A 54,942-nucleotide genomic window follows, 5' to 3' on the forward strand; every position below is an offset into this window, starting at 1 on the left:
TCAAGGGCCGCGGCTGGACCAGCGAGGGCGGGGACCTCTACGAGACTCTCGCACGCCTGGACTCCGAGGGCTGCGCCCGGTACGTCGTCACCGACATCGGCAAGGACGGCACCCTCACCGGCCCCAACCTGGAGCTGCTGAAGAACGTCTGCGCCGCCACCGACCGGCCCGTCGTCGCCTCCGGCGGCATCTCCTCCCTCGACGACCTGCGCGCACTGGCCGGGCTCGTCGGGGCCGGCGTCGAGGGCGCCATCGTAGGCAAGGCCCTGTACGCCAAGGCGTTCACGCTCGAAGAAGCCCTGAAGGTGGTCTCCGCATGAGTTCCGACAACGGTTCCGCGCACACGTCCGCGAACAGTTCCGACGTCCGGCGCATCTCGTCCGGCGGCGCCTACGAGGACGTGCTCGGCTACTCCCGCGCCGTCCAGCTCCCCAACGGGCTGGTCCTGGTCTCCGGCTGCACCGGGGCCGACGCGGGCGGCCCGTACGACCAGACCAAGAAGGCCTTCAGCGTGGCCTTCGAGGCGCTGGAGCAGGCCGGACTCGGCGCGGAGCACGTGGTCCGCACCCGGCTCTACCTCACGCACGCCCGTGACGTGGACGAAGTCGGCCGCGCCCACAGCGAGCTCTTCGACACGAACCGCCCCGCCTCGACGCTGATCATCGTCAACGGGTTCGTGGACCCGGGCATGGTCGTCGAGGTGGAGGTCGAGGCCTTCGGCCCCGTCGGGGGAGGCTCGGCATGACCCTCGCCGTACGGGTGATCCCCTGCCTGGACGTGGACAACGGCCGCGTGGTCAAGGGCGTCAACTTCCAGAACCTGCGCGACGCCGGCGACCCCGTCGAGATGGCCAAGCTCTACGACGCCGAAGGCGCCGACGAGCTGACCTTCCTCGACATCACCGCGTCCTCCGGCAACCGGGAGACCACCTACGACGTGGTGCGCCGCACCGCCGAGCAGGTCTTCATCCCGCTGACCGTGGGCGGCGGCGTCCGCACCGCCGACGACGTGGACAAGCTGCTGCGGGCCGGCGCCGACAAGGTCGGAGTCAACACCGCCGCCATCGCCCGGCCCGAGCTGATCCAGGAGATCGCGGAGCGCTTCGGCCGCCAGGTGCTCGTCCTGTCGGTCGACGCCCGCCGCACCGCCTCCGGCTCCTTCGAGGTGACCACCCACGGCGGCCGGCAGAGCGCCGGCATCGACGCCGTCGAGTGGGCGCACCGGGCGGCCGAACTGGGCGCCGGGGAAATCCTGTTGAACTCGATGGACGCGGACGGTACCAAGGACGGCTACGACACCGAGATGATCGCGGCCGTGCGCAAGCACGTCACGGTCCCGGTGATCGCCTCGGGCGGCGCGGGCAGGCTCGCGCACTTCCCGCCGGCGATCGCGGCGGGCGCCGACGCGGTGCTCGCGGCGTCGGTGTTCCACTTCGGAGACCTGCGCATCGGGCAGGTCAAGGACGCGCTGAGGGAAGCGGGCCACCCGGTCCGCTGAGGTTCGCTTCGCCCGTGGGGGGCCGGTTCGTGAACGGGAACGTCTGGCGGGACGGCAACGTCCTGCGCTGGCTGGCCGCCTACGGGGCTTCGCTCGTCGGGGACGGGGTCTACTTCCTCGCCCTCGGCTGGGCGGCCGCCCAGAGCGCCGGCCCGGCCGAGGTCGGCCTGGTCATGGCCGTCGGCGCGATACCGAGGGCGCTGCTCATGCTGGGCGGCGGGGTGGTCGCCGACCGCTTCGGGCCCCGGCTGGTGGTCATCTCCTCCGACGCGGTGCGCTGCGGTGTCGTCCTGGGCCTGGCGCTCGTCCTGGCCCTCGGCTCCCCGGGCCTGTGGGTCCTGGTGCTGGTCGCGCTGGTCTTCGGCATCGTCGACGCCCTGTTCATGCCGGCCGTCGGCGCGCTGCCGCCGCGGATCGCGGGGCCCGGGCAACTGGTACGGGTCCAGGGGCTGCGCAGCCTCGCGGAACGCGTCGGGCACACCGCCGGGCCGCCGGTGGCGGGGCTGGCGATGGGACTGGGCGGGCCGGCGTCGGCCTTCGCCGTGGCATCGGGGCTGTTCGGGATCTCACTGGTGCTGCTGGTGGCGGTACGGATCGCGCCGCTGCCGGCCTCCGCGGAGCCCGCCGAGGATTGCGCCGCGGCTTCCACCGCGGCTTCCACCGCGGCTTCCGCCGAGGCTTCCGTCCGCGAGAGCCCTTGGCGACAGCTCCGCTCGGGACTCGCCTACATCCGGCGGCACGGGCTGATCGGGCCCCTGGTCCTGTCGGGGGCACTGAGTCAGCTCGGCACGTCCGCGCCGATGACACTGGGGCTGATCCTGGTCTCCGAGGAGCGCGGCTGGGGACCGGGCGGGGTCGGCTGGATCATCGGCGGGATGGGTCTGGGCGCGGCGTCGAGCGCGCTGGTGCTGACCCTGATCCCGAGGTTCCCGCGGGCCGGGGCGATCCAGAACCTCACCCTGATCATCGGCTCCGCGGGCATCGGCGGTCTGGTGCTGGCGCCGAGCCTGCCGGTGGCGGTGGGGCTGGCCGTACTGACGGGGCTCGTCTGCGGGATCTGCGGCGGCCTGGCCATCGCCCTCATCCAGACGGCCACGGACCCCTCCTACCTGGGGCGGGTCAGCTCCGTCATGGCCTTCACGGCGGTGGGCCTGGCCCCGCTGGCCTACCCCGCCTTCGGCTTCGCCGCCGACCTCTGGGGCGTGACCCCGGTCTTCCTGGCGGGGGCGGCGGTGAGCATGGCGGGCGCGATAGTGGGCACCTCGGCCCCCGCGGTCCGCCGCGCGGAACTCGCCTTCGCCTGAGCGGTCGGCCCTGCGGGGTCACTGCGGGGTTCCTGGGGCTTCGTGCGGGGTGCCTGCGGGTTCCTGCGGGGGGTTCACATGCCCAGCCGGGCCACCGTGAGCTTCGCGATGGCTTCCTTCGGGCCGTCCAGTTCCACCGCGGCGGCGTCCTGGCGGCCGAAGCAGAACAGGGTCAGTTCTCCCGGCTCGCCCGTCACCGTCACCACCGGAGCCCCCTTGTGCGCCACCGCCGTCTGGCCGTTCGGGCGGCGCAGGACCAGGCCCACCGGGGAGCGGCGGCCCGTCAGGCGGGACAGCTTCTCCAGGCGGGACCAGAGGGAGTCGGAGAAGACCGGGTCCAGGACGCGGGGGGACCAGTCCGGCTGGGCCCGGCGGACGTCCTCGGAGTGGACGTAGAACTCCACCGCGTTCGCCAGCTCGTCGATCTGCTTCAGCGAGTAGAGGGACATCCTCGGCGGGCCCGTGCGGATCAGCTGGATGAGTTCCTCGTACGGCTTGGCCCCGTACTCCTCCATCGCCTTGTCCAGGCGGGGCTTCAGCGCGTTCAGCAGCAGTCCGCCCGCCGCGTCCGGGCGACGCTCCCGGACCACCACGTGCGCGGCGAGCTCCCGCGTCCGCCAGCCTTCGCAGAGTGTCGGCGCCTCCGGGCCGGCGGACTCCAACAGGTCGGCCAGCAACAGTCGTTCACGCTTCGCATGGGTAGACATGCGAGCCAGCCTACGGCTGGAACCCGCCCGATGCCTGCCCATCAGGCGGACAGGGATCCTTGATCGTCCCCCGGGCCCGGCACAATGGCCCCATGAGTACGTCCTCCCTCGATCCCGCCATCGCCGCCCGCCTCAAGCGCTCCGCGGACGGTCTGGTCCCGGCCATCGCCCAGCAGTACGACACCGGTGAGGTGCTCATGCTCGGCTGGATGGACGACGAGGCCCTCCACCGCACCCTGACCACCGGCCGGTGCACGTACTGGTCGCGCAGCCGTCAGGAGTACTGGGTGAAGGGCGACACTTCCGGCCACTTCCAGCACGTGAAGTCCGTCGCGCTCGACTGCGACGCCGACACCGTGCTCGTGCAGGTGGACCAGGTGGGCGCGGCCTGCCACACCGGTGCCCGGACGTGTTTCGATGCCGACGTCCTCCCCCTGGCCGGTCCCTCCGGCCCCACCGCCGAAGCCGAATAGCCGAAGCCGATCACAAGTAAGGTCCCACGCCATGGATCTTGAGACGTTCCGCAAGCTCGCGGCCGACCGCCGCGTCATCCCCGTCAGCCGCAAGCTGCTGGCGGACGGCGACACGCCCGTCGGGCTCTACCGCAAGCTGGCCGCAGAACGCCCCGGGACGTTCCTCCTGGAGTCCGCCGAGAACGGCCGCTCCTGGTCGCGCTACTCCTTCGTCGGCGTCCGCAGCGCCTCCACCCTCACGGTCCGGGACGGCCAGGCCCACTGGATCGGCACCCCGCCCGTTGGCGTCCCGACCTCCGGCGACCCCCTGGAGGCCCTGCGGCAGACCGTGGAGGCCCTGCACACCCCCCGGGACCTGGCCTCCGGCATGCCGCCCTTCACCGGCGGCATGGTCGGCTACCTCGGCTACGACATCGTGCGCCGCCTCGAGCGCATCGGCGAGCACACCGAGGACGACCTCGAGCTGCCCGAGCTGACGATGCTGCTCACCTCAGACCTGGCGGTCCTGGACCACTGGGACGGCACCGTCCAGCTCATCGCGAACGCCATCAACCACAACGACCTCGCCGCGGGCGTGGACGAGGCCCACGCGGACGCCGTGGCCCGCCTCGACGCCATGGAGGCCGACCTCGCGCGGCCCGCCCCGTACGCGCCGATGCCGCTGCCCGACGCCGAACTGCCGAGTTTTGAAGACGGCACGGTCTCGGTCTTGTGGGGCGGCGAGAAGTACCAGGCGGCCGTGGAGGACGTGAAGGAGCGGATCCGGGCCGGCGAGGCCTTCCAGGTGGTGCCCTCGCAGCGGTTCGAGACCCTGTGCAGCGCCTCCGCGCTCGACGTGTACCGGGTGCTGCGGGCCACCAACCCCTCCCCGTACATGTACCTCTTCCGCTTCGAGAACGGCTTCGACGTCGTCGGGTCCAGCCCCGAGGCCCTGGTCAAGGTCGAGGACGGGCGGGCCATGGTCCACCCCATCGCCGGCACCCGGCACCGGGGCACCACCCCGCAGCAGGACAACGAGCTCGCCGACGAGCTGCTCGCCGACCCCAAGGAGCGCGCCGAGCACCTCATGCTCGTCGACCTCGGCCGCAACGACCTCGGCCGGGTCTGCGAGCCGGGCTCGGTGGAGGTCGTCGACTTCATGAGCATCGAGCGGTACTCGCACGTCATGCACATCGTCTCCACCGTCACCGGGCGCGTCGCCGAGGGGAAGACCGCCTTCGACGTGCTCACCGCCTGCTTCCCGGCCGGCACCCTGTCCGGCGCGCCCAAGCCGCGCGCCATGCAGATCATCGAGGAGCTGGAGCCGACCCGCCGCGGGCTCTACGGCGGCTGCGTCGGCTACCTCGACTTCGCCGGGGACTCCGACACCGCCATCGCCATCCGCACCGCGCTGCTGCGCGACGGGAAGGCGTACGTGCAGGCCGGCGCCGGGGTCGTCGCCGACTCGGTGCCCGAGCTGGAGGACGCCGAGTGCCGCAACAAGGCCGCCGCGGTGCTCCGCGCGGTGGCAGCGGCGAACCGCCTCCACGGCGCCTGAGCCGGTAGGGGATAGTGGGGTACGTGAGTGCCGTACCCCCGCCCCGAACCGAACACGCCGATGCCGCCGCCGAACCCGAGGCCCCCTCGGGCCGCGGCGGCCGCCGCAGCGTGGCCGTCGCCCTGCTGCTCGGCGCGCTCGGCGCCACCGTCGTCCTGCTCGCCTCCGGCCGCGTCTGGGCCCGGGGCGTCGCCGCGGTCGGCGGCGGCTCGCTGCCGGTGACCGCCGACGGGCGGGCCGTCACCGGCCTGCCCGCCGCCCTGGCCATCGTCGGCCTCGCCGCCCTGGTCGCCGTCTTCGCCGTGCGTGGCCGCAGCCGCCTGCTGGTCTCGGGGCTGCTCGCGCTGAGCGGCCTGGGCGCGGCGCTGGCCGCGCTGGCCAATGCCGACGGCCGTGGCGCGCTGGACGCGGAGGCGGCCCGTACGACGGCCGACGCCGCGGCCCACGTGGCCGGCCTGACCCAGACCGCCTGGCCCTACGTGACGGCGGCCGGCGGCGCGCTGATCCTGCTGGCGGGACTGCTCGCGCTGCGCTTCGGGAGCACCTGGCCCACGATGGGCGGCCGTTACGAGCGTGACGGCAGCCCGCGACCGCGCAAGGCGGCCGTGGTGGACCCGGACCGGCCGGAGGACTTGTGGAAGGCTCTGGACCGGGGCGAGGACCCCACCGGTCCGGACCCGACCCCGTGAACGAGTCCGGGGCCCGGTGCGGGACAATGACCACCGAGCGTTGACCACAGCACCGTTCGACACAGCACGTGCGGCGTGCGACAGAGCACACCCGAGTACGAGGAGCAACTCATGGCGGGCACTAGCCACGGACACACCCCGGCCGCCTGGACCGGTGTCATCATCGCGGTCATCGGTTTCTGCATCTCCGGCGCCTTCATGGTGCTGGCGAACCCGCTGGGCTTCTACGCGGGCCTCGTCGTCGTCGTCCTCGGCGGAGTCGTGGGCATGGCGATGAAGGCCGCGGGCATGGGCGCGCCCAAGGCCGCGCACCAGGACCTCTCCGAGGTCATCGCCGCGAACCGGGTCGCCGCGAAGGTCTGACGGGCCGACCGGGCGGTAGCCGGTACGCCGGTTTTCGAAAGGCGCGGCCCTGTCGGGCTGCGCCTTTTGTCATGAGCGGAGAGAATCAGCGGGTGGACGCCTCCTCTGGAACGACCGATCTCGCGCCGCCTCCCGCGCCCGTGTCCCGGGCCGGCCGGCTGGTGCGTCCGGCGCTCACGCTGACCGCGGCCGCCGCGGCCCTCGCGTACGTGGGGACCGTGGATCCGAACGAGCCGGGCCACTATCCGGTCTGCCCGCTGTTCCGGCTGACCGGGGTCCTGTGCCCCGGCTGCGGCGGGCTGCGCAGTGCCCACGCGTTCGCCCACGGCGATCTCGTGACGGCTATCGGGGCAAATGCCCTGGCGGTCGCGGGCTACTTCCTCTTCGCCGGTTTCATGGTCCTGTGGCTGGTTCGGGCCTATCGGGGGGTACCGGCCCCGAGGCTCGTCGTACGGCCGCCGCACTGGTGGGGGATCGGCACGGTCTGGTGGGGGACCGGTGCGGTGGCCCTGGTCTTCTCCGTTGTCCGGAACCTGCCCATGGGCTCTTTCCTGGCGCCCTGAGCTATAGCTGAAGCAAAGATTCCAGATGTCCATTTAATGGGACGCCGTCAACCGCGTGCGGAGGGCGAGGCGTCCTGCGGATACCATTTGAAGTGCTGACCTTGCAGTTGTACGTGTCTGCAAGGCGGCCGACCGTCATCGACCCGGAAGGGGGCCGCTCGCGTGAGTGTGCTCGACGAGATCATCGAAGGGGTCCGCGAAGACCTTGCCGAACGGCAGGCGCGCGTCAGCCTCGACGAGCTCAAGGAGCGTGCCGCCAAGGCGCCCCAGGCCAAGGACGGCGTCGCTGCCCTGCGCGGCGACAGCGTCAAGGTGATCTGCGAGGTCAAGCGGTCCAGCCCCTCCAAGGGTGCGCTGGCCGCCATCGCCGATCCGGCCGGGCTCGCCGCCGACTACGAAGCGGGCGGTGCGGCGGTCATTTCCGTCCTCACCGAGCAGCGTCGTTTCGGTGGCTCGCTGGCCGACCTGGAGGCCGTCCGCGCCCGCGTGGACATCCCGATCCTGCGCAAGGACTTCATCGTCACGGCGTACCAGCTGTGGGAGGCCCGCGCCTACGGCGCCGACCTCGTGCTGCTGATCGTCGCGGCCCTGGAGCAGGAGGCCCTCGTCTCCCTCATCGAGCGGGCCGAGTCCATCGGTCTCACCCCGCTCGTCGAGGTCCACGACGAGGAGGAGATCGAGCGTGCGGTCGCGGCGGGCGCCAAGATCATCGGCGTCAACGCCCGTAACCTGAAGGACCTCAAGGTCGACCGCTCCACCTTCGAGCGGATCGTCGGAGAGATCCCGGCCCACATCGTGAAGGTTGCCGAATCCGGCATCCGCGGGCCGCACGACCTGATCGCCTATGCGAACGAGGGCGCGGACGCCGTCCTCGTCGGGGAGTCCCTGGTGACCGGCCGCGACCCGAAGGCGGCCGTGGCCGACCTCGTCGCCGCCGGAGCCCACCCCGCCCTGCGCCACGGGCGGAGCTGACCCGCACCCATGGCCCGAAACCGCCCCTCCGTCCGCACCCGACCGGGCTCCGGCCTGGCCGGAGTGCCGACGGCGCACGCGCCCCTGGCGCGCGGCTGCCGCCCTCGCGGCTGCCGCGCGCCGGCCCGGCGAGTGCGCGGGCGGCGGGTCCGGTACGTGATCGGCTCCGAGCCCGGTCAGGTCAACGGCATGCGATGGCGACCCGGAGTCGCGTCGTAACGAGGCCCGCCGGACGGTGTACGTCGTACACCGCTTCCCTCGGCGTCCCCGTACGATCCGTCCCCCGAGCCGCCGGCTCCGGGGCGGGCCGCTCCGCACCCTCGTACGCCCATGCCCCAGCGGGGTGTGCGCGCCCGGGGCGGACGGCGCAATACGGTGAAGACATCCGCGTCGCATCCGTAGGAGTACCTGGGCATGTCCAGCGCCAGCAGTTTCTTCATCCCGGACCCCGAGGGTCACATCCCCAACGCCGAGGGCTACTTCGGTGACTTCGGCGGCAAGTTCATCCCGGAGGCGCTCGTCGCCGCCGTGGACGAGGTCGCCGTCGAGTACGAGAAGGCCAAGGGAGACCCGGCCTTCGCGGCCGAGCTCAACGACCTGATGGTCAACTACACCGGCCGTCCGAGCTCCCTGACCGAGGTGCCGCGGTTCGCCGAGCACGCGGGCGGCGCACGGATCTTCCTCAAGCGCGAGGACCTGAACCACACCGGCTCGCACAAGATCAACAACGTGCTGGGCCAGGCGCTGCTCACCAAGCGCATGGGCAAGACCCGCGTCATCGCGGAGACCGGAGCCGGCCAGCACGGGGTGGCCACCGCCACCGCCTGCGCCCTCTTCGGTCTCGAGTGCACGATCTACATGGGCGAGATCGACACCCAGCGCCAGGCCCTGAACGTGGCCCGCATGCGCATCCTCGGCGCCGAGGTCATCGCGGTGAAGTCCGGCTCCCGAACGCTGAAGGACGCCATCAACGAGGCGTTCCGCGACTGGGTCGCCAACGTGGACCGCACCCACTACCTCTTCGGCACCGTCGCGGGCCCCCACCCCTTCCCCGCCATGGTCCGCGACTTCCACCGGGTCATCGGCGTCGAGGCCCGCCGCCAGATCCTGGAGCGCGCCGGACGCCTCCCCGACGCCGTCGCGGCGTGCGTCGGCGGCGGCTCCAACGCCATCGGCCTCTTCCACGCCTTCATCCCGGACGCCGGCGTCCGCCTGGTCGGCTTCGAGCCCGCCGGACACGGCGTGGAGACCGGCGAGCACGCGGCGACGCTGACCGCCGGCGAGCCCGGCATCCTGCACGGATCGCGCTCCTACGTCCTGCAGGACGAGGAGGGCCAGATCACCGAGCCCTACTCCATCTCGGCCGGTCTGGACTACCCGGGCATCGGCCCGGAGCACTCGTACCTCAAGGACGCGGGCCGCGCCGAGTACCGCGCGGTCACCGACGACCAGGCGATGCAGGCCCTGCGGCTGCTCTCGCGCACCGAGGGCATCATCCCGGCCATCGAGTCGGCGCACGCCCTCGCGGGCGCGCTGGACCTGGGCAAGGAGCTCGGCAAGGACGGGCTGCTCGTCGTCAACCTGTCCGGCCGCGGCGACAAGGACATGGACACCGCCGCCCGCTACTTCGACCTGTACGACGCCTCCGAGGGGGAGACCAAGTGAGCGGCACCATCGAACTCCTCTCGGCCACCCTCGCGAAGGCGAAGTCCGAGGACCGCGCGGCCCTCGTCGCCTACCTCCCGGCCGGCTTCCCGACCGTGGACGGGGCCATCGAAGCCGTCAAGGCCGTCATCGCCGGCGGCGCGGACGTGGTCGAGATCGGCCTCCCGCACAGCGACCCGGTCCTGGACGGCGCCATCATCCAGACCGCCGACGACATCGCCCTGCGCGGCGGCGTCAAGATCGCGGACACCCTGCGGACCGTCCGCGAGGCGTACGAGGCCACGGGCGCCCCGATCCTCGTCATGACTTACTGGAACCCCATCGACCGCTACGGCGTCGAGCGGTTCACCGCGGAGCTCGCCGAGGCCGGCGGCGCGGGCTGCATCCTGCCCGACCTGCCGGTCCAGGAGTCCGCGCTGTGGCGCGAGCACGCGGCCAAGCACGGTCTGGCGACCGTCTTCGTCGTGGCTCCCAGCAGCAAGGACCAGCGCCTCGCCACCATCACGGCGGCCGGCTCCGGCTTCGTCTACGCCGCTTCGCTGATGGGCGTCACCGGCACCCGCGAGTCCGTCGGCAACCAGGCGGCCGACCTGGTCCGCCGCACCCGCGCCACCAGCGACCTGCCGGTCTGCGTCGGACTGGGCGTCTCCAACGCCGCCCAGGCCAAGGAGGTCGCGGGCTTCGCCGACGGCGTCATCGTCGGCTCGGCCTTCGTGAAGCTGCTGCTCGACGCGCCGGACCTGCCCGCCGGGCTGGCCGCCGTCAAGGCGCTGGCGGGCGAGCTCGCCGCGGGCGTGCGCCGGAGCTGAGGCGTACGCCGGGAGCCGACGGGCGGCGCGTTCGATCGCGCGGCCGGACCCCTGAGCGGGTTCTGTAGCCCGATCGGGTGGAAGTAGGGGCAGGGAGGCACGCGAGTGCCTCCCTGCTTCGTTTGGCCGAACGTGAGCGACATGAACGACGGTGCGAACCGCGATGCGACGAAACGATCGGCCCGCGAGCGACTCCAGGTGGAGCGCGAGAAGCAGAAGGCGAGGGACAAGCGACGGCGGACCCTCGTCGTGTCGGCGGCGGTGGTCGGCGTACTCGGGCTGGCGGCCGTCGTCGGCCTGATCGCGGCGAACACCGGCAAGGGCGGCTCCTCCGCCAAGGGCGGCCCGCTGGTGGCCCCCTCCGGGGCCACGGGCAAGGACGCGCTGGCCATCCAGACCGGCAAGAGCGAGGCCCCCTCCACGCTGACCGTGTGGGAGGACTTCCGCTGCCCGGCCTGCAAGGCCTTCGAGACCAATTACCGGGACACCGTCCACGAGCTGGAGGCCAAGGGCCTCCTCAAGGTCGAGTACCACCTCGTCACCCTGATCGACGGGAACATGGGCGGCACCGGCTCGCTCAAGAGCGCCAACGCGGCCGCCTGCGCGCAGGACGCCGGGAAGTTCGCCCCGTACCACGACCTGCTCTTCGACAACCAGCCCGAGGAGACCAACGACGCCTTCGGCAAGAACGCCAAGCTGCTGGAGCTGGCCGGGAAGGTCGACGGACTGGACACCCCCGCGTTCCGCACCTGCGTCGAGGACGGTACGCACGACAGCTGGGTGAACAAGTCGCAGGACGCCTTCCGCGCGGGCAATTTCCGCGGGACCCCGACCGTGCTGCTCGACGGCAAGGACATCTTCGCGGACCAGGCCAACCCGCTGACCCCGCAGAAGCTGAAGGAGAAGGTGGAGGCGGCCGGCAAGGGCGGCCCGGGCGGGGTGAAGGGATCCCCGTCCCCGTCGGCGTCCCCGTCGGCGTCCGCGTCGGCGTCCGGCTCCAACTCCAAGTCCAAGGCCAAGTACGGGTCGCCGTCACCCTCCGCATCCGCATCCGCTTCCGCTTCGCGCTCGGCGAAGGCCTCCCCGTCCTCGCCGGCCCGCTCGGCGGGACGGTCGGCTACGGGTGGCTCGGGCTCCGCCGACGCCTCCCCGGACCACGAAGGGATGCCCATGGGGCACTGACGGCCGTCTCGATTCGGCAGCAGCTTGCCGGACGGGTTGCGGTCACCACCGTCCGGCAAGGTAGCGTCGGCTCTTGCCATGAACCTTGCCTTCATTCCCAGTCCGTCGACGGGCGTGCTCCATCTCGGGCCGATCCCGCTGCGCGGCTACGCGTTCTGCATCATCATCGGCGTCTTCGTCGCCGTCTGGCTCGGCAACAAGCGCTGGATCGCGCGCGGCGGTAAGCCGGGCACGGTCGCGGACATCGCCGTGTGGGCCGTGCCGTTCGGCCTGGTCGGCGGTCGCCTCTACCACGTGATCACCGACTACCAGCTCTACTTCGGCGAGGGCCGCGACTGGGTCGACGCCTTCAAGATCTGGGAGGGCGGCCTCGGCATCTGGGGCGCCATCGCGCTGGGCGCCGTCGGCGCCTGGATCGGCTGTCGCCGGCGCGGAATCCCGCTGCCGGCCTGGGCCGACGCCCTGGCCCCCGGCATCGCACTGGCCCAGGCCTGCGGACGCTGGGGCAACTGGTTCAACCAGGAGCTGTACGGACGCGCCACCGATCTGCCCTGGGCGGTGAAGATCACCGACGGCCCGAACCGGGTCGCCGGGACCTACCACCCGACCTTCCTTTACGAGTCCCTCTGGTGCGTCGGTGTCGCCCTGCTGGTGATCTGGGCCGACCGCCGCTTCAAGCTCGGACACGGGCGGGCGTTCGCGCTGTACGTCGCCGCGTACTGCGTGGGCCGCGGCTGGATCGAGTACATGCGGGTCGACGAGGCCCACCACATCCTCGGCCTGCGGCTCAACGTCTGGACCTCGATCGTCGTCTTCGTGCTCGCCGTCGTGTACCTGGTGCTGTCGGCGAAGCTGCGGCCGGGCCGCGAGGAGGTCGTCGAACCGGACGCTGACGCTGACGCTGACGCCGTGGCCGGCGCCAAGGACGGGGACACCCCGGCCGGGGAGGCCAAGGCCAAGGCCGAGGACGCCGGGGCGAAGTCCGGTGACGCCGAGGACACCGAAGCCGGGGGCACTGCCGGGGCAGAGGCCGACGCCGAGCCGAAGGGCGCCGGGGCGGAGGCCGCCGGCGCGGCCGAGGGCGAAGACAAGGCCGAAGACAAGGCCGAAGACAAGGCCGAGGCCCCCGGGGCCAAGAAGCTCTGACCGGAGCAACGGTCGAACGGGAGGGGCGCCGCGCACACGCGCGGCGCCCCTCCCGTTTTCCGTTCACCGGCGCGGCAGCCGCGTGATCACCCCGCGCAGCAGGCGGACGTACGGACTCCAGCGCGCGGGCCGGGCGACCGTACCGGAGCAGGCCAGCTCGGCGCGGTCCAGGGCGTCCTCGGCGAGCGCGTCGTGCAGCCACCGGAACACCAGCGGCCAGCTGAACCGCGCCGGACCGTGCGTGGTCATCGCGATGGTGTGGCGCAGCAGCGTGTGTGCGCCGTCTTCCAGCGGCCGGACGGTGAACTCGTGGTAGCCGTCGAAACCGCGCGGGCCGGTGAACTCGAAGCGGGCCCGCACCCCCGGCTCGTAGGCCGAGACCGTGTACCGGATCGGCCCGTGGCCGCCCTTCGCCCCGGCCTCCAGGCCCGGGTCCAGCCGCAGCGGCGGCCAGGAGCGGGTCGGCCAGAGGAGATCGGCCGGTCCGGAGGCCAGCGAGTCGACGAGCTCGCCGACCCGCTGCCCGTCCGCCCGGAGCATCCGCTCGTGCACGTTCAGAACTGCCATGGAAATCCCCCTGCTCAGCGCGCCAGCGCCTTGTCGATCAGGAGGGTACAGGCGCGTCCCGGCGGGCCAGGGTCATGATCCGTTCTGCGCCCGCCAGCACCGCCGGGTCGACGAAGCGGCCGTCGGGGAGGGCCAGCGCGCCCGGGGTGCGGCGGGCCGCGGCCACGATCTCCTCGGCGGCGCTGACCTCCGCCGGGCCGGGCAGGTAGGCCCGCTCGATCACCGGGAGCTGGCGCGGATGGATCGCCGCGCGGCCCAGGAAGCCGAGGGCGCGGCCCCGGGCGCAGGAGGCGGCCAGTGCCTCCAGGTCCCGGATGTCGGGGAACACCGACTGGGCCGGCGGCGCCAGCCCGGCCGCGCGGGCCGCGACCACCACCCGGGAGCGCGGCCAGTCCAGGCCCGACTCCGCGGTGACGCCGAGGTCGGCCCGCAGGTCGGCCTCGCCCAGGGACAGCCCGCGCAGGGCGGGGTGCGCGCGGGCGATCTCGTAGGCCCGTTCCACGCCGATCGCCGATTCCAGCAGGGCGTACAGGGCCACGCCGGAGGCGCGGTCGGCGGTGGCGACGATCTGCTCGGGCGAGGAGATCTTGGGCAGGCGCAGCCCGGCGAGGCCGTGGAGCCCGCCCAGCGCGCTGAGGTCGGCGCCGCCCCAGGGGGAGTCCAGGGCGTTGACGCGGACGTGGACGGGGACCGGGTGCCGGTCGCCGAGCAGTTCGGCGGTGGCGGCGCGGGCGTACTCCTTGCGGGAGGCCGACACCGCGTCCTCCAGGTCCACGATGACGGCGTCGGCCCCGGCGTGCAGCGCCTTGGACACCACCTCGGGGCGGTCGCCGGGTACGTAGAGCCAGGTCAGGATCATAGGGCCCCTTCCGTGCGGAGAGCGGTGATCTCGGCCGGGGAGAGGCCGATCTCGGTGAGTACGGCATCGGTGTCCGCGCCGTGCGGGCGGCCCGCCCAGCGGATGGAGCCCGGGGTGTCCGAGAGCCGGAAGAGGACGTTCTGCATGCGGATCGGGCCCAGCTCCGGGTCCTCGACCTCGGTGATCGTGTCCAGGGCCGCGTACTGCGGATCGGCCATGACGTCCCGTACGTCGTAGACCAGCGCGACCGCGGCTTCGGCCTCCTCGAAGGCGGCCGTCACCTCGTCCGCCTTGTGGCGGGCGATCCAGCCGCCGACCGCCTCGTCGAGCACGTCCGCGTGACCGGCCCGGCCGGAACCTTCTCCGAACCAGGGCTCGGAGATCAGCTCGGGCCGGCCCACGAGCCGCATCACGCGCTCGGCGATGGACTGGGCGGAGGTGGAGACCGCCAGCCAGCGGCCGTCCAGGCTGCGGTACGTGTTGCGGGGCGCGTTGTTGGTGGAACGGTTGCCGGTGCGCGGCTGGACGTAGCCGAGCTGGTCGTACCAGAGCGGGTGCGGGCCCAGGACGGTCAGGATCGGCTCGATGATCGCCAGGTCCACCACCTGCCCCTGCCCGGTGCGGTCGCGCCCGGCGAGCGCCGCCATCACGGCGTACGCGGTGGTCAGCGCGGCGATCGAGTCCGCGAGCCCGAACGGCGGCAGGGTCGGCGGCCCCTCCGGCTCCCCGGTGATCGCCGCGAAGCCGCTCATCGCCTCCGCGAGGGTGCCGAAGCCGGGGCGGTGGGAGTACGGGCCCTCCTGGCCGAAGGCCGTCACGCGGGTCAGGATCAGCCGCGGGTTCGCGGCGGACAGCTCGGGCCAGCCCAGACCCCAGCGCTCCAGGGTTCCCGGGCGGAAGTTCTCGATCACCACGTCGGCGGTGGCGACCAGGCGCAGCAGGATGTCCCGGCCGCCGGGGGAGGACAGGTCGAGGGTCATCGTCCGCTTGTTGCGGCCCAGCAGCTTCCACCAGAGGCCGACGCCGTCCTTGGCGGGGCCGTGGCCGCGGGAGGGGTCGGGGCGGGTCGGGTGCTCGACCTTGACGACCTCGGCGCCGAAGTCGCCGAGCAGGGTGGCGGCGAGGGGACCGGCGAAGAGGGTGGCGAGGTCGAGGACGCGGAGCCCGCGCAGGGGCCCTTGCCCTGGCCGGGCGTCGGCCGGGGTGGGACCGGGCCAGGGCTCGGGACCGGGCCCGCCGGCGGTGGGGCCTGTGCCCGCGCCTTCCCGGGCAGGGCCTGCGCCAGTGGCGCTCATGAGGCGCCTCCCGCCGGGGGCCGGGATCCGTTGCCCGGGGCATCGGCCCGATCCGGGCCGGTTCGGGCGCCGGGTGCGGGCGGCGGCCCGGGCTCCGGTCTCCGCCCGGACCGGGCGAAGGCGTCGGTCTGGGAGCGGGTGGGCATCGAGTCCTGGGCGCCGGGGCGCTGTACGGACAGGGCGGCGGCCGCCGAGGCCCAGCGCAGCGCGTCGGGCATCGGCCGGCCCTCGCCCAGGGCCACGGCGAGCGCGCCGACGAAGGTGTCTCCGGCGGCGGTGGTGTCCACGGCCCGTACGCGCGGCGCGGGCACGGACAGCGGCTCGCGGCCGCGGGCGGCGTACAGCACCCCGGCCGCGCCGAGGGTGACGACCACCTCCGGCACGTCCTGGAGCAGGGCGGCCGCGGCCAGGTGCACGTCGGTGAGCCCGGTGAGGGCGGCGGCCTCGTGCTCGTTGGGAACCAACAGATCGGTGGCGGCGAGGAGTTCGGCGGGCAGCGGCTGGGCGGGGGCCGGGGTGAGGATGGTCCGTACGCCGTGGGCGCGGGCGGCCAGCGCGCCGGCGAGCACGGCCTCCAGGGGCAGTTCGAGCTGGAGGAGCAGCGAGTCGGCGGAGCCGATCCGGGCGGCGTCGCCCGGCTCCAGGGAGGTGACCAGGGCATTGGCGCCGGGGATGACGATGATGCTGTTGCCGCCTTCGTCGTCCACGGTGATGTGCGCGGTGCCGCTGGCGCCCTCGACGGTGCGCAGGGCCGCCGTCTCCACCCCGGCGCCGGTGAGCGCGGAGCGCAGCCGTACGCCGAACCCGTCGGCCCCGACCGCACCGATCATCACCACCTCCGCGCCGCAGCGGGCGGCGGCGACGGCCTGGTTGGCGCCCTTGCCGCCGGGGACGGTGCGGAAGTCGCGGCCGGTGACGGTCTCCCCGAGGCGGGGGGCCTTGGAGACGTAGGCGACGAGGTCCATGTTGGTACTGCCGAGCACGGCGATGGCCGTCATGAGCGGGCTGCCTCCTGTGCGGTGAGGTGGGCGAGGGTGTCGAAGCCGATGCCGTCGAAGCCGGGGACGCTGGTGGCGAGGCGGTTCTTCAGCGGGGCGGTCCAGCGGTGCGGGATGGCGTCGGGGGAGCCGGCGAGCAGTCCGGCGAGGGCGCCGGCGGTGGCGCCGTTGGAGTCGGTGTCCCAGCCGCCGGACACGGCGCGGCAGACGGAGTGGGTGAAGTCCCCGTCGGCGTGGGTGAGGGCGGCGGCGATCACGGCGGCGTTGGGGACGGCGTGGACCCAGTGGTAGTGGCCGTAGCGGGCGTGGAGCAGGTCGACGACGGTATCGAAGCCGGCGGCGGTGCGGTGTGCGTCCGAGGCCGCCCGGATCCCGTAGCCGACGGCCTCGGCGAGGCGGGAGCCGGGCGGTACGACGGCCAGGCCGGCCCGGAGCGCGATGTGCACGTTGGCCCGGCCGGTGGCCGCGGCGGCGGTGGCGGCGGCCACGAACGCGGCGGCGTGGGCGCCGTTGCCGGTGTGCGTGAGGGCGGCGTCCCGGTACGCCTGGGCCGCGGCGGCGGCCGGATCGCCCGGGTTGGTCCAGCCGTGGACGTCGGCGCGGATCAGGGCGCCGATCCATTCGCGGAAGGGGTTGTGGTGGGTGGCGGTGGCGGGGGGCTCCAGCCCTTGCAGCAGATTGCGGTACGCGACCCGCTCGGCGGTGAAGGTGCGGCCGGCCGGGAGCTCGTCGAGCCAGAGCCGGCCGACGTCGGCGGTGGTGAAGCCCTTGCCGTGGCGCTGGAGGAGGAGCAGGCCGAGCAGGGGGTAGTTGAGGTCGTCGTCCTCGGGTGTGCCGTCGATGTTCTCGGCGAGGGAGGTGGGCGCGGAGCGGCGGTTCCAGGGGTGGGCGGCGAGTACCTCCGGTGGTACGCCGCGCTCGGTGAACCAGTCGTCCAGGGGCCAGTTTCCGGCGGCCCGGGCCAGGGCCCGGATCCCGTGCAGGGGCAGTTTCTCCACGGGCTTCCCGAGCACGCACCCGACGGCCCGCCCGAGCCAGCCGGCCTCCAGCCTCCGGCGCAGGGCGGGGCCGCCTGCGGCGGCGCCCGCCGGGGCCCCTGCGAAGCGGGCCTCGGCCCGGGTTCCGGCCTTGGCCTCGGCCCCGGTTCCGGCCCCGGCCTCGGCTCGGGTCCCTGCGAAGCGGGCCCCGGCCCCGTCCTCGTCCTTGGCCCCGGCCCCGGCCTTGGCCCCGGCCTCGGTCCCGGTCCCGGCCTCGGCCCTGGCCTCGGTCCCGGTTCCGGCTTCGGTCCCGGCCCCGGCCCCGGACGGGGCCAGTCGCACGGGGCCGAGCCCCGGCTCTGGTTCCGGTCCCGGTCCCGGCTCTGGCCTCGGTCCCGGCTCTGGCCTCGGTCCCGGTCTTGGCCCCGGTCCAGGTCCTGGTCCGGACTTCGGCTCCGATCCCGGACCGGCTGCGGTGGGGGCGAGTTCACCCAGCCCGCCCCTTCCCGACACCGGGGGCAGGCCACCGGACCCCGGGGGGTGGGCGGCCTCGTGCATCGGGAGGTCGGGCCGAGGGGGCGGTTCGGCGGGGGTGGGGAGGGCCGCGAGGGCCGTCAGGAGGTCGGTGGCCAGGGCGCGGAGCTCCGGTGGGGCCGGGGCGGGGGAGGCGCCCGCCCGGGCCGGGGCGAGGTGGCCGCCCGCCGCGAGCCAGACGCGCAGCAACGGCTCCGCGGCCTCTCCGCGGCCGTCCTCGGCGGCCTGCCGGAACTCGTGGCCGACCAGGTCCTCGGGCTGGACCCAGGTCAGCCGGACGGGCTCGCCGGGCCCGTATCCGGGTGGCGGGGCCGTTTCGCCGCCGGGGGCGGATGGGCCCGGTCCGGGGGCCGGGGCCGGGGTCGTGCTGCCGTCCGGGGCGGCCGGTCCCGGGGGCCCGGGGGCCGGGGGCTTGCCCCCGGTTCCGGGAAGGGGTGGGGTGGGGGAAATCTCCCCCCCGGTCCGCAACGGGCCGCGGGCCACCGGCCCGGAGGCGGGCGTCCCCGCTGCCGTGGCTCCGTGGGGGCCCAGGGGCGCGGGCGGGGAAGGCAGCCGGGGTGCGTGGGCGCCCGGGGCCGGGGCCGGGGCCCGGGAGGCGGACGTCGGCGAGGCCGATCCGTGGGCCGCAGCTCCCGTGGCTCCGGTGGTGGCCGGGGCCGCGCGCGTGCCCGGGGCCGGGGTCCGGGAGGCGGACGTCGGCGGGGCCGATCCGTGGGCCGCAGCTCCCGTGGCTCCGGTGGTGCCCGGGGCCACGCGCGTGCCCGGGGCCACGCGCGTGCCCGGGGCCGGGAGGCCCGGGGCCGGGAGGCCCGGGGTCGGGGCCGGGCTTCGGAGCGGGGGCGCGGAGGCCGGCCTCGACGGTGGCGGCGAGGTCGGGGAGGCAGAGCTCATCGGGGGGCCGTCAGGGCTGCGAAGGCGGCTTCGTGGGCGCGGCGGCGCGAGCGGTCGAGGGCGAAGACCTCCCGGGTCACCGCGGCCAGCGAAACGGCCGGTGCGCACAGGTCGAGGCGGCTGGCCTCCGCGACCCGGTCCGCCCAGGCGGGCGGGACGGCCGCCCCGCCCGACAGGGCGCCCGCGATCGCACCGGCCATGGTCGCGATGGAGTCGCAGTCCCGGCCGTAGTTGACCGCGCCGAGCACGGAGGTCTCGTAGCAGCCGTCGGCGACGAGCAGCATGCCGAGCGCGACGGGGAGTTCCTCGATGGAGTGGAGGCGGGACGGGCGCCGTGCGCCCAGGGACGGGGCGCGGTAGTCCGGGCCGACCGAGTCGTACGGGGCGACCGCCGCCCGCAGCGGGGCCAGCGCCGACTCGAAGTCCCGGTGGCGGGCGGCGACTTCGCAGACCGCCGCGATGGCCTCGCGGGTGCCGTCCTTGGCCAGGGCGAGGGCGGTGTCGACCACCGAGGCAGCCGTGGCGCCCGGTGCGCACGCCGCCGCGACCGCCGCCGCGAACACCCCCGCCGCCTCCCGGCCGTACGAGGACTGGTGCGCGCCGGTGACGTCCAGCGCCTCCGCGTACGCCCCGGCCGGATTGCCCGCGTTGACGAGGCCGACCGGCGCCATGTACATCGCCGCGCCGCAGTTGACGATGTTGCCGCTGCCCGCCTCCCGGGGGTCCGCGTGCGCGTAGTGCAGCCGGGTCACGATCCACTTCTCGGCGAGGAAGATCCGCTGGAGGGGGAGGGCCTCCGCCTCCAGTTCGGGGATCCAGCGGGGGGTCGTCATCAGGTCCGGGACCAGGTGCTCGGCGATCGCGTACGCGTCCAGGTGGTCCCGTACGGCCTCGTAGACCCGGACCAGCGCGTGCGTCATCAGGGTGTCGTCGGTGACGTGGCCGTCGCCCTTGTGGTACGGGGCGATCGGGCGGGCCGTACGCCAGTCCTCGTGCCACGGGCCGACGATGCCGCGCACCCGGCCGCCGTGCCGCTCCACGATCTGTTCCGGGGTCCAGCCCTCCACCGGGCCGCCCAGCGCGTCGCCGACGGCCGCGCCGACGAGGGCGCCGGTGATCCGGTCGTCCAGGGTGGGGGTGGGGGAGGTGGTGGTGTTCGGGGTGGGGTCCACGGGGGTCAGGGTCGTCATGTGCGGTGCTTTCCTTGGGGATTGGGTGAGGTGAGTTCCGTACGGGTGAGCAGCGCGGCCAGTTCGACGAGGTCGGTGCCCGCGAGCCGGGGGAGGGCGCAGCCGGAGAGGGTGCGGCACGCTTCGCGCCAGGCGGCGGGGAGCGAGTCGCCGCCGCCGAGCGCGCCGGTCAGCGCGCCGGCGAGGGCGGGGGCGGAGTCCGCGACGCGCGACAGGCAGGCGGCGGCCGGGACGGCCTCGCCGACCCGGCCGCGGGCGGCGGTGGCGAGGGCGAGGGCCACGGGGACGGTTTCCGCGGCGGCGATGCCGTAGCTGTAGACGTGGTCGACGATCTGGTGCTCCAGGAGCGGGACGATCGCGAAGGCCCCGCCGGCCGCGCCGCTCTCGGCGCGGGCGAGTTTCACCGCGTGCCGGGCGTTGCGGCCGATCTCGGTGGACTCGGGGAGCTGCGCGAGGGCGGCGTCGACGGCCGCGTCCGTATCTGCCGCCGTGCAGGTCCCGGTGCTCGCGAGGGCGGTGGCGATGGCGGCGGCCATGGCGCGGGCGCCGTGGACCCCGTCGCCGTCCTGGGTGTAGCGGGCGTCGAACTCGGCGAGGTCCGCGGCCGCCTCGGGGTCCCCGGGATGGACGACGGCGAGGACGCAGGCTCGGATGCAGGCGGCGTCGTCGAAGTAGTGCGGGTTGTCGTGACCGGTGGCGGGCGGCCGCAGCCCGGCGGCGAGGTTGCCGAGGCCGGCCCGGACGGAGATCCGGGCACGGAGGGGGAGGACGGCGGACTCGACCTCGGGCGCGCGTTCCGCCGCCGCGGCGACCTCGCTGGCCAGGGCGTTCCAGGCCAGGTCGATCGCGGCGCGCATGCGGCGGGACCGGGAGAGGTCGCTGAGCAGCACCCCGGCGGCGGTGAGGACCGACTCGGCGGCGAAGGCGGCCCACTCGGCGTCGTCGGAGGGGCCGAGGCGCAGCGGCTCCGGGGGCTGGTTGAGGGCGATGGGGACGGGGAGGGTGGTGGTGGCGTTCTGCTCGGCGAAGGTGTCGAGCTCGCGGGTGAGGCGGCGGGTCCACTCGGGCATCCGGCTGGCACGGTGCCGGGCGGCCGGCCACCCGGCGGCGTCGCCGGCGGCGAGCCCGAGCAGCAGCCCCTCGATCCGGCGGGGGCCGACGGGGGCGGCCTCGGTTCGGGGGGTGGCCCGGGCCGTGGGTGTGGCCGTACGGGGCTGCGTGGCCCGCGGTGCGGGTCCCGGCGGGGACGGGTGGGGCGGGGCGTGCCCCTCGGCGGGCCCTGACGGGGCGGTGAGCGGGCCGCCCAGGGCGGTGCGGGCCGCGGAGCCCGGCGCGGTCCAGGCCTCTGGCGGGGCGCTGAGGGCCGGCGCCGGCGCGGGTTCCGCCGGGGCGGCGGGCGGGCCGGAGGCGGGTTCCGCATGCGCGGTACGGGGCTGCGCCGTCCCACCTGCGGCGTCGGCCGCCGGGGCGTCCCGGGCGGGGGCGGTCGCGTTCGGGGGCGGGGCGTCGTATGCCGTCCCGGTAGCCGGGGCCGCCCCGGTGGGGGCACCGCTCCGGGGGCTCCGGTCGGCTCGGGCGTGGTCCTGCGGGCTCCGGTCGGCCCGGGCGTGGTCCTGCCGGGGGCGCCGGTCCCGGGGGTCTGCTCTCGGGGGTGGCTCCGGCAGGGCGTCACCGTCACGGGCCGTCTCGGTCCGGGTGTCGCCCTCCGGGGTCCGCTCGGCCCCGGAGCCGTCCCGCGGGGCGGGGCCCGTCAGGGGGGTGGCTTCCTGCGGTGGGTTGGTGGGAGACGGGGTCGTCGGGGTCAGGGTCATCGGGGGGTCTCGGTTTCCGGGGTGAGGAGGTCCGCGATGTCCAGGACGTGGTAGCCGCGCATCGAGGGGAGGCAGCTGCCGCGGACCGGGCCGATCACCGAGGACCAGGCGGCCGGGATGGCGTTGGCGCCGGACATCGCTCCGGCGAGCGCACCCGCGACGGCCGCCGTGGTGTCCGCGTCGCGGCCCATGTTGACGGCCATGAGGACGGAGGAGGAGAAGTCGCCGCCGCACGCGGCGAACGCGCCGAAGGCGAGGCCGACCGCCTCCGGGGCCAGGTCCGTCCAGGGGTAGCCGCCGATGACCACCGCCGAACGGACCGCCCGCTCGCCGCGCGGGGCGGCGGTCACGGCCCGGCGCAGGGAGCGGGCCGTCCAGGAGTCGGAGGGGATGACGGAGAGGGCTGCCGAGATGACGGAGGCCGCCGAGCCCCCGGCCATCGCCGCCGCGACGCCCGCCGCGACGGCCTGGCCGCCGTAGATGCCCTCGCCGTCGTGGCTGACGCAGCCGTCGATGGCGACCAGCCGGGCGGCTTCGGCGGGCCGGCCCGCCGCGAAGACGCCGAAGGGGGCCGCCCGCATGGCCAGACCGTCCGACCAGGCGTGCCGGTGCTGTGCGGAGATGGGGGCCGCCAGGCCCCGGCGGAGGTTCTCCAGGGTGCCGCGTTCCGAGAAGCCCGCGCCGCGGAACGGGCCTTCGTCCAGGTCCGCGATCCAGTGGTGCCAGGCCCGTTCCACGTGGGCGACCGTCAGCGCCGACCCGTGGCGGGCCAGCAGCAGGCCCGAGAAGATCGCGTACTCGGTGTCGTCCGTACCCGCCGGGTCGTCCGAGACGAAGCCCTCGATCCGGCCCCACTTCGCCCGGATCTCCGAGGGCTTCATGTTCTCCGCGGGGGCGCCGAGCGCGTCACCCACCGCGAGTCCGAGAAGAGCGCCCCGGGCCCGTTCGAGGAGGACCTGCGGATTGCATGCAATCAGCTCCATGGCGCGCCTCTCCACTTGATGGGACTCATATTGAGCCCTTGGGGGATTTGTGCCATGGCATGTGGTTTGTCGCTCGTCGCGAAACACCCGCCGCGCACCGCCGTCACCCGGTCGCCGATCCCCAAAACCCCAGGTAAGTACGGCCTTCCTTGCTGGCGGGGGCCGGAAATCGTGCGTAGTTTCGAGGAGTTCAGGGGGAGTGGGTGTCAGCGCGTCGTCCATGGCACAGCTCTGTGCACCCACTCGTACAAAAGAGGAGATAGCCGGCATGTCCATCATCGATATCGAAGCACCGCTTCACACCGCCCACCGCGACAACCACACCCACCGTGACGTCAACGGCGGATGGCTGCGCCCGGCGGTCTTCGGTGCGATGGACGGGCTCGTCTCCAACCTCGCGCTGATGACCGGCGTGGCCGGCGGCGCCGTGGCCCCGCACGTCATCGTGGTCACCGGCCTGGCCGGCCTCGCCGCCGGAGCCTTCTCCATGGCGGCGGGGGAGTACACCTCGGTCGCCTCGCAGCGCGAGCTCGTGCTCGCCGAACTGGACATAGAGCGCCAGCAGTTGCGCAAGCACCCCATTGACGAAATGGAGGAGCTGGCCGAGCTCTACGTCTCGCGCGGCGTCGAGCCGGCGCTGGCCCGCGAGGTGGCCATGCAGCTGTCCCGCGACCCGGAGCAGGCGCTGGAGATCCACGCCCGCGAGGAGCTCGGGATCGACCCGGACGACCTGCCGTCGCCGATGGTCGCGGCCGTGTCCTCCTTCGGATCGTTCGCGCTCGGCGCGCTCGTCCCGCTGCTGCCCTACCTGCTCGGCGTGACCGTCCTGTGGCCCGCGGTGCTCGCGGCCCTGGTGGGGCTCTTCCTCTGCGGCGCGGTGGTCTCCCGGGTCACGGCCCGGTCCTGGTGGTACAGCGGGCTGCGCCAGCTCGTCCTGGGTGGCGCGGCCGCGGGTGTGACGTACATCCTGGGAACCTGGATCGGCGGAGCCGTAGGCTGACCGTGCAGGGAGTGAGACACTATGCAGTAGGCAACATAAGTAGTCAGTTACTCGGCGGTTTCGATCCTATGTCCGCCGGGCAATCAGACCCTGGGCGCCGGGCAATGAGGCCCGCCCCTCCCCCGGGACCTTCGACCCGTGTCCCGATTGCAGGGCACCTGCGAAAGTCCCCTCTTGCCTGCTCCGTGCAGTGTCCGCATGCTGGAACGACATATCCGCTTCGCGGGATTGTCGTCATCATGTAATCTGCACGAAATTTCGCAGAGGGCCAACGTCGTCCCTCGGCTATGCACATATGCCACGACGACGACGGGAGAGCCGATGCGTTCCGCATCCACGCACTCCGCGACCGGCCTCAGCAACACCGCCTGGTCGCCCATGGACGGTCGCCCCGCCCAGCAGGGCATGTACGACCCGCGCAACGAGCACGACGCCTGTGGCGTCGGCTTTGTGGCCAACCTCACCGGCGAGGCCAGCCACATGCTGGTCGAGCAGGCGCTGACCGTATTGCGGAACCTCGAGCACCGAGGCGCCACCGGATCCGAGCCCGACTCGGGCGACGGCGCCGGCATCCTCTCCCAGGTCCCGGACGCGTTCCTGCGCGACGTGACCGGTTTCGACCTTCCCGAGGCCGGCGCGTACGCCGTCGGCATCGCCTTCCTCCCCGCCGACGGCACCGCACAGGCCGTCGCCGTGGAGCAGATCGAGGCCATCGCCGCCGAGGAGAACCTGACGGTTCTCGGCTGGCGCGAGGTTCCGGTCACCCCCGACCTGCTCGGCAACGGCGCCCGCGCCACCATGCCGGCCTTCTCGCAGCTGTTCGTCAGCAACGGGACGAGCGGGATCGAGCTGGACCGCAAGGCCTTCGTGCTGCGCAAGCGCGCCGAGCGCGAGGCCGGGGTCTACTTCCCGTCGCTCTCCACCCGCACGATCGTCTACAAGGGCATGCTGACCACCGGCCAGCTGGAGCCGTTCTTCCCGGACCTCTCCGACCGCCGCTTCGCGTCCGCGATCGCCCTGGTCCACTCCCGGTTCTCGACGAACACCTTCCCGTCGTGGCCGCTGGCCCACCCGTACCGCTTCGTCGCGCACAACGGCGAGATCAACACGGTCAAGGGCAACCGGAACTGGATGCGGGCCCGCGAGTCCCAGCTGGCCTCCGGCCTCTTCGGCGAGGGCGCCCTCGAGCGGATCTTCCCGATCTGCACCCCGGACGCCTCCGACTCGGCCTCCTTCGACGAGGTCCTGGAGCTGCTCCACCTCGGCGGCCGTTCGCTGCCGCACAGCGTGCTGATGATGATCCCGGAGGCGTGGGAGAACCACACCTCCATGTCGCCGGCCCGCCGCGCGTTCTACAAGTACCACTCCACGCAGATGGAGCCGTGGGACGGCCCCGCCTGCGTCACCTTCACCGACGGCACCCAGGTCGGCGCGGTCCTCGACCGCAACGGTCTGCGCCCCGGCCGCTACTGGGTCACCGACGACGACTTCGTCGTGCTCTCCTCCGAGGTCGGCGTCCTGGACATCGACCCGGCCAAGGTCGTCCGCAAGGGCCGCCTGCAGCCCGGCAAGATGTTCCTCGTCGACACCGCCCAGAAGCGGATCATCGAAGACGACGAGATCAAGGACGCGCTGGCCGCCGAGCACCCGTACGCCGAATGGCTGGAGACGGGCGAGATCGAGCTGACGGACCTGCCCGAGCGTGAGCACATCGTGCACACCCACGCCTCGGTCACCCGCCGCCAGCAGACCTTCGGCTACACCGAGGAAGAACTCCGCGTCATCCTCGCGCCGATGGCCCGCAGCGCCGGCGAGCCGCTGGGCTCCATGGGCACGGACTCCCCGATCGCGGCCCTGTCCGAGCGCCCCCGGCTGCTCTTCGACTACTTCACCCAGCTCTTCGCGCAGGTCACCAACCCGCCGCTGGACGCCATCCGCGAGGAGCTCGTCACCTCGCTGCTGTCCTCGCTCGGCCCGCAGGGCAACCTGCTGGAGCCGACCGCCGCGTCCTGCCGCAGCGTCACGCTGCCGTTCCCGGTGATCGACAACGACGAGCTGGCCAAGCTCATCCACGTCAACGCCGACGGCGACATGCCGGGCATGAAGGCCGCCACCCTCTCGGGCCTGTACCGGGTCTCGGGCGGCGGCCAGGCGCTGGCCGCCCGCATCGAGGAGATCCGCGGCGAGGTCGACGCGGCCATCGAGAACGGCGCGCACCTGATCGTCCTCTCGGACCGTCACTCCGACGCCGAGCACGCGCCGATCCCGTCGCTGCTGCTCACCTCCGCGGTGCACCACCACCTCATCGCCACCAAGCAGCGCACCCAGGTGGGTCTGCTGATCGAGGCCGGCGACGTCCGCGAGGTCCACCACGTCGCGCTGCTCATCGGCTACGGCGCCGCCGCGGTCAACCCGTACCTCGCCATGGAGTCCGTCGAGGACCTCCTGCGCGCCGGTACCTTCCTGACCGGCCTGGAGCCGGAGCAGGCCATCAAGAACCTGATCTACGCGCTCGGCAAGGGCGTCCTGAAGGTCATGTCCAAGATGGGCATCTCCACCGTCGCCTCCTACCGCGGCGCGCAGGTCTTCGAGGCCGTCGGCCTGAACGAGGAGTTCGTCGCCGCGTACTTCGCGGGCACCGCCACCAAGATCGGCGGCGCCGGCCTGGACGTCATCGCCAAGGAGGTGGCCGCGCGCCACACCAAGGCGTACCCGGCCTCCGGCATCGCGGCCACGCACCGCGCGCTGGAGATCGGCGGCGAGTACCAGTGGCGCCGCGAGGGCGAGCCGCACCTGTTCGACCCGGACACGGTCTTCCGCCTGCAGCACGCCACGCGCAACCGCCGGTACGACATCTTCAAGCAGTACACGGACCGGGTGAACGAGCAGTCCGAGCGCCTGATGACGCTGCGCGGGCTCTTCGGCTTCAAGACTGCGGAAGCCGACGGGCGTCAAGCCATCTCCATCGACGAGGTCGAGTCGGTCGCCGACATCGTCAAGCGCTTCTCCACCGGCGCCATGTCGTACGGCTCCATCTCCAAGGAGGCGCACGAGACCCTCGCCATCGCCATGAACCAGTTGGGCGCCAAGTCCAACACCGGTGAGGGCGGCGAGGACCCGGACCGCCTGTACGACCCGGCGCGCCGCTCCTCCATCAAGCAGGTCGCCTCCGGCCGCTTCGGTGTCACGAGCGAGTACCTGGTCAACGCGGACGACATCCAGATCAAGATGGCGCAGGGTGCCAAGCCCGGCGAGGGCGGCCAGCTGCCCGGCCACAAGGTCTACCCGTGGGTCGCCAAGACCCGGCACTCCACCCCGGGCGTCGGCCTGATCTCCCCGCCGCCGCACCACGACATCTACTCCATCGAGGACCTGGCTCAGCTGATCCACGACCTCAAGAACGCCAACCCGGTCGCCCGCATCCACGTGAAGCTGGTCTCCGAGGTCGGCGTGGGTACCGTCGCGGCCGGTGTCTCCAAGGCCCACGCGGACGTCGTCCTCATCTCCGGCCACGACGGCGGTACGGGCGCTTCCCCGCTCACCTCGCTGAAGCACGCGGGCGGTCCCTGGGAGCTCGGCCTCGCCGAGACCCAGCAGACCCTGCTGCTCAACGGGCTGCGCGACCGCATCGTGGTCCAGACGGACGGCCAGCTCAAGACCGGCCGCGACGTCATCATCGCCGCGCTGCTCGGCGCCGAGGAGTTCGGTTTCGCGACCGCGCCGCTCGTCGTCTCCGGCTGCGTCATGATGCGCGTCTGTCACCTGGACACCTGCCCGGTCGGCATCGCCACCCAGAACCCGGTCCTGCGGGACCGCTTCTCCGGCAAGCCGGAGTTCGTCGTCAACTTCTTCGAGTTCATCGCGGAGGAGGTGCGCGAGCTCCTCGCCGAGCTGGGCTTCCGCACGATCGAGGAGGCCGTCGGCCACGCCGAGCTCCTCGACACCAGCAAGGCCGTCACGCACTGGAAGGCGCAGGGTCTCGACCTGGAGCCGCTCTTCTACGTGCCGGAGCTGCCCGAGGGCGCGGTCCGCCACGCCCTGATCGAGCAGGACCACGGCCTGGAGAAGGCGCTCGACAACGAGCTCATCCGCCTCGCCGCGGACGCGCTGAACGCCGACTCGGCCGAGACCGCGCAGCCGGTCCGCGCCCAGGTCGCGATCCGCAACATCAACCGTACGGTCGGCACCATGCTCGGCCACGAGGTCACGAAGAAGTTCGGCGGTGCGGGCCTGCCCGACAACACCATCGACCTGACCTTCACCGGCTCCGCCGGCCAGTCCTTCGGCGCCTTCCTCCCGCGCGGTGTGACGCTGCGCCTGGAGGGCGACGCCAACGACTACGTCGGCAAGGGCCTCTCCGGCGGCCGTGTCGTGGTCCGTCCCGACCGCGGCGCCGAGCACCTGGCCGAGTACTCGACCATCGCGGGCAACACGATCGGCTACGGCGCCACCGGCGGCGAGCTGTTCCTGCGCGGCCGCACCGGCGAGCGCTTCTGCGTCCGCAACTCCGGCGCCCTGGTCGTCTCGGAAGGCGTGGGCGACCACGGCTGCGAGTACATGACCGGCGGCACCGCGGTCGTCCTCGGCGAGACGGGCCGCAACTTCGCGGCGGGCATGTCGGGCGGCGTCGCGTACGTCATCGACCTGGACCCTGCCAACGTCAACGTCGGCAACACGGGCGCGCTCGAAGCCCTCTCCGACACCGACTCCCAGTGGCTGCACGATGTGGTGCGCCGCCACGAGGAGGAGACCGGCTCGACCGTGGCCGCGAAGCTCCTGGCTGACTGGACCGCCTCGGCGGCCCGCTTCAGCAAGATCATCCCGACCACGTACAAGGCAGTGCTCGCCGCCAAGGACGCCGCTGAGCTCGCCGGACTCTCCGAGTCCGAGACCACGGAGAAGATGATGGAGGCGGCGACCAATGGCTGACCCGAAGGGCTTCCTCACCACCCCCCGCGAGACCGCCCGCACCCGTCCTGTGGCCGAGCGCCTCAAGGACTGGAACGAGGTCTACGTTCCGGGCTCGCTGCTGCCGATCATCAGCAAGCAGGCCGGCCGCTGCATGGACTGCGGCATCCCGTTCTGCCACAACGGCTGCCCGCTCGGGAACCTGATCCCCGAGTGGAACGACTTCGCGTACCGCGAGGACTGGACCGCCGCCTCCGAGCGGCTGCACGCGACGAACAACTTCCCGGAGTTCACCGGGCGGCTGTGCCCGGCGCCGTGCGAGTCCGCCTGCGTGCTCGGCATCAACCAGCCGGCCGTCACCATCAAGAACGTCGAAGTCTCGATCATCGACAAGGCGTGGGACAACGGCGACGTCACCCCGCAGGCGCCCGAGCGCCTATCGGGCAAGACCGCCGCGGTCATCGGCTCCGGCCCGGCGGGTCTCGCCGCGGCCCAGCAGCTGACCCGGGCCGGCCACACCGTGGTGGTGTACGAGCGCGCCGACCGCATCGGCGGGCTGCTGCGCTACGGCATCCCCGAGTTCAAGATGGAGAAGGTGCACATCAACCGCCGCATCGAGCAGATGCGCGCGGAGGGCACCAAGTTCCGTACCGGCGTCGAGGTCGGCCGCGACGTCACCGCCACCGACCTGCGCAAGCGGTTCGACGCGGTCGTCATCGCGGCGGGCGCGACGATCTCCCGCGACCTGCCGGTCCCGGGCCGCGACCTGAACGGCATCCACTTCGCGATGGAGTACCTCCCCCTCGCGAACAAGGTCCAGGAGGGCGACTTCATGGCGCCCCCCATCACGGCCGAGGGCAAGCACGTGGTCGTCATCGGCGGCGGCGACACCGGCGCGGACTGCGTGGGCACCGCCCACCGCCAGGGCGCGGCCTCGGTCACGCAGCTGGAGATCATGCCGCGTCCCTCCGAGGACCGGCCGGCCGGCCAGCCCTGGCCGACCTTCCCCATGCTGTACAAGGTCACCTCTGCTCACGAGGAGGGCGGCGAGCGGATCTACTCCGTCTCCACCACCCACTTCGAGGGCGACGAGGACGGCAACGTCCAGGCCCTCCACCTGGTCGAGGTCGCCTTCGAGGACGGCAAGCTCGTCCAGAAGCCCGGCACCGAGCGCGTCCTCCCCGCGCAGCTGGTCACCCTGGCGATGGGCTTCACCGGCACCGACCAGGAGAACGGCCTCACGGCGCAGTTCGGCCTGGCGATGGACGCCCGCGGCAACATCGAGCGCGACGCCTCCTACGCGACCAACGTCGACGGCGTCTTCGTCGCCGGCGACGCCGGCCGCGGCCAGTCGCTCATCGTCTGGGCCATCGCGGAAGGCCGCTCGGCCGCCCGCGGCGTGGACCGCTTCCTGACCGGCACCAGCGCCCTTCCGTACCCGGTCAAGCCGACGGACCGCTCGATCACCGTCTGACCGCAGTACCCCGCTTGACCCGCGTTACCCCCGGCCCCGGCCGGGACCCCTCATACGGTCCGTACAACGGTGTACGGGACTCTGACACAACGCCCGCCACGACTCCTTCTGGACGCCGTGCTCGCGCACCGCTCGGCCGCAGGCGGCCTCCCGGGCTTCGCCCGGCTGCGCCGGCCTCCGGCCGTCGGGTGGTCATTGAGGTTGAGCAGCACCCCCGGCCCCGGCCGGGACCCCTCATACGGTCCGTACAACGGTGTACGGGACTCTGACACAACGCCCGCCACGTCCCCGACCAGGGGTGGCGGGCGTTGTGGCGTTCCGGGGCGGTCAGGCTTCGGGTGTGAACTCGTACCGGAGCTCGTACAGGTGGCCTGCCTTCACCATCACGGTGACCTCGATCGGCCGTTCCTCGTCGCCGTACACCGTACGGAGGGTCCGCAGGACGGGGAGGTCGCCGGGTAGCCGCAGGGCGGTGTACTGCTCCTGCGTCGCTACCCGGGCGGAGAGCCGGTCCACGCTGCGCCGGGGCGGGAAGCCGAGTTCCGTCAGCAGGGTCGGAGTGCCACCCCGGATCCGGCGGGGCTCCGCGAGGGCGGTGCCGCGCGCGAGGTCCGGCGGGTAGTACGAACTCACCAGTTCGGCGGGTTCGCCGTCGATGCTGATCAGCTGGCGCCTGCACACGGCCGGGCTGTCCTCGGGGAGGCCGAGCGCGGCAGCGACATCACCGACGACGGGCACCTCTTCCACCGCCAGCAGGGTGCTGTGCGCTGGTCCGGTACGGCCCGGTTCCGAGGCTTCGGCGAGCCACGGGTAGGCCGCCCCGTCCACGGCCGGGGTGAGGGAGCCGGCCGGGCGAACGGTCCGCTGGCGGGTGTCCCGTACGGTCACGGCCGAGCCCGCACGACCCAGGGCCAGCCCTTCGTCCTTGAGGAGCTGGACGGCCTTCTGGATCGTGGCGTTGGAGGCATCGAAGCGGGCCTTCAGCTGCGCGGTGGAAGGCAGCTTCGATCCAGGCGGGAGGCCGCCGCTCATGATCTCGTCCCGCAGATCGGCGGCGATGCGGGCGTGTAGCGGCCGGGGGTCGGGGCCCGCGGCTTCGGAACTGGACAGGGTCATGCGACCTCGATGTCGATCTCGTACCGCAACTGCTGGCGTCCGGCAGGCATGACCATCACGTCGGCCTGGATCGGCCGGCCCGCTGCGTCGTAGGTGGTCCGGGCGAGTTGGAGGACCGGCTCGACGGGCCCGAGGAGCAGGTGCTCCCGTTCCTCGGGGTCTGGCATCCGGGCCGTCACGTTCTCGACGGCCCGCACGCCGATGTGTCCCAGCCCGGCCAGCAGGGTTACTGCGCCGCCTCGGATCTTCGCGGTTCCGGCCAGCGGGGTGCCTGCGGCGATGTCATTCGGGTAGTAGGTGTCGGTCAACTCGGTTGGCTCGCCGTCGAGTTCGATGATCCGGCGCCGGGTGATGACGGTCTCCCCGCTCGTGAGGTCGAGCATCCGGGTGACCTCGGCCGGGGCCTCGCTCTCTCCGGCGTGCAGGATGCGCTGCCCGCCGCGACGACCCGCGGCTTGCGCCTCATTGGTCCAGGCGTCCGAGTCTCCGGCGGGGCGGGGGGTCAAGTACGGCATCGACGTGCTGGTCCATCCGCTGCCGCTCACGCTGCCTCCTCAGTGCCCGTGGCTCTCTGCCGGTGCCCACGTTAAGCGACACCTCTGCCCTATCCCACCCTGTAAACCTTGCTGCTTTTCGCGAATAGCGATACGTTCTGTGTGGCCTTGGAAGCTCAGCGTTAAGGCGGTGGGGTGCTATGTCCTTGTCTCGGCAGCAGCGGTTCCCCCGGGCCCGTGCCTCGGTGCGCGCGGCCCGGCAGTTCGCAGGTGACACGCTTGGCGATTGGGGCGTGTGCGAGCGGCGGGACGACATACGGCTCTGCGTGTCCGAGCTCGCCACGAATGCGGTTCTGCACGGGGTCCCGCTGGGGCGGGAGTTCTCCGTGCGCCTCGAGCGGGAGGGCGGGATCGTGACGATCGAGGTTCGCGACAGCGGCCCGGGTCACCCCGTCGTGCAGCAGTCCGACCTTTGCGCCCGGAGGGGCCGGGGGCTGTGGTTGGTGGTCGAGCTCGCGGACGAGTTCCAGATCCGCGACGAGCGGGTGGGCAAGACGATCCGGGCTGGGTTCAAGCTAGCCTCGACGTGAGCTGAGTGACGGTGACACAACGCCCGCCACGTCCCCGACCAGGGGTGGCGGGCGTTGTGGCGTGTGCGGTGCGGGCTACCCGGTCCGAGGTGCGGTTGCTTGCCTGCCGGTCCATCCGGTGTCGTTCATGGTGCCTCCTGAGGGTTCGTCGCCGACCGGCGGTGTGCGGGTTCGGGGGCCGTCAGAGGGGCTTGGGGGAGGTGTAGCCGACCACGTACCGGGATGTCGCCGACTGCTTGGTGTTCTTGTAGGTGAGTTTGTCGCCGGAGTTCCCCTCGACGGAGAAGTAGGCCGTGTACCTGGTGCTGTAGGCGGTCAGCACGCCGACGTGGTCGATGACGCCGTCAAGGTTCCAGTCGTAGCTGACGACGTCTCCCTTCCTGGGGACGTACGTCTTGGCCTCCACCTGGGCCCGCGTGTGCCAGGTGCCGTTGGCGCGGCCGTAGTCGCGGAAGGAGGCTGCCGCGGCGTTGAGGCCGGTGACTTTGGCGCCGCCCCAGTACCACGTGTACTTCGCGAAGTCGGAGCACCAGGCGCGGGACTTCCAGTTCACGGTGGTCCAGGTCTTGGTGTTGTTGATGTAGACGTAGCCCTTGCTCTTGCCGCAGGCCGCGCCGTTGGTGCCGGTGCGCGGGGCGCTCGTACCGTCGAAACGACGGTTGCGCGGGTCGGTCCAGAAGCCCGTGTAGAAGTTGCAGTTGTTCTTGGCGTTCGCGCCGTTGGCCGCGCCCTCGTACTTGCGCTTGCGGACCTCGGCGTTGTCGCTCGTGTACTGGCCGAGTGCCTGCGCGGCTATGCCGTCGCCGAGCGTGGCGGCCTGTGCCGCCCCCGCCAGGGTGAGGTCGCCGAGGGTCAGGCCGGCCGTCAGGGCCAGGACGGCCACGGCTTTGAGCGTGCGGTGCCGTTCCGTGCTGTGAACGGGTGCCGGGGGCATGGGGGCTGGCGTCGTCATGGCATGACCTCGCGAAGTCGGACCGGATGTGGGTGGTGCGGGGCGGTGAGCCGGCCCATGGGGCTGAGCCCAGGGCTGGATGCCCGCCGACCGACCATCACCCGGACCGGAAAGCAGCGTCCAGCGATCTTCATGTCCCGGACACCGGACGGCTGTCCGGGCTGGTCAGGGGCGTGAGGAGGTCGGCAACGCGGCCTGGAAGATGGCGAGTTATGCTGTAGCTGACAGTGCCTCGGGCTGGGAACCATGTGCACCATGGATCCCGCCGACGACCTGGAACCGCGAAGAGCCGACAGCGCCGCCGCGTTCATCGCTCTGCTCCGGGAGCTGAAGAGCCGCTCCGGACTGACCTACCGGCAGCTCGAACGCCGCGCCGCCGACCAGGGCGGGGTGCTCGCCCGCAGTACGCTCGCCGACGTGCTGGCGGGCAAGAAGCTTCCGCGCCCCGAACTCCTCTCGGACTTCGTACGGGCCTGCGGCGACGGTGCGAGGGCCGATGAGTGGCTCAGGTCCTGGAGCCGCATCGCCGCGCAGCCGCCCACCGTTCCCACCGTTCCCGCCGTTCCCGCCGCTCTCACCGGGCAGACAGCCCCGCCCTCGGCGGAGTCGCCCGCTCTGCCCGGCCGGCGCCGGCGCGTCCTGATGGTGTTGGCGGTCGTCGGGGTGCTGGCGGCAGCGGCCGTGGTCGCGGGCATCACCGGCTGGCCGCGCGCCGGCTCCGGCGCCTCGGCGAAGTCGGCTCTGCGCGAAACACCGGCGGCGCAGCTGCCCGTCGGCAGCGCGCTGTGGATCCGCCCGGCTCTGGCGCCGGGGCTCTGCCTGACCGACGGCGTCGTCCGGGACCGCCGCTACGACTCCCTGGTGGCCGTACAGCGTCCGTGCGAGGAGACCGCGCCGCACCGCACGACCCTGCTGAACGCGGGCGTCGGCACGTACCGCATCCAGTGGTACCGGCCCGAGATGGGACCGGCATGCCTTCGGCTGCGCGGGCAGGGGGCGGGCGCCGAACTGCTGGAGCCGTGGGCCAGGTGCGACCTCGCCAGCCACTTCCGCTTCGAGCCCGCGCGGGCCGCGAACGCGAGCGGCTATCGCATCCGGGTCAACGATCAGGGCTGCGTGGGCATCAAGGGCGGCGGTGCCGAGCCGGGGACGGAGGCCGTGGTCGAACCGTGTGCCCAGGACGCCAGGCAGATCTTCACCGTGACGCCGGAGCCCGTGGCGTCTCCGGCGCCCGCGGAGACCTCCACCGCTCCGGCGAAGTCGTAGACGCCCGCGGTCACCTGACCCGGTGGCTCGGCCGGGAGGACGCCCCGCGGTGGCCCGGGGAGCGTGCCGAGCTGCGGGGTGGGCGGGGGCGGGTTATCAAGGGGGGTGAAGGCGAGCCCGGGTGGTGTGGGGGTCGCCGCCCCCACGCTGAGGAGTGCGTCCCGTGGAGTTCGAGGTCAATGGCGTCCCGTGCGCGGTGGACGTGGACGGTGATCCGGCCGCCGTCGAGGTGGTGCGGGAGCAGTTGGGGCTGACCGGGACCAAGCTGGTCTGCGCCGGCGGGGTGTGCGGGGCGTGCACGGTGCAGGTCGACGGTGAGCCGCGGGTGGCGTGTCTGACGCCGGCGGTGCGGCTGGCCGGGCGGCGGGTGACGACCGTGGAGGGGCTGGCCGGTCACCCGGTCGGGCGTGCCTTCGCGGGTGAGGACGCCCTCCAGTGCGGTTACTGCACGCCCGGGTTCGTGGTCGAGGCCGCCGCGTTCTTCGAGCGGTGGCGGGCCGCGCACGGAAGGAGCAGGCCGGGGCGGGAGGAGATCGCGGAGGCGCTGGCCGGTCACCTGTGCCGGTGCGGGGCGTACGAGGGGATCTTCAGCGCCGTGGCCGCGGCCTGTGCGGGCGACTACGAAGGGGAGACGGCGGCCGCGGTCCCGCGCGCCGAGGCTCCCGAGAAGGTGGACGGGTCCGCGCGGTACACCACCGATCAGCGCCCCGAGGGGCTGCTGGAGGGGGTGATCATCCGCTCGCCGCACGCGCACGCGTACGTACGGTCCCTGGAGGCCGGGGACGCGGTGGTGGTGCCGATGCTGCCGCCCGACGGCGTGGTGCGGTACGTCGGGCAGCCGGTGGCGGCCGTCGCGGGGCCGGACCGGGCATCCGCCCGGGCGGCCGCCGCGCGGGTCACGGTGGAGTACGAGGTGCTGCCGGCCGCCCTCGACGTGAGCCGGGCGCGGGCCGGCGAGGGGCCGCTGGTCTACGAGGACAAGGCGGCGCGCAAGCTGGCGCCCGGGTCCGGCGAGGCCCCGCAGCTGATGCCCGCCCGCTGGCGCGGCAACCGGCGCGGCCCCTCCGCGATGAGCAAGCGCCCGGCCACGGCCGTACGCCGGATCACGGAGGCCCGTAAGAACAGCCCCGAGCGGGTGGTCGAGGGACTGTTCACCACCGCCGCGCAGACGCACACCCCGCTCGAACCGCACGCCTGCCTGGCCTGGTGGGACGACGGAACCCTCCACCTGGAGGTGTCCACGCAGTCGGTCAAGCAGGTGGCCGTACTCGCCGCCGAGCGCTTCGGCGTGCCCGTCGAACGGGTGCTGGCCCGGGCCGTCCACGTGGGCGGAGGCTTCGGCTGCAAGATGGGGCTGACGTCGGACGTCGTTGCCGCGGTCGAGCTGGCCCGGCTGCACGGCGCCCCGGTGCGGGTGGTGCTGGACCGCGACGAGGAGCTCACCGACGGCGGGTACCGGCCCGGGACCCGGATCCGGCTGGCGATGACCGCGGACGCCTCCGGGGAACTGAGCGCGCTGGCCATGGACGTGGACACCGACGGCGGGGTCTCGGTGGGCGGCACCGTCGCCGCGCTGGCCCGGTTCATGTACGGCAAGGCCCCGCGCCGGCTACGGGACTTCGACACCGTCACCCACCGGCCGCCGGGCGCCCCCTTCCGGGGCCCGGGCGGACCCACGATGTGCTGGGCCCTGGAACAGGCCGTCGACGAGATGGCCCACCGGCTCGGCCAGGACCCGATCGCGCTGCGCCGCCGCTGGGACGGCAACCCGAAGCGCCACGCGCTGTACGACCTGGCCGCGGTGCTCCCGGCCTGGACGGGGACCCGCGGCGGCACCGGACGGTTCCGCCGGGGCGTCGGCGTGGCCGCGGCCAACTGGCTGTACTTCCTCGACCCCGTCACCGAGGTCGAGCTCACCGTCGAGGACGGGATCGTGGTCGCCCGCTGCGCCGTGCAGGACATGGGCACCGGCTCGCGCACCGTACTGCGCCGGGCCGTCGCCGAAGGGCTCGGCGTGCCGGAGGAGAGGGTGCGCGCCGAGGTCGGGCACAGCGACACCGTGCACGGGCCCACCTCCGGCGGCAGCCGCACCACGCCGTCCATCGTGCCCGCCGCCATGGACGCCGCCGAACGGCTGCGCGACGCGCTCGGCGGCGGTGACGGCGACGTGGCCTCCCGGCTGGGGCTTGCGAACGGCGTACGGGTCACCGGCCGGCGCCCCCGCGACCGCCGGGGCTTCGTGACCCCCCTCAGCCTGACCATGGGGGGCGTGGCGATCGGCCGCGGCTTCACCGGATCGGTGCAGGTCGCCGAGGTGGAGGTGGACACCCGGCTCGGCCGGATCCGCCCGCTGCGCGTGTGGAGCGGCATCGCCGCGGGCCGCATCCACGAGGAACGGCTCGCCCGCAGCCAGTGCGAGGGCGCCGTCGTCCAGGGCGTCGGCTACGCCCTGTTCGAGGAGCGGCGCACCGACCCGGTCACGGGACGGGTGCTGACCGACAACCTGGAGGACTACCGCATCCCCGGCATCGGGGACACCCCCGAGATCACCGTCCACTTCCACCAGGAGGGCTTCGAGCACGTCCCCGGCGGCGGAGTCGGCCTCGGGGAGATCTCCACCCTGCCCACCGCGGCCGCCCTGGCCAACGCCGTCCACGACGCGACCGGCTGGCGCCCGTACGACATGCCCATCCGCCCCGACCGGCTCCTGGAAGGACTGGGTACGTGAGCACCGAGCCCACCCTCACCGCTCTCTCGGCCTCCGTCCTGGCGCGCGGCGGGGAGCTGCGCGCCGGCGGCACCGACACCACCGCCCGCCACCGAGCGGGCATCGCCCCGGGCCCGTTCACCGACCTCGACGGCGCGGACAGCCTGCGCGGCTGTACGACGCTGCCCGGCGGGGGCTTGCGGATCGGCGCCCTGACCACGCTCACCGAGCTGGCCATCGATCCGCGGGTGCGCTCCGGCTGGCCCGCCCTGGCGGTGTCGGCCGGGGCCGCGGCGACCCCGCAGGTCCGCGCCGCCGGCACCCTGGGCGGCAACCTGCTCCAGCGCAACCGCTGCTGGTACTACCGCAATCCGCACTTCAGCTGCCTGCAGAAGGGCGGCTCCGGCTGCCCCGCGCGCGAGGGCGACCACCACTTCGGCGTGGTCAGCGGCGACGGCCCGTGCGTCGCCCCGCACCCGTCGACCCTCGCGATGGCCCTGCTCACTTACGACGCCGGGGTCGAGATCCACGGCGAATCGCCGCGCACGGTGGCCGAGGTGTACGGGGACGGCGACCGGCTCCACCGGGCCGACCACCTGCTGGCACCGGACCGCGTCCTCACCGCGGTCCTGCTGCCGCCGCCCCTGCCGGGCGAACGCGCCGCCTACCACCGGGCCACCAGCCGGGCCCACGGCGAATGGCCCCTGGTCGAGGCCACCGCCCGGCTCGGGTTCGACGGGGCGACCGTCACGCACGCCGCCGTCGCGGCGGGCGGCGTGGCGCGGGTACCGCTGCGGCTGCCGGAGGTGGAGACCGTCCTGATCGGCCGGGAGGCCACCCCCGATGCCCTCGCAGCCGCGGCCGCGACGGTACTGGCCCGCTGCCGGCCGCTGCCGCAGACCGGCTACAAGGCGACCCTGTTCCGCGACACCGTCCTGGAGGTGCTGGAACGGGCCGCCGCCCCGGCGGCTGCCGCCCCGGCCGCCGCCGGGTAGCCCCCGTCCGGGTGCGGACATCCTGAAAGCCGGGACCCGGTCGCCGCCATCGGTGGCGACCGGGTCCTTCGTCATGCCCGGCGGCTGTCGCTTGACAGGCACGGCATGGCTAGAGTCCTATAGTGCTAGGAAGCTAGATGAATAGAGGAGGACAGTGATCGAGTTTCACCTCGATGGCCGGTCCGGCGTCGCTCCGTACATGCAGTTGATCCACCAGGTGCGCCAAGCCCTGCGGCTGGGGCTGCTGGTCGAGGGGGATCGGCTGCCGACGGTCAAGGACGTCGCCGCACAGGTGGCGATCAACCCGAACACCGTGCTCAAGGCGTACCGGGAGCTCGAATACGAAGGCCTGGTCACGAAGAAGCCCGGGGTCGGCACCTTTATCTCCGGCACGCTCGGCGACACCTCGCTGTCCGCGCACGAGCCGCTGCGGCAGGAGTTGCGGCGGTGGCTCGACGCGGCGCGGGCTGCCGGGTTGGACGAGGAGAGCATCGAGGCGCTGTTCCTGAGCACCTTCCGTACCCGCAGTCGTACGGACACGCATACCGAGGAGGGGACATGACCGCCGTTTTGGAAGCCCGTGCGCTGGGCAAGCGGTACGGCCGCAAACAGGCGCTTTCCGATTGCACCCTGAGCCTGCCGGCCGGGCGGGTCGTCGGACTGGTCGGACCCAACGGGGCCGGGAAGTCGACCCTGCTGCAGCTGGCCTGCGGGCTGATCGGGCCGACTTCCGGCAGCATCGAAGTGCTCGGCGGGCGGCCCGCGTCCGGGCCCGGGCAGCTGTCCAAGGTCGGGTTCGTCGCCCAGGACACGCCCACATACGCGGGGCTTTCCATCGCCGACCACCTGGAACTGGGCGCCCGGCTCAACCAGGGCTGGGACGCGGGGCTGGCGCAGGAGCGGATCCGGCGGCTCGGGCTGGACCCGGCGCAGAAGGCCGGCAAGCTCTCCGGCGGTCAGCGTGCCCAGGTCGCCCTGACCCTCGCGGTGGCCAAGAGGCCCGAGCTGCTGCTCCTCGACGAGCCGGTCGCCGCTCTGGACCCGCTGGCCCGGCGGGAGTTCCTGCAGAGTTTGATGGAGTTCGTGGCCGAGGAGGGGGTCACCGTCGTGCTCTCCTCGCACCTGGTCTCCGACCTGGAGCGGGTCTGCGACCACCTGGTCTCGCTGGTCGCCTCACGGGTCCAGGTGGCGGGGGACGTGGACGATCTGCTCGCCAGCCACTTCCGCCTCACCACCGCCCGACGGGACGCCGCCGGCCTGCCGGAGGCCATGCGGGTCATCCAGGAAACCCACACCGAGCGGCAGAGCACCTTCATCGTGCGGGCCGAGAAGGCGGTCCAGGATCCTTCCTGGGTCCTTGAGCCGCTCAACCTGGAGGACCTGGTCCTCACCTACATGAGTCAGGCAGCCACGGCCGGGACCGGCCGCCGAACCACCCTGGAGAACTAGCGATGATCTGGCTGACCTGGCGCCAATACCGCGTCCAGACGCTCGCGGCCCTCGCCGCCCTGGCCGCACTCGCGATATTCCTCGTGGTCACCGGCTTCCAGATGCGGGACACGTACGACAGTACGGTCGCCGGCTGCCAGGGCGGCGCCTGCGAAACGGCCAAGGACGCGCTGGTCGCCGAGTACAAGACCCTGTCCTACTACGTCACGGCCCTGCTCATCGCCGTCCCCGGCATCATCGGCGTCTTCTGGGGCGCTCCGCTGATCGCCCGCGAACTGGAGGCCGGCACCCACCGGCTCGTCTGGAACCAGAGCATCACCCGCGGCCGCTGGCTCCTGGTCAAGCTCGCAACCGTCGGCCTGGCCGCGGTCGCCGTCACCGGACTGCTCAGCCTCCTGGTGACCTGGTGGGCCTCTCCCGTCGACCGGATCACCCTGGACCGGTTCAGTCCCCTGCTGTTCGGCGGGCGCGCGATCGCCCCCCTCGGCTACGCGGCCTTCGCCTTCACCGCGGGGGCGTGCGCGGGTCTGCTCTTGCGGCGCACCGTGCCCGCGATGGCGGCCACCCTGGTCCTCTTCACGGCGGTCCAGATCCTCGTGCCCTTCGCGATCCGGCCGCACTACACGACTCCGGAGCGCGCGGACGTCGCGCTGAACGCGCTGGGCATGGCCCCGCCCGGGTCCGACGCCAAGCCCGTCGGCGCGAAGGACGGCTGGCAGGGCAGCGACATCCGGCTCACGGGCTCCGGCGACAACGCCCGCGTGACGGTGGGGGTGTACCGGCCCGGCGACTGGGTCGTCTCCGACCCCGGGCCGGTGCTGAACCCGGCCGGCAAGGAGCTCCGGGGCGCCGAGGGATGCGCCGACCCCAAGGTCGACCCCCTGGAATGCTTCGCCCGGTCCGACCTCCACGCGGTGGTGGAGTACCAGCCCGCCGACCGCTACTGGAGCTTCCAGTGGATCGAGACGGGAATCTTCCTCGCCCTCTCCGGGCTGCTGGCCGGCTTCTGCTCCTGGTGGCTGCGCCGCCTGGCCTGACGGACGGCGCCGCGAAGGGCGGCCGAAGCCGACGCAACCGGCTTCGGCCGCCCTCTCGACTTTACGGGCGCCGCACCCGCGCCGTGGCCCGGTAGGCCGTCGGGGTGAGGCCCGTGGAGCGGACCAGGTGGGCGCGGAGGGAGTCCGCCGTGCCGAGGCCGCTCCGGGCGGCCACCTGGTCCACGGGGAGGGCGGTCGTCTCCAGGATCTCGCGGGCGCGGTGGAGACGCTGGTGCAGGAGCCACTGCAGGGGGCTGAGACCGGTTTCGGCGCGGAAGTGGCGGGTCAGGGTGCGCACGCTCAGGCCCGCGTGCCGGGCCAGTTCGGCCAGGGTCGTCGGTTCGTGCAGGCGGGCCAGGGCCCAGGCGCGGGTCGCGGCCAGGGAGGTGCCGCGGTCGGCCGGGAGCGGCGTCTCGATGAACTGGGCCTGGCCGCCCGGCCGTGCGGGGGCCGCGACCACCAGGCGGGCGGTGGCGTTCGCGACGGCGGCCCCGTAGTCGCCGCGCACCATGTGCAGGCACAGGTCGATCCCCGCGGAGAGCCCCGCCGAGGTCAGCACTCCGTCGTCCTCGACGAACAGCACGCCCGGCACGATGTCGACCGCGGGGAAGCGCTCCTTGAACTCCTCCGACATGCTCCAGAAGGTCGTGGCGCGCCGGGAGTCGAGGAGACCGGCCTGCGCGAGGACGAACGCGCCCGTGCAGATGGACGCGATCCGCCGGCCCCGCGCGGCGGCGGCCCGCAGGGCGTCCAGGATCCGCGGGTCGGCGCTGACCCGGGCGCCCGTCCCCGTCACCATCACCGTGTCGGCCCGCTCGATCGCCTCCAGGCCGTGGCGTACGACGATGTCGATGCCGATCGCCGCGGTGACGACGCCGGGGGTGGGGGTGCAGACCGTCACCTCGTAGGCCGGGTCCTCCCCGAGGCGCGTCGCGCCGAAGACCATCTCCGGGATCGACAAGTCGAAAGTGGTCACCGGGGGGACCGCGATGACCGTCACCCGGTGCGGACGGCGGGCCGGACGGTGGGTCGCAAGAGGGGTCGTCATGGCTCGAATCTCCGGACGGCTGGCATTCAGGCCACTACTGTACGGCGCTGCCCGGGGCGAGAGTTGATCCATCGCATGATCAACTCATGCCTCCAGCAAGGGAGTACGGCCATGTCCGTGCACGTCGTCACCGGAGCCGGCCCGATCGGCACCGCCACCGCCCGCCTGCTCGCCGCGTCCGGCGAGCGGGTCCGTGTCATCACCCGTGGCGGCGGCGGGCCCGAGCATCCGCTCGTCGAGCGGGTTGCCGCCGACATCACCGACACCGACCGCCTCACCGAGCTGCTCCGGGGTGCGCGCACCCTCTACAGCGCGGCCGCGCCCGCCTATCAGGACTGGCGCACCGCCTTCCCCCCGCTGGCGGCCTCCCTGCTCACCGCCGCCGAGCGGACCGGCACGGACTACGTGATGCTGGGGAACCTCTACGGGTACGGATCCGCGGCGGAGCCCCTCACCCCCGGTCTGCCCCTGCGGCCGACCTCGGACAAAGGGCGGGTGCGCGCCGCGATCTGGGAGGAGGCGCTGACCGCCCACGAGGCCGGGCGCGTGCGCGCCGCCGAGGTCCGTGCCAGCGACTTCCTCGGCGAAGGTGCGCTCTCCCTGTTCACCTGGACGGCCGTCCCGGCGGTGCTCGCGGGCACGGAGGCGGTCTTCCCCGTCGGCCTGGACCAGGCGCACGCCTGGTCCTACGTGGGCGATGTGGCCCGTACCCTCGTCGCCGTCGGCGGCCGGGAGGACGGCTGGGGCCGCGCCTGGCACGTGCCGTCCACCTCGGAGCTGTCCATCCGGGCACTGGCCGACCGGCTCGCCGCAGCCGCGGGCGCGCCGGGCCCGCGGCTGCGGCGGATGACGCCCGGAGAGCTGGCGGAGCTGGTCGCCCGGGACGCGGTGATGGCCGAGGTCCCGGAGATGGCGTACATGTACGACCGGGCGCTGCGCCTCGACGCCTCCGAGACCGAGGCTGTGCTCGGCGTACGGGCCACCGCGCTGGACCTGGTCCTCAAGGAGCTGGTGGAGAGCGGGAGCTGAGGTCGCCGCCGGCGGCCCTACCCGCGAGTATTGACTAATAGTCAATTCGGGCCCACGCTCGACGCGAGCCGTCGTGTCGTCTCTGGTGTGGGAGGTCGTCCCGTGCGTACAGATGAGGAAATGGGCTGTTTGAGCAGGGAGTTGGCGGGAGCCCGGCCTCCCGCGTCGTTCGCGGAGCTGGACGCCGGGGAGCTCGTACGGCTCGCCGAGGCGCTCAAGGCGGAGCGGGCGCGGCAGGCCGAAGGGCTGAACCAGGCCGCCGAGGAGGCGCTGGGACTGGTCCCGGCCCTCGCGCGCGGGGCCGTGCGCAAGGTGCTGTTCCGGTGAGCCGCGCCGAAGTGGAGAAGATCGCCCGGCTGGTGGGCACGGACGCCGGAGACCTCGGCTTCCTGCGCGGGCTGCCGGACGAGGACGTACGGGCGTTCCGCGAGCAGGTCAGCGGCGTACTGAACGACGGCGCGCCCGAGATGCTCGACCGGATCGCCGCGGCGACCAAACTGGTGCCGGCCGGGATCGCGGCCGCCATCTCGCAGAAGGCCCTCGGGCCCCGGCTGGCCGCCGGCGTGGCCGGCCGGCTGGAGGCGGGCCGGGCCGCCGCCATCATCGAGAAGCTCCCCGTCTCCTTCACGGCCGAGGCCTGCGGACACCTGGACCCCCGGAAGATCTCCGGAATCGTCGACCGCCTCGACGAGGGGCTCGTCGTACGCATCGCCACCACCCTCGCCGAGAACCGCGACCACCTCACCATGGGCCGGTTCGTCGGCCACATACGGGACCAGGTGCTCCGCCGGATCCTCGACCAGGTCGACGACGCGGCGGTGCTGCGCGCCGGCTTCTACGTGGATCTGCCCGAGCGGCTGCCCCGGATCCTGGAGCTCATGGGCGACGACCGCCTCGGCGCGGTCGTACGGGCCGCCGCCGCCGAGGGGCTCTGGGAGGAGGCCCTCGGCGTCGCCGCGATGGTCGGCGGCGACCAGCGGCTGCGGATCGCCGAGCTCACCGCCCGCCTCGACGCCGCCGAACTCGACTCGCTCGTACGGGTGACGCACGCCGAGGGGCTGTGGGAGTCCCTGCTCCCGCTCGTGGCGCTGCTCGGCGAGGAGGACCGGCTCGCGGTGGCCCGGCTGGAGTCCCTGCGGGATCCGCTCGTGCTGGCCGGAGTGGTACGGGCCGTCGTGGCGACCGCGCTCTGGGGCGCCTTCCTGCCGCTGGTCGGCGTACTGCCCGAGGAGGCGCGCAAGGTGGTGGCCGATGCCGCCGCCGGGCTGGGCGACGCGGAGCTCGAAGGACTCGTACGGGAGGTCGACAAGCAGGACCTGTGGGAGCTGGTGCTGCCGCTCGTCGAGCTCATGGAGGAGACCGGGAAGGAGCGGATCTTCGCCCTGCCCGCCTTCCGGGAACAGGAGTAGGGGGGACTGGGGAGGGGGAGCGAGGGGCGCGTCCGCGGTGCGGTGCGGCCGTCCCGTCAACAGGTGACCGCGGGCTCTCGTGCCTCTGCGTCAACCCCCGGGCCGTCTGGTAACAGTGGGTCACATGCTCCCCTCCCACATGATGTTGAGCTGTCTCCTGGGCGCCGCGCTGCTCGCTCCCGTCCCGCTCGGGGCCGCGGAGAGCCGCACCGGCACCGGCGCCGACGGTCGCACCGTCGACTACCGCGGGATGCGCCTCACCGTCCCCGCCGACTGGCGGGTCGTCGACCTCGACCGCAACCCCGAGGCCTGCCTGCGCCTCGACCTGCCCACCCTCTACCTCGGGCACGCCGGCGGCCAGGGCGAATGCGCGGCCGCCCGCGCCGCGGCCCCCCGTTCCGACACCCTGCACCTGGAGCCGCTCGACGGGGCCCCGGCGCGCGCCGACATCCCCACCGTCGGAGGCGACGGGGGAGACCCGCTGCCCAAGGTCCGGGGCGACAGCAACGAGATCCGCTACGCCCTGCGCCGCGCCGGGGTGATGGCCACCGTCTCCTACGCGTCCACCCCCGAGGCCGTCCGCGCCGTCCTCACCCGGGCCCGCGCCCTCACGCCCCCGGCCGCCCCCGGCCCGGTCCCCGCCGATCCGGTCGGCGTGGTCGGCGGGGGTTCCCGCACCACCGTCCAGGCACCCTTCACCGGCGAGGGGTTCGACGCCTGCACCGCCCCCACCCAGCGCACCATGAACGCCTGGCGGGCCGAGTCGCCCTTCGGCGCCGTCGGCGTCTACATCGGCGGCCGCGCCCGCGCCTGCGCCCAGCCGCAGCTCACCGCCGGATGGGTGAGCCGGCAGGCCGAGGCGGGCTGGCACCTCATGCCGATCTGGGTCGGGCCCCAGCCCTGGAACAGTTCCTCCACGGGGCTCTCCACCGACCCCTCGGAGGCCAACGAACAGGGCCGGGCCGAGGCCGAGGGCGCGGCCCACGCGGCCGCGGCACTGGGCATGGCCGAGGGCACGGTCCTCTACAACGATCTGGAGAACTACACCGACCGGGCCACCTGGGACGCCCCGGTCGTCGCCTACCTCACCGCCTGGACGGTCCGCCTGCACGAACTGGGCTACGGGGCCGCCGCCTACGTCTCCGCGAGCTCCGGGGCCAAGGCGCTGAGCGCCCACTACGCCCAGGCCCCGGACGCCATGCCCGACGTGCTGTGGGTGGCCCGCTGGAACGGGGCGGCCTCGGTCACCGACGCCGACCTGGGACTCCCCGCCGGGACCGGCCAGTGGACGGGGGGCCGCCGCGCCCACCAGTTCCGCGGGGACCACGACGCCACGTACGGGGACGTGACGCTCAACATCGACCGGAGCTGGCTGGAAGTCGGCGCCCCGGCCGTGAAGGCCCCGGCCCCGGCGAAGGCTCCGAAGACTCCGAAGGCCCCGGGCAAGACGCCCAAGACCTCCAAGGCCCCCGCCAAGACCTCCAAGGCCCCCGCCAAGAACCCGAAGGCCCCCGCCAAGACCCCGCCCGGGATCCTGGCGGACGTCCTGCCCCGGACCCCTGCCAGGACCTGATCCGAAGCTCAGCCGGCCGCGGGCTCCTCGCGGGCCGGCTCGTCGTCGTTGCCCCGGCGCAGGGTGCGCAGTCCGTGCTCCGGGGTCCACGAGCGGACCACCAGGTCGTCGCCCTCGACGCCGACGTGCACCACCTCGGTCAGCTCGGCGCGGAACAGGTCGAAGGGGTGCGGGGTGTCGTTCTCCTCGGCCTCCTCCGCGTACCGGTGGAGCTCGGGCTGCTCCACGATCTCCACCGCGCGCCCGGAGATCCGTACGTCCCCGTCGGGCATCGTCTCGCCCGCGCCCGGGTTGGTGTGCAGGGCGAAGCGTCCGTCGCGCCGCAGGTCCTTGCCCTTCATCGAACCCGGCATCATGCCCAGCCACAGCTCGCCGCCGCGGATCTCGACGTTCAGCCCGGTCGCGCGCGGCGAGCCGTCCTTGCGCAGGGTCGCCAGGACGTGGTGCGGGAACTGTGCGAAGCGGGCCTGCACGGCCGCCGCGAAGTCCGGTTCCGCCTTTTCGAATACGGCCCAGTTGTTCGTCGTCATAGCCCCATCAAAGCGCGAGGCGGTGACAACCGCCGCTCAGGCGCGCACGATTCCCGCCGCCCGGGCCGCGGCCAGCCATGCTGGGAACTCTCCGAGCAACCGGTCGTACAACTCCGAGTCAGTGACGGCCCGCGGGTCGGGGCCGGCGTGGAAGTAGCCCGCGTTGTCCACGACCCGTTTGGCCGGGACAGGCAGTTCGTCCAGCCGTCGCAGGAAGTCGAACTGCGAGCTGCGGGTGTTTCCGAAGCCGACGAACTGCCAGAAGAGCGGCAGCCGGGCCGCCTTGCACAGGTACTTCTCGGCGGCCGTCTTACTGGTGGGGCCGCCGTCGGTCTGGAAGACGACGAATGCCGGGGCGGACGACCCCGAATCCAGGTAGTGATCGATCACCGCGTCCATCGCCGCGTGGTAAGCCGTCTTGCCCATGTGGCCGAGGCCTGCTGCGATCGCGGTGACGCGCCCCTCGTGGCCGGCCAGGGAGATCTCCTCCAGCGCGTCGACCTCCGTGGAGAAGAACACGACGGGTACGCGAGCGTCGTCGTCCAGGTGGGCCGACAGCCCAAGTACCTGGTCGGCGAGGGCCTGCACGCTGCCGTCCTCGTAGTACGGGCGCATCGAGCCGGAGTAATCGAGGACGAGGTAGACCGCGGCGCGTCCGCCCTCCAGGCCGTGTTTGCGGAGTGAGACCCCGGCGCTTTTGTAGAGGCTCACGAGCGCCGGAGCGGTCCGTTCGATCTTCCGGAGGTCTATCGCGCTGCCGGTCATGGGCCGAGGCTACGGCAGCGCGCGGTCCCCACGCCGTCGTTCGGGAGGAACCCCAGCCGGGACGCCAGCCGTTCACGGTGTGCGGCGGGGGAGCCGAAGAGCAGGGCCGAGCCGTGGGCCCGCTTGAAGTACTCGTGCGCCTCGTGCTCCCAGGTGATGCCGATGCCGCCGTGCAGCTGGATCATCTCGGCCGCCACGTACGCGTACGCCTCCGAGCAGGCCGACTTGGCGGCGGCCGCCAGGTCCGGGGCCGCGTCGGCGGCGGCCGCCGCGAGGGCGAGCGAGCGGGCGCCCTCCACCGCGGTGTGCAGGTCGGCGAGCCGGTGTTTGACGGCCTGGAAGGAGCCGATGGGCCGCCCGAACTGCACCCGGTCCTTCGCGTACCGGACCGTCACCTCCAGTGCCCGCGCGGCCGCCCCCACCTGCTCGGCGGCGAGCGCCGTACAGGCCAGGTCCCGGACCCGGGCGAGGACCCCGGCGCCGTCGGCCGAGAGCAGCCGGGCCGGGGTCCGGTCCAGGGTGAGCTCCGCGAGGGGCCGGGTGCGGTCCATCGTGGACCGTACGGTGAAGGCCGCCGGCGCGGCGAGGAGTTCGAACAGCCCGAGGCGGCCCGGGTCCGTGCCGGCGGCGCCGTCCAGCCGGGCGAACGCCAGCAGCAGGGACGGTTCGGCCGGGCCCGCCAGGACGTACCGCTTCGTGCCCGTGAGCAGCCAGTGCGCCCCGGCGGGCTCGGCCCGGGCGGACAGGGCGTCCGCCTCCCAGCCGCCGTCCGGCCGCCCGTCGGGTCGCCCGTCGGGTCGCCCGTCCGGGGTCTCCGCCCAGGCCAGGGCTCCCACGGCCGTGCCCTCCGCCAGGTGCGGCAGGTGCTTCGCGCAGGCCTCGCGGTCGCCGGACGCGAGCAGGGCCGCCACGGTCAGCACCGCCGAACCCAGGTACGGTACGGGGCTCAGCGCGCGCCCCAACTCCGCCATGACCACCCCGACCTCGGCCGGACCGCAGCCGAGCCCGCCGTACTCCTCGGGGACCGCCAGCGCGGCCACCCCGATCCGCGCCGTCAGCGGAGCCCAGGCCGTGTGGCCGGGGTGGCGGGCCAGGACGGCCCGTACCGCGTCGCGGAGTTCCTCCTGTTCGCCGGTCGGCTCCAGCGGCCTCATGCCGACTCCCCTCGCGCCGTGCGGCGCAGCTCCGTCTTCAGCAGCTTGCCGCCCGCGTTGCGCGGGAGCTCCTCCAGCCGGGTGAACCGGCGCGGCACCTTGAAGTTGGCCAGTCGTTCCCGGGTCCAGGCGGTCAGCTCCGCGGAGGTGACCGGCCCGGTGGTGACGACGTAGGCCACCCCGACCTCGCCGAGCCGCTCGTCGGGGGCGCCGACGACCGCCGCGTCGGTGATGGCGGGGTGGGTCAGCAGCACGTTCTCCACCTCCGCCGGGTAGGCGTTGAAGCCGCCGACCACGTACATGTCCTTCAGTCGGTCGGTGATCGCGAGGTAGCCCCGCCCGTCGAGCACGCCGATGTCGCCGGTGCGCAGCCAGCCGCCGGGCAGGACGGCTTCGGCGGTGCTCGCCGGATCGTCCAGGTAGCCGGGGGTGACGTGGTAGCCGCGGACCTGCACCTCGCCCGGCTCCCCGGCGGGCAGTACCGCGCCGAGCGGGTCGGTGATCCGTACCGCGGTGTCCGGCAGCGGCGGGCCGACGGTGTGCGCGAGGGTCCAGGCGTCGGCGTCGGTGGGGCAGACGGACACGACCCCGCCGGACTCGGTGAGCCCGTACGCGGTGAACACCTCGGGCGCCCCCAGTTCGCCGCGGATCTTCTCGACGAGCGAGGTGGGCACCGAGGCGGCTCCGGTGCCGGCCAGGCGCAGCGCGGACAGGTCGTGCGCGGCCCGGGCCGGGTGGCGGATCAGGCCGTGGAACACGGTCGGCGGGCCCATCAGGCAGGTCACGCGCTCGGCGGCCATGCGGCGCAGGATGCGGTCGGTGTCGTAGACGGCCTCGGGGAGCATGGTGACCCCGCGCAGCAGGCAGGCGAGCACCCCGGCCTTGTAACCGAAGGTGTGGAAGAAGGGGTTCACCAGCAGGTAGCGGTCGCCGGGGCGCAGGCCGACGAGGCCGGACCAGGAGGCGTAGAGCCGCAGGGTCTGGCCGTGGGTGGTCATGACGCCCTTGGAACGGCCGGTGGTGCCGGAGGTGTAGAGGATGTCGCTGAGGTCATCGGGGCGTACGGCGCCGGCGCGCGCGGCCCGCTCGGCGTCGGGGACGGCCTCGCCGGCGCGCAGGTAGGCCTCCCAGGAGACGCTCCCGGGCGGGCCGCCGGGACCCGTGTCCTCGTGTCCGCCGCGTCGGCGGCGTCCCTCGTGTCCCTCGTGTTCGTCGCGCAGGATCACCGTCGAGGCGAGCGCCCCGAGGTCCTCGCCGGAGGCGTGCAGGTCACGGGCGTAGTCGGTACCGAGGAACCCGCGCTCGGTGAGCAGCACGCGGGCCCCGCTGCGCCGGATGATGTCGGCGGCCTCGGCGGGCTTGTAGCGGGTGTTGACCGGTACGAGGACCGCTCCGGCGCCGACGGCGCCCAGGGCGGCGGTGATCCACCGGCGGCTGTTGGGGGCCCAGACGGCGACCCGGTCGCCGGGGCGGACGCCGTGGGCGATGGCGGCGCGGGCGGCCGCGGAGATCTCGGCGGCGAGGCGGGCGAAGGTCCAGCGGACCTCTCCGTCGGCGAGCGCCTCGCGCTCCCCGTACGCGGCGGCGGCGTACGCGGGGAGCCGGGCGAGCGTGGCGGGCGGCTGCGGCTGCGGTTGTGGCTGTGCCTCTGACCGGGGCGGGGGTGGTGGCATCGGATCGGACCCTCCCTACTTGACGAGCGAGCGTGGGCGGTATCCAATCACAGGTGTTTCGGTTAGGCGTATACCTAGTAGGAATAATCAGGGAGGGTTCTCATGAGGGAGGAAGCCATGTCCGACATGAAGTCGGTCCTGTCCAGCTTCTGCACCGGCGTTGCCGTCATCACGGCACGCGGAGCCGGCGGCCGTCCCGCCGGGATGGCCGTCCAGTCCTTCTCGTCCGTGTCTCTGGACCCGCCGCTGGTGTGCTTCTGCCCGGCGCGCACGTCCTCCACCTGGCCCCGGATCCAGGCGGCGGGGGCCTTCGCCGTCAACATCCTCGCCGCCGACCAGCAGGAACTGTGCCGCCGCTTCGCCGTCACCGGGGGCGACAAGTTCACCGGGGTCCCCTGGCGGGCCGGCGGCAACGGCGCGCCCCTGCTGGACGGGGTCCTCGCCACCGTCGAGTGCGATCTGGAGGCCGTCCTGGACGGCGGCGACCACGCCATCGCGCTGGGCCGGGTCACCGCCCTGACGGCGCACCGCGAGGGCGCGCCGCTGCTCTACTTCCGGCGCACCTACGGGCGCTTGCCGGGCTTGCCCGGCGCCGGGTCCGGCGAGGGGGCCAGGGTGCGCCCGCTCTCCAGCGCGGCGATGTCGTCGAGCATGGCCGCCGCCAGGTCGCGCTCCGAGGCGTAGTACCGCTCGGCCCACTTGAGGGTGAGCGTCGGGTACGCCCACGAGGCCTCTTCCCGGGCCCCGTCCGCGTCGGCCACCGCGCGCCGCCGCATCTTCTCCGCGAACTCCTGGTGCTGTACGAGGACTTCGCGCATCTGCTCCGGCTCCAGCAGGTGGCCGAGCCACAGCCGCAGCATCGGTCCGTGCTTGAGCACCGGCGGGTCGACGGGCGCCTCGCGCGCCCAGCGCCGTACGGCCGTCATGCCCTCGTCCGTGATCCGGTACACCCGCTTGTCGCGGGTGCCGGTCTCCTGGGCGACCATCCGCGAAGAGGCGTAGCCGGCCTTCTCCAGCCGCTTGAGCTCGCTGTAGATCTGGCTGAAGGACGGGCTCCAGTAGAAGAAGCGCAGCGACCAGTCCGACCACTTCTTCAGGTCGTAACCGGAGAGCTCCTCCCCGAAGGAGAGCAGCCCGAGCACCGCCCAGCTGGTCGCGGGGAGCGTGCGCCCGTTCGTCTCTTCTGCCGCCTCGTTGGTCACGCAGCGCAGTCTACGACCGGTCTTCGCGGCAGCCCTTCCCCCGGCCCGGTATGACTGCTAGAAGTATTCCTATTCGAAATACATCACCGACGTGCCGTGCGCAGCGCACGGCTGGGAGGTCCCCCGTGAAGTTCTCGATGATCTTCGAGGCGCAGCTCGTCGACCCGACGCCCGAACGCGAGCGCCAGGTCATCCACGACTGCGTCGAACAGGCCGTGTTCGCCGAGGAGATGGGCTTCGACCGGATCTGGGCCGTGGAGCACCACGCCCTCACCCAGTACGCCCACATGAGCGCCTCCGAGATCTTCCTGACCTGGGTCGCCGCCCGGACCGAGAAGATCCGCATCGGCCACGGCGTCGTCACCATGCCCTTCGGCTACCAGCACCCCGTGCGCGTGGCCGAACGCGCCGCCATGCTCGACGTGCTCTCCGGCGGCCGCGTGGACATCGGCGCCGGCCGCGGCGCCACCCGCCAGGAGATGTCCATGTACGGGGTCCGCCCCGAGAACACCTACCCGCAGATGGAAGAGGCGCTGCGGATCTTCTCCTCCGCCTGGCGCGAGGAGAAGTTCGAGTGGCACGGCTCCATCGACATCGGCCCCGGCGCGATCCTGCCCCGGCCGGTCCAGGACCCGCACCCGCCGCTCTTCATGGCCTGCTCCAAGCACGACACCCTCAAGCTCGCCGCCGAACTGGGCATCGGGGCCCTCGTCATGGGCTTCGCCGGCGCCGACGACGTGCGCGCCATGCGCAAGGTCTACGACGAGGCCATCGCGACCCGCACCGGCGACCGCTTCGTCTCCACCGAGGTCAACGACCACCTCTCCGCGCTCTGCCCCACCATCGTCCTCGACGACGCCGAACGCGCCCTGCGCCTGGGCACCCGGGGCCAGCGCTTCTTCGCCGAGTCCATCGCCCACTGGTACGGCAACGCCCCCGAACCCACCGGCTACTCCGAGGACGAGACCGCCGAGGAGCACGTGGCGGCCCTGGACCGGGGCCGCGAGGAGCTGGTCGCCAAGCTCCACGGGGCGAACATCCCGGCCCGCCCCGTAGACACCGGCACCTACAACGCCGAGCATGCCTACGGCGACGCCCGGACGGCCATCGCCTACGTCGAGCAGCTGCGCGAGATCGGCGTCGACGAGGTCATGTGCCTGATCCAGATGGGCACCGTCCCCCAGGAGGCCTGCATGGAGACCATCCGCCAGTGGGGCGAGGTCGTCATCCCGCACTTCCGCGCCCTGGAGGGCTGAGCCGTGACCGTCCCCCGCTCCCTCCCCCGCTCCCACCCCCTCTCGCTCTCCCTCGACGGCAAGGTCGTCGTCATCACCGGCGCCGGACGCGGCCAGGGCGCGGCCGAGGCCCGGCTGTGCGCCGAGGCCGGAGCGCGGGTCGTGGTCACCGACATCCGGGAGGAGGAGGGCCGCGAGGTCGCCGCCCCGCTCGGCGACCAGGGGCTCTACGTGCGCCACGACGTGGCCGACGCCGACAGCTGGGCGGAGGTGGTCCGCGAGGCCGTACGCGCCTTCGGCACGGTCTCCGCGCTGGTCAACAACGCCGCGCTGTGGCGCACGGCCCACGTGGAGCGCCAGGGCCTGGAGGACTTCGAAGCCCTGCTCCGGGTCAACCTCCTCGGACCGTTCCTCGGCATCCAGGCCGTGGCCCCGGTGCTGCGCGCAGGCGGAGGCGGCTCGATCGTCAACGTCTCCTCCACCGCCGGGCTGGTCGGCATCCCGGGCCACGCGGCGTACGGCTCCAGCAAGTTCGCCCTGCGCGGGCTGACCAAGTCGGCCGCGCTGGACCTGGCGGGGGACCGGATCCGGATCAACTCCGTGCACCCGGGGGCGATCGACACCCCGATGGTCAGCGAGGCCGTCGCGGGACGGGACTGGTCGCACCTGCCACTGGGGCGGATCGGGCGGCCCGAGGAGGTCGCGGAGCTGGTCCTCTTCCTCTGCTCGGACGGGTCCTCGTACATCACGGGCGCGGAGTTCACGGTCGACGGCGGGATGACGGCGCGATGAGCGGCCCGAAGAACGGCCCGATGAGCGGCGCCGACCGGCTGTCCCCGGCGGCCCGCCGGCTGTGCGACGCCATGGCGGCGGTCTTCCCCGGACCGGGGGACCCGGCCGCCCTGCGCGCGGCCGCCTCCGGCTCCGCGGGCGGCGGCGCGGTGGTGGCCTCCGTACGGGATGCCGACGCGGACGGGGTCCCCGTACGGATCTACGACCCGGCGCCGGGCGGTGGCGGGGGCCGCCCGCTGACGGTGTTCTTCCACGGCGGGGGCTGGGTGATGTGCGGCCTGGACACCCATGACGCGCTGTGCCGGGCCCTGGCCGTGGCCTCGGGCGCGGTGGTGGTCTCCGCGGACTACCGGCTCGCGCCCGAACACCCCTGGCCGGCCGCGCCCGACGACGCGCTGACGGTGCTCCTGTGGGCCCGGGCGAGGGCGGCCGTACTGGGCTGCGACCCCGCGCGGCTGGTCGTCGCCGGGGACTCCAGCGGAGGCAACCTCGCGGCCGTCACGGCCCTGCGGGCCCCCGAACTCATCGCCGGCCAACTCCTGTTCTACCCGCCGCTGGACGCCTCGATGGAGCACCCCTCGGTGGCGGAGTTCGCGCGGGGGTACTTCCACACGGCCGCGCACATGGCCTGGTACTGGGACCAGTACGGCGGCGACCCGGACCACCCCCACGTCTCCCCGCTGCGCGCCCCCGACCTCTCGGGGCTGCCGCGCACGCTGCTGGTGCTGGCCGACTGCGACGTCCTGCGGGACGAGGGCCTGGCCTACGGGCGCCGGCTGGGCGGGGCCGGAGTCGACTGCGGGATCCACCTGGTCCCCGGGGTCTTCCACGGCTTCCTCGGCCTGCCGCTGACGGCCGCGGCCTCGGCGATCGGGGCGGCGGGGGCGTGGGTGGCGGCGACGGGAACGCCGTAGAGGAGGAGGGGGCTGGGCGGCCGGATTCGAACCGGCGTCCTCCTCCATGATGTGTAGGCGCACTACCTCTGTGCTACGACCCAGCCCTTGCGGTGGATCCTAGGCACGGCCCGGCGGGTGCGCACCCGAATATCCCCGGCATGATGTGCGCATGTCGATATCGGTCCCGGGGGCCCTGGCGCGCAACTCCCTCGCCCTGGCAGCGGAGTTCGCCGCCGCGCTGCTGATGCGAGGCTTCCAGCCGCACTGGCTGCCGGTCATGCTCGGCCTGGTCGCCCTCGTGTCGGGACTGCCGCACGGCACCGAGGCCGGCTTCGTCCACCGGGTCGTGCTGGCGCTGGGCGCGGTGGCGATCGCGCTGTGCGCGGCCCGCGCCCTGGACGAAGCCGACCCGGCCCTCCTCTGGCAGGTCCTGACCGGCGTCCTGGCCCTGACCCAGACGGTCTCCCTGACCCGCCTCTCGCGCCGGGGGCCGGCCCCCGTGCGGGGGCGCCGCACGTGAGCATCGGTCCGTGCTCCGCCGGTGGCTAAAGGCGCTCGATGATCGTGACGTTGGCCTGGCCGCCGCCCTCGCACATGGTCTGGAGGCCGAAGCGGCCGCCCGTGCGCTCCAGTTCG

The 54,942-nt window shown here is 73.4% G+C and carries 51 protein-coding genes, 1 tRNA gene and 2 pseudogenes (2 of these 54 only partly in view); 34 read left to right on the top strand and 20 right to left on the bottom strand.

The window, feature by feature from the left end; genetic code table 11:
• The 4 genes in view from priA to ACIQV3_RS04415 are tightly spaced (at most 29 nt apart) and all read left to right on the top strand, a layout consistent with a single transcriptional unit that may run on beyond the window.
• On the top strand, positions 1-320 hold the end of the coding sequence (gene priA / locus ACIQV3_RS04400) for a bifunctional 1-(5-phosphoribosyl)-5-((5-phosphoribosylamino)methylideneamino)imidazole-4-carboxamide isomerase/phosphoribosylanthranilate isomerase PriA (RefSeq protein WP_389433802.1). It extends 415 nt beyond the left edge of the window; only the last 320 of its 735 coding nucleotides appear in the window; the start codon falls outside the window, past its left edge; the stop codon is at positions 318-320.
• The gene (locus ACIQV3_RS04405) at positions 317-745 is read left to right on the top strand and encodes a RidA family protein (RefSeq protein WP_403709634.1); all 429 of its coding nucleotides are present in this window, start codon (positions 317-319) and stop codon (positions 743-745) included. Before priA ends, ACIQV3_RS04405 begins: the two co-directional genes overlap by 4 nt.
• Positions 742-1,497 (top strand): imidazole glycerol phosphate synthase subunit HisF, encoded by a 756-nt coding sequence (gene hisF, locus ACIQV3_RS04410; RefSeq protein WP_327307203.1) that lies wholly within the window; start codon positions 742-744, stop codon positions 1,495-1,497. The genes ACIQV3_RS04405 and hisF overlap by 4 nt, the downstream gene beginning before the upstream one ends.
• Positions 1,498-1,526: 29 nt before the next feature.
• Positions 1,527-2,801, top strand: coding sequence for an MFS transporter (locus tag ACIQV3_RS04415; protein WP_403709636.1), 1,275 nt, complete (start codon positions 1,527-1,529; stop codon positions 2,799-2,801).
• Positions 2,802-2,875: 74 nt separating this feature from the next.
• Here ACIQV3_RS04415 and ACIQV3_RS04420 read toward each other — a convergent pair whose 3' ends face one another.
• Entirely contained in the window at positions 2,876-3,508 is a 633-nt protein-coding gene (locus ACIQV3_RS04420) for a TIGR03085 family metal-binding protein (RefSeq protein ID WP_403709638.1), read from the bottom strand.
• Between the two features lie 92 nt (positions 3,509-3,600).
• Here ACIQV3_RS04420 and hisI point away from each other — a divergent pair, with 92 nt between their 5' ends.
• The 11 genes and pseudogenes from hisI (at position 3,601) to lgt (ending at position 12,907) form a co-directional block, all read left to right on the top strand.
• The gene (hisI, locus tag ACIQV3_RS04425; RefSeq protein ID WP_403709640.1) at positions 3,601-3,981 is read left to right on the top strand and encodes a phosphoribosyl-AMP cyclohydrolase; all 381 of its coding nucleotides are present in this window, start codon (positions 3,601-3,603) and stop codon (positions 3,979-3,981) included.
• Positions 3,982-4,012: 31 nt separating this feature from the next.
• Positions 4,013-5,518 (top strand): anthranilate synthase component I, encoded by a 1,506-nt coding sequence (locus tag ACIQV3_RS04430; RefSeq protein ID WP_403709642.1) that lies wholly within the window; start codon positions 4,013-4,015, stop codon positions 5,516-5,518.
• A 14-nt stretch (positions 5,519-5,532) separates the two neighbouring features.
• The gene (locus ACIQV3_RS04435; RefSeq protein WP_403709644.1) at positions 5,533-6,207 is read left to right on the top strand and encodes a TIGR02234 family membrane protein; all 675 of its coding nucleotides are present in this window, start codon (positions 5,533-5,535) and stop codon (positions 6,205-6,207) included.
• A 111-nt stretch (positions 6,208-6,318) separates the two neighbouring features.
• Positions 6,319-6,570 (top strand): HGxxPAAW family protein, encoded by a 252-nt coding sequence (locus ACIQV3_RS04440; protein WP_403709646.1) that lies wholly within the window; start codon positions 6,319-6,321, stop codon positions 6,568-6,570.
• A gap of 71 nt (positions 6,571-6,641) precedes the next feature.
• A complete protein-coding gene (locus ACIQV3_RS04445) occupies positions 6,642-7,133 on the top strand; it encodes a DUF2752 domain-containing protein (protein ID WP_403709648.1) in 492 nt (163 codons plus the stop codon).
• Between the two features lie 162 nt (positions 7,134-7,295).
• Positions 7,296-8,105 carry an indole-3-glycerol phosphate synthase TrpC gene (gene trpC / locus ACIQV3_RS04450; RefSeq protein WP_250743801.1) on the top strand — a complete coding sequence of 270 codons (810 nt, stop codon included), beginning with the start codon at positions 7,296-7,298 and terminating at the stop codon, positions 8,103-8,105.
• Between the two features lie 9 nt (positions 8,106-8,114).
• Positions 8,115-8,324 (top strand): tryptophan biosynthesis modulator TrpM, encoded by a 210-nt coding sequence (gene trpM, locus ACIQV3_RS04455; RefSeq protein WP_250743802.1) that lies wholly within the window; start codon positions 8,115-8,117, stop codon positions 8,322-8,324.
• A 195-nt stretch (positions 8,325-8,519) separates the two neighbouring features.
• The gene (trpB, locus tag ACIQV3_RS04460) at positions 8,520-9,770 is read left to right on the top strand and encodes a tryptophan synthase subunit beta (RefSeq protein ID WP_403709651.1); all 1,251 of its coding nucleotides are present in this window, start codon (positions 8,520-8,522) and stop codon (positions 9,768-9,770) included.
• Complete coding sequence (gene trpA / locus ACIQV3_RS04465) at positions 9,767-10,579, top strand: tryptophan synthase subunit alpha (protein ID WP_403709653.1); 813 nt, start codon at positions 9,767-9,769, stop codon at positions 10,577-10,579. Before trpB ends, trpA begins: the two co-directional genes overlap by 4 nt.
• Before the next feature lie 141 nt (positions 10,580-10,720).
• Positions 10,721-11,506 (top strand): annotated as a pseudogene (locus tag ACIQV3_RS04470) (DsbA family protein); the annotation flags it as partial.
• Positions 11,507-11,839: 333 nt separating this feature from the next.
• Positions 11,840-12,907, top strand: a complete 1,068-nt coding sequence (gene lgt / locus ACIQV3_RS04475) for a prolipoprotein diacylglyceryl transferase (RefSeq protein WP_403709655.1) — start codon at positions 11,840-11,842, stop codon at positions 12,905-12,907.
• A 63-nt stretch (positions 12,908-12,970) separates the two neighbouring features.
• Here the strand turns inward: lgt and ACIQV3_RS04480 are convergent, their stop codons facing one another.
• The 8 genes from ACIQV3_RS04480 to ACIQV3_RS04515 form a co-directional block, all read right to left on the bottom strand.
• Entirely contained in the window at positions 12,971-13,474 is a 504-nt protein-coding gene (locus ACIQV3_RS04480) for an SRPBCC family protein (RefSeq protein WP_403709657.1), read from the bottom strand.
• A 37-nt stretch (positions 13,475-13,511) separates the two neighbouring features.
• Positions 13,512-14,333 carry an HpcH/HpaI aldolase/citrate lyase family protein gene (locus tag ACIQV3_RS04485; RefSeq protein ID WP_403709659.1) on the bottom strand — a complete coding sequence of 274 codons (822 nt, stop codon included), beginning with the start codon at positions 14,331-14,333 and terminating at the stop codon, positions 13,512-13,514.
• Positions 14,330-15,628, bottom strand: coding sequence for a CaiB/BaiF CoA transferase family protein (locus ACIQV3_RS04490; protein WP_403709661.1), 1,299 nt, complete (start codon positions 15,626-15,628; stop codon positions 14,330-14,332). The genes ACIQV3_RS04485 and ACIQV3_RS04490 overlap by 4 nt, the downstream gene beginning before the upstream one ends.
• A complete protein-coding gene (gene rbsK / locus ACIQV3_RS04495; RefSeq protein ID WP_403709663.1) occupies positions 15,625-16,626 on the bottom strand; it encodes a ribokinase in 1,002 nt (333 codons plus the stop codon). Before rbsK ends, ACIQV3_RS04490 begins: the two co-directional genes overlap by 4 nt.
• Entirely contained in the window at positions 16,623-17,945 is a 1,323-nt protein-coding gene (locus ACIQV3_RS04500; protein ID WP_403709665.1) for an ADP-ribosylglycohydrolase family protein, read from the bottom strand. The genes rbsK and ACIQV3_RS04500 overlap by 4 nt, the downstream gene beginning before the upstream one ends.
• A 1,079-nt stretch (positions 17,946-19,024) precedes the next feature.
• A complete protein-coding gene (locus tag ACIQV3_RS04505; RefSeq protein WP_403709667.1) occupies positions 19,025-20,218 on the bottom strand; it encodes an ADP-ribosylglycohydrolase family protein in 1,194 nt (397 codons plus the stop codon).
• Entirely contained in the window at positions 20,215-21,525 is a 1,311-nt protein-coding gene (locus tag ACIQV3_RS04510; RefSeq protein WP_403710144.1) for an ADP-ribosylglycohydrolase family protein, read from the bottom strand. The genes ACIQV3_RS04505 and ACIQV3_RS04510 overlap by 4 nt, the downstream gene beginning before the upstream one ends.
• Before the next feature lie 500 nt (positions 21,526-22,025).
• The gene (locus tag ACIQV3_RS04515) at positions 22,026-23,012 is read right to left on the bottom strand and encodes an ADP-ribosylglycohydrolase family protein (RefSeq protein ID WP_403709669.1); all 987 of its coding nucleotides are present in this window, start codon (positions 23,010-23,012) and stop codon (positions 22,026-22,028) included.
• Positions 23,013-23,280: 268 nt separating this feature from the next.
• On the opposite strand from ACIQV3_RS04515, the gene ACIQV3_RS04520 reads away from it, so the two are divergent.
• The 3 genes from ACIQV3_RS04520 (at position 23,281) to ACIQV3_RS04530 (ending at position 30,394) form a co-directional block, all read left to right on the top strand.
• Positions 23,281-24,012: a VIT1/CCC1 transporter family protein gene (locus ACIQV3_RS04520; protein ID WP_403709671.1), complete on the top strand. Its 732-nt coding sequence runs from the start codon at positions 23,281-23,283 to the stop codon at positions 24,010-24,012.
• A 378-nt stretch (positions 24,013-24,390) separates the two neighbouring features.
• Positions 24,391-28,941 (top strand): glutamate synthase large subunit, encoded by a 4,551-nt coding sequence (gene gltB, locus ACIQV3_RS04525; protein ID WP_403710146.1) that lies wholly within the window; start codon positions 24,391-24,393, stop codon positions 28,939-28,941.
• Positions 28,934-30,394, top strand: coding sequence for a glutamate synthase subunit beta (locus tag ACIQV3_RS04530; protein ID WP_403709673.1), 1,461 nt, complete (start codon positions 28,934-28,936; stop codon positions 30,392-30,394). Before gltB ends, ACIQV3_RS04530 begins: the two co-directional genes overlap by 8 nt.
• A gap of 327 nt (positions 30,395-30,721) precedes the next feature.
• Here ACIQV3_RS04530 and ACIQV3_RS04535 read toward each other — a convergent pair whose 3' ends face one another.
• Complete coding sequence (locus tag ACIQV3_RS04535; RefSeq protein ID WP_403709675.1) at positions 30,722-31,510, bottom strand: GntR family transcriptional regulator; 789 nt, start codon at positions 31,508-31,510, stop codon at positions 30,722-30,724.
• On the bottom strand, positions 31,507-32,055 hold the full coding sequence (locus ACIQV3_RS04540; RefSeq protein ID WP_403709677.1) for a GntR family transcriptional regulator: 549 nt from the start codon (positions 32,053-32,055) through the stop codon (positions 31,507-31,509). Before ACIQV3_RS04540 ends, ACIQV3_RS04535 begins: the two co-directional genes overlap by 4 nt.
• A gap of 149 nt (positions 32,056-32,204) precedes the next feature.
• Here ACIQV3_RS04540 and ACIQV3_RS04545 point away from each other — a divergent pair, with 149 nt between their 5' ends.
• Positions 32,205-32,594, top strand: a complete 390-nt coding sequence (locus tag ACIQV3_RS04545) for an ATP-binding protein (RefSeq protein WP_403709679.1) — start codon at positions 32,205-32,207, stop codon at positions 32,592-32,594.
• Positions 32,595-32,775: 181 nt separating this feature from the next.
• Here the strand turns inward: ACIQV3_RS04545 and ACIQV3_RS04550 are convergent, their stop codons facing one another.
• Positions 32,776-33,546 (bottom strand): hypothetical protein, encoded by a 771-nt coding sequence (locus tag ACIQV3_RS04550; protein WP_403709681.1) that lies wholly within the window; start codon positions 33,544-33,546, stop codon positions 32,776-32,778.
• A gap of 255 nt (positions 33,547-33,801) precedes the next feature.
• Between ACIQV3_RS04550 and ACIQV3_RS04555 the strand changes: the two genes are divergently transcribed.
• The 6 genes from ACIQV3_RS04555 to ACIQV3_RS04580 all read left to right on the top strand — a co-directional run bounded on the left by ACIQV3_RS04555 (position 33,802) and on the right by ACIQV3_RS04580 (position 41,000).
• On the top strand, positions 33,802-34,812 hold the full coding sequence (locus ACIQV3_RS04555) for a helix-turn-helix domain-containing protein (RefSeq protein WP_403709683.1): 1,011 nt from the start codon (positions 33,802-33,804) through the stop codon (positions 34,810-34,812).
• Between the two features lie 163 nt (positions 34,813-34,975).
• Entirely contained in the window at positions 34,976-37,540 is a 2,565-nt protein-coding gene (locus ACIQV3_RS04560) for a molybdopterin-dependent oxidoreductase (RefSeq protein WP_403709684.1), read from the top strand.
• A complete protein-coding gene (locus tag ACIQV3_RS04565) occupies positions 37,537-38,514 on the top strand; it encodes an FAD binding domain-containing protein (RefSeq protein ID WP_403709686.1) in 978 nt (325 codons plus the stop codon). The genes ACIQV3_RS04560 and ACIQV3_RS04565 overlap by 4 nt, the downstream gene beginning before the upstream one ends.
• A gap of 154 nt (positions 38,515-38,668) precedes the next feature.
• Positions 38,669-39,076: a GntR family transcriptional regulator gene (locus tag ACIQV3_RS04570; RefSeq protein WP_403709688.1), complete on the top strand. Its 408-nt coding sequence runs from the start codon at positions 38,669-38,671 to the stop codon at positions 39,074-39,076.
• Positions 39,073-39,963 (top strand): ABC transporter ATP-binding protein, encoded by an 891-nt coding sequence (locus tag ACIQV3_RS04575; protein ID WP_403709690.1) that lies wholly within the window; start codon positions 39,073-39,075, stop codon positions 39,961-39,963. Before ACIQV3_RS04570 ends, ACIQV3_RS04575 begins: the two co-directional genes overlap by 4 nt.
• 2 nt (positions 39,964-39,965) lie before the next feature.
• The gene (locus ACIQV3_RS04580; RefSeq protein ID WP_403709692.1) at positions 39,966-41,000 is read left to right on the top strand and encodes an ABC transporter permease subunit; all 1,035 of its coding nucleotides are present in this window, start codon (positions 39,966-39,968) and stop codon (positions 40,998-41,000) included.
• Positions 41,001-41,061: 61 nt separating this feature from the next.
• On the opposite strand, the gene ACIQV3_RS04585 is transcribed toward ACIQV3_RS04580, so the two are convergent.
• Positions 41,062-42,048 (bottom strand): GlxA family transcriptional regulator, encoded by a 987-nt coding sequence (locus tag ACIQV3_RS04585; RefSeq protein WP_403709694.1) that lies wholly within the window; start codon positions 42,046-42,048, stop codon positions 41,062-41,064.
• Between the two features lie 111 nt (positions 42,049-42,159).
• On the opposite strand from ACIQV3_RS04585, the gene ACIQV3_RS04590 reads away from it, so the two are divergent.
• From ACIQV3_RS04590 to ACIQV3_RS04605, 4 genes are all read left to right on the top strand, one after another.
• Positions 42,160-43,077, top strand: a complete 918-nt coding sequence (locus tag ACIQV3_RS04590) for an NAD-dependent epimerase/dehydratase family protein (protein WP_403709696.1) — start codon at positions 42,160-42,162, stop codon at positions 43,075-43,077.
• Positions 43,078-43,197: 120 nt separating this feature from the next.
• A complete protein-coding gene (locus ACIQV3_RS04595; protein WP_403710148.1) occupies positions 43,198-43,404 on the top strand; it encodes a hypothetical protein in 207 nt (68 codons plus the stop codon).
• Positions 43,401-44,486: a hypothetical protein gene (locus ACIQV3_RS04600; protein ID WP_403709698.1), complete on the top strand. Its 1,086-nt coding sequence runs from the start codon at positions 43,401-43,403 to the stop codon at positions 44,484-44,486. The genes ACIQV3_RS04595 and ACIQV3_RS04600 overlap by 4 nt, the downstream gene beginning before the upstream one ends.
• A 124-nt stretch (positions 44,487-44,610) precedes the next feature.
• Positions 44,611-46,059 (top strand): DUF1906 domain-containing protein, encoded by a 1,449-nt coding sequence (locus ACIQV3_RS04605; RefSeq protein ID WP_403709700.1) that lies wholly within the window; start codon positions 44,611-44,613, stop codon positions 46,057-46,059.
• Positions 46,060-46,067: 8 nt separating this feature from the next.
• Here ACIQV3_RS04605 and ACIQV3_RS04610 read toward each other — a convergent pair whose 3' ends face one another.
• Genes ACIQV3_RS04610 through ACIQV3_RS04625 form a run of 4 tightly spaced genes read right to left on the bottom strand, consistent with a single transcriptional unit; the run spans position 46,068 to position 50,181 of the window.
• Positions 46,068-46,589 (bottom strand): pyridoxamine 5'-phosphate oxidase family protein, encoded by a 522-nt coding sequence (locus tag ACIQV3_RS04610; protein WP_266909528.1) that lies wholly within the window; start codon positions 46,587-46,589, stop codon positions 46,068-46,070.
• 36 nt (positions 46,590-46,625) lie between these two features.
• Positions 46,626-47,354, bottom strand: a complete 729-nt coding sequence (locus ACIQV3_RS04615; protein ID WP_403709702.1) for a VWA domain-containing protein — start codon at positions 47,352-47,354, stop codon at positions 46,626-46,628.
• On the bottom strand, positions 47,351-48,508 hold the full coding sequence (locus ACIQV3_RS04620; RefSeq protein ID WP_403709704.1) for an acyl-CoA dehydrogenase family protein: 1,158 nt from the start codon (positions 48,506-48,508) through the stop codon (positions 47,351-47,353). The genes ACIQV3_RS04615 and ACIQV3_RS04620 overlap by 4 nt, the downstream gene beginning before the upstream one ends.
• Positions 48,505-50,181 carry a FadD3 family acyl-CoA ligase gene (locus ACIQV3_RS04625; protein ID WP_403709706.1) on the bottom strand — a complete coding sequence of 559 codons (1,677 nt, stop codon included), beginning with the start codon at positions 50,179-50,181 and terminating at the stop codon, positions 48,505-48,507. The genes ACIQV3_RS04620 and ACIQV3_RS04625 overlap by 4 nt, the downstream gene beginning before the upstream one ends.
• Positions 50,182-50,307: 126 nt before the next feature.
• On the opposite strand from ACIQV3_RS04625, the pseudogene ACIQV3_RS04630 reads away from it, so the two are divergent.
• Positions 50,308-50,697 (top strand): annotated as a pseudogene (locus tag ACIQV3_RS04630) (flavin reductase family protein); the annotation flags it as partial.
• A gap of 47 nt (positions 50,698-50,744) precedes the next feature.
• On the opposite strand, the gene ACIQV3_RS04635 reads toward ACIQV3_RS04630, so the two are convergent.
• Positions 50,745-51,392, bottom strand: coding sequence for a helix-turn-helix transcriptional regulator (locus ACIQV3_RS04635; protein WP_403710150.1), 648 nt, complete (start codon positions 51,390-51,392; stop codon positions 50,745-50,747).
• 116 nt (positions 51,393-51,508) lie between these two features.
• Between ACIQV3_RS04635 and ACIQV3_RS04640 the strand changes: the two genes are divergently transcribed.
• The 3 genes from ACIQV3_RS04640 to ACIQV3_RS04650 are packed head-to-tail and all read left to right on the top strand — an operon-like array spanning position 51,509 to position 54,324.
• Entirely contained in the window at positions 51,509-52,639 is a 1,131-nt protein-coding gene (locus ACIQV3_RS04640; RefSeq protein WP_403709708.1) for an LLM class flavin-dependent oxidoreductase, read from the top strand.
• Positions 52,640-52,642: 3 nt separating this feature from the next.
• Positions 52,643-53,410 (top strand): SDR family NAD(P)-dependent oxidoreductase, encoded by a 768-nt coding sequence (locus tag ACIQV3_RS04645; protein ID WP_403709710.1) that lies wholly within the window; start codon positions 52,643-52,645, stop codon positions 53,408-53,410.
• A complete protein-coding gene (locus ACIQV3_RS04650; protein WP_403709712.1) occupies positions 53,407-54,324 on the top strand; it encodes an alpha/beta hydrolase in 918 nt (305 codons plus the stop codon). The genes ACIQV3_RS04645 and ACIQV3_RS04650 overlap by 4 nt, the downstream gene beginning before the upstream one ends.
• Positions 54,325-54,334: 10 nt before the next feature.
• Here the strand turns inward: ACIQV3_RS04650 and ACIQV3_RS04655 are convergent.
• Positions 54,335-54,409: transfer RNA gene (locus ACIQV3_RS04655), tRNA-Asp, on the bottom strand.
• 66 nt (positions 54,410-54,475) lie between these two features.
• On the opposite strand from ACIQV3_RS04655, the gene ACIQV3_RS04660 reads away from it, so the two are divergent.
• Complete coding sequence (locus ACIQV3_RS04660; protein WP_403709714.1) at positions 54,476-54,826, top strand: hypothetical protein; 351 nt, start codon at positions 54,476-54,478, stop codon at positions 54,824-54,826.
• Between the two features lie 25 nt (positions 54,827-54,851).
• Here the strand turns inward: ACIQV3_RS04660 and ACIQV3_RS04665 are convergent, their stop codons facing one another.
• Positions 54,852-54,942, bottom strand: the 3' end of a protein-coding gene (locus ACIQV3_RS04665; RefSeq protein WP_403709716.1) for an acetyl-CoA C-acetyltransferase. Its footprint extends 1,067 nt past the window's final position; only the last 91 of its 1,158 coding nucleotides appear in the window; the start codon falls outside the window, past its right edge; its stop codon occupies positions 54,852-54,854.

It is taken from the genome of Streptomyces sp. NPDC099050 (assembly GCF_044759865.1).
Classification (GTDB): domain Bacteria; phylum Actinomycetota; class Actinomycetes; order Streptomycetales; family Streptomycetaceae; genus Streptomyces.

What these genes read in the sequence shown, in the direction of transcription:
- ACIQV3_RS04405 (WP_403709634.1), top strand. Translation starts at nt 317, where the DNA reads ATGAGTTCCGACAACGGTTCCGCGCACACGTCCGCGAACAGTTCCGAC.
- hisF (WP_327307203.1), top strand. Translation starts at nt 742, where the DNA reads ATGACCCTCGCCGTACGGGTGATCCCCTGCCTGGACGTGGACAACGGC.
- ACIQV3_RS04420 (WP_403709638.1), bottom strand. Translation starts at nt 3,508, where the DNA reads ATGTCTACCCATGCGAAGCGTGAACGACTGTTGCTGGCCGACCTGTTG.
- hisI (WP_403709640.1), top strand. Translation starts at nt 3,601, where the DNA reads ATGAGTACGTCCTCCCTCGATCCCGCCATCGCCGCCCGCCTCAAGCGC.
- ACIQV3_RS04430 (WP_403709642.1), top strand. Translation starts at nt 4,013, where the DNA reads ATGGATCTTGAGACGTTCCGCAAGCTCGCGGCCGACCGCCGCGTCATC.
- ACIQV3_RS04440 (WP_403709646.1), top strand. Translation starts at nt 6,319, where the DNA reads ATGGCGGGCACTAGCCACGGACACACCCCGGCCGCCTGGACCGGTGTC.
- ACIQV3_RS04445 (WP_403709648.1), top strand. Translation starts at nt 6,642, where the DNA reads ATGAGCGGAGAGAATCAGCGGGTGGACGCCTCCTCTGGAACGACCGAT.
- trpM (WP_250743802.1), top strand. Translation starts at nt 8,115, where the DNA reads ATGGCCCGAAACCGCCCCTCCGTCCGCACCCGACCGGGCTCCGGCCTG.
- trpB (WP_403709651.1), top strand. Translation starts at nt 8,520, where the DNA reads ATGTCCAGCGCCAGCAGTTTCTTCATCCCGGACCCCGAGGGTCACATC.
- lgt (WP_403709655.1), top strand. Translation starts at nt 11,840, where the DNA reads ATGAACCTTGCCTTCATTCCCAGTCCGTCGACGGGCGTGCTCCATCTC.
- ACIQV3_RS04480 (WP_403709657.1), bottom strand. Translation starts at nt 13,474, where the DNA reads ATGGCAGTTCTGAACGTGCACGAGCGGATGCTCCGGGCGGACGGGCAG.
- ACIQV3_RS04485 (WP_403709659.1), bottom strand. Translation starts at nt 14,333, where the DNA reads ATGATCCTGACCTGGCTCTACGTACCCGGCGACCGCCCCGAGGTGGTG.
- ACIQV3_RS04490 (WP_403709661.1), bottom strand. Translation starts at nt 15,628, where the DNA reads ATGAGCGCCACTGGCGCAGGCCCTGCCCGGGAAGGCGCGGGCACAGGC.
- rbsK (WP_403709663.1), bottom strand. Translation starts at nt 16,626, where the DNA reads ATGACGGCCATCGCCGTGCTCGGCAGTACCAACATGGACCTCGTCGCC.
- ACIQV3_RS04505 (WP_403709667.1), bottom strand. Translation starts at nt 20,218, where the DNA reads ATGACGACCCTGACCCCCGTGGACCCCACCCCGAACACCACCACCTCC.
- ACIQV3_RS04515 (WP_403709669.1), bottom strand. Translation starts at nt 23,012, where the DNA reads ATGGAGCTGATTGCATGCAATCCGCAGGTCCTCCTCGAACGGGCCCGG.
- ACIQV3_RS04520 (WP_403709671.1), top strand. Translation starts at nt 23,281, where the DNA reads ATGTCCATCATCGATATCGAAGCACCGCTTCACACCGCCCACCGCGAC.
- gltB (WP_403710146.1), top strand. Translation starts at nt 24,391, where the DNA reads ATGGACGGTCGCCCCGCCCAGCAGGGCATGTACGACCCGCGCAACGAG.
- ACIQV3_RS04530 (WP_403709673.1), top strand. Translation starts at nt 28,934, where the DNA reads ATGGCTGACCCGAAGGGCTTCCTCACCACCCCCCGCGAGACCGCCCGC.
- ACIQV3_RS04535 (WP_403709675.1), bottom strand. Translation starts at nt 31,510, where the DNA reads ATGACCCTGTCCAGTTCCGAAGCCGCGGGCCCCGACCCCCGGCCGCTA.
- ACIQV3_RS04545 (WP_403709679.1), top strand. Translation starts at nt 32,205, where the DNA reads ATGTCCTTGTCTCGGCAGCAGCGGTTCCCCCGGGCCCGTGCCTCGGTG.
- ACIQV3_RS04550 (WP_403709681.1), bottom strand. Translation starts at nt 33,546, where the DNA reads ATGACGACGCCAGCCCCCATGCCCCCGGCACCCGTTCACAGCACGGAA.
- ACIQV3_RS04555 (WP_403709683.1), top strand. Translation starts at nt 33,802, where the DNA reads ATGGATCCCGCCGACGACCTGGAACCGCGAAGAGCCGACAGCGCCGCC.
- ACIQV3_RS04575 (WP_403709690.1), top strand. Translation starts at nt 39,073, where the DNA reads ATGACCGCCGTTTTGGAAGCCCGTGCGCTGGGCAAGCGGTACGGCCGC.
- ACIQV3_RS04580 (WP_403709692.1), top strand. Translation starts at nt 39,966, where the DNA reads ATGATCTGGCTGACCTGGCGCCAATACCGCGTCCAGACGCTCGCGGCC.
- ACIQV3_RS04585 (WP_403709694.1), bottom strand. Translation starts at nt 42,048, where the DNA reads ATGACGACCCCTCTTGCGACCCACCGTCCGGCCCGCCGTCCGCACCGG.
- ACIQV3_RS04590 (WP_403709696.1), top strand. Translation starts at nt 42,160, where the DNA reads ATGTCCGTGCACGTCGTCACCGGAGCCGGCCCGATCGGCACCGCCACC.
- ACIQV3_RS04595 (WP_403710148.1), top strand. Translation starts at nt 43,198, where the DNA reads ATGGGCTGTTTGAGCAGGGAGTTGGCGGGAGCCCGGCCTCCCGCGTCG.
- ACIQV3_RS04605 (WP_403709700.1), top strand. Translation starts at nt 44,611, where the DNA reads ATGCTCCCCTCCCACATGATGTTGAGCTGTCTCCTGGGCGCCGCGCTG.
- ACIQV3_RS04610 (WP_266909528.1), bottom strand. Translation starts at nt 46,589, where the DNA reads ATGACGACGAACAACTGGGCCGTATTCGAAAAGGCGGAACCGGACTTC.
- ACIQV3_RS04615 (WP_403709702.1), bottom strand. Translation starts at nt 47,354, where the DNA reads ATGACCGGCAGCGCGATAGACCTCCGGAAGATCGAACGGACCGCTCCG.
- ACIQV3_RS04620 (WP_403709704.1), bottom strand. Translation starts at nt 48,508, where the DNA reads ATGAGGCCGCTGGAGCCGACCGGCGAACAGGAGGAACTCCGCGACGCG.
- ACIQV3_RS04625 (WP_403709706.1), bottom strand. Translation starts at nt 50,181, where the DNA reads ATGCCACCACCCCCGCCCCGGTCAGAGGCACAGCCACAACCGCAGCCG.
- ACIQV3_RS04650 (WP_403709712.1), top strand. Translation starts at nt 53,407, where the DNA reads ATGAGCGGCCCGAAGAACGGCCCGATGAGCGGCGCCGACCGGCTGTCC.
- ACIQV3_RS04660 (WP_403709714.1), top strand. Translation starts at nt 54,476, where the DNA reads ATGTCGATATCGGTCCCGGGGGCCCTGGCGCGCAACTCCCTCGCCCTG.